The organism is Lentzea sp. NPDC054927, assembly GCF_053610285.1.
This window is the reverse complement of the sequence record NZ_JBSGXZ010000009.1, coordinates 113,105-168,812: the sequence shown is the minus strand read 5'-3', so window position 1 is coordinate 168,812 and position 55,708 is coordinate 113,105. Positions and strand designations below refer to the sequence as shown.

The following is a 55,708-nucleotide window of genomic DNA, read 5'->3' as shown; positions in this document are numbered from 1 at the left end:
TTCAACCGCATGTCCGACGCCGTCGCCGAGGCCGCCGACCAGCAACGACGACTGATCGCCGACGCCTCGCACCAGCTCCGCAACCCGATGGCGGCGCTGCGGCTCCGGGTGGACATGCTGCCTTCCAACGGTTCCCTGCTCACCGAGGTCGAACGCCTGGAGTCGTTGCTGGACGGGCTGCTGGCTCTGGCCTCCGCCGAGAGCACCGCCACCGAACGCGCGGCAGGCGGCGTGGAACCCGAGCTCGCCGATCTGCAGGTCGTGGCGCACGACCGGGTCGACGCGTGGCGGGCAGCCGCGAGCTCGGCCGGCGTGACGATCACCGTGGACGACCGGGCGCCGGGCCTGGTGCGGTGCGCGGTGTCGGACCTGGCCCAAGTGCTGGACGTGTTGCTGGACAACGCCATCAAGTACGGCGGCTCCGAGATCACGGTGATCTGCGACCGGGCGACGCTGACCGTGCGGGACAACGGCCCCGGGTTGTCCAAAAAGGACATCACCCGCGCCACCGAACGGTTCTGGCGCGGCGACGACTCCCAACGCGGCACCGGCCTGGGGCTGGCGATCGCGGACCGGATCGTCACCGCGCACGACGGCTCCTTGTCGCTGCGCAGCGACGACACTGTTGGCGGCCTGGTCGTCACGGTGGAACTCCCGAAGGAACCGCTGCTATGAGGCGCCGGACCTTCTTGCTGAGCGCCCTCGCCCTCACCGCGTGCGGGACGAGCGAGCCCAGCGGCACCATCAAGATCGCCGGCGGCGAACCCGGCGGCTTCTACAACGACTTCGCCGCTCTGCTCTCCCGCCTCTCCCCCAGCCCGCTGACCATCACCCCGATCCAGACCGGCGGCAGCGCCGACAACCTCAAGCACCTCCGCGAAGGCACCGCCGACATCGGCCTGACCCTGAGCGACAGCGCCCACATGGAGTCCGGTCTCGTGGCGCTGGGCCGCGTCTACGAGAACTATTTACAACTCGTCGTGCTGGCCTCCTCGCCCTACCGCTCCGCCGCCGACCTGATCGGCAAACCAGTGTCGCTCGGCGCCGCCGGATCCGGTGCCTCGCTCCAGGGCGAACGCCTCGCGCTGGGCGTGCAGGAAGAGCACTACCCGTTGCGCAACGCCGTCGACGCCCTGAAAGCAGGGGAGATCGCCGCCCTGCTGTGGTCCGGCGGCGTCCCCACCCCCGAACTCGACAAGGCCAGCGGCATCAGGCTGCTGCCGCTGGACACCTTCCTGCCACGACTGCGTCAGGACTACGGCAAGGTCTACGAACGCGTCGACGTCCGCATGGGCGTGTACGGCTCGCCGGTCGACATCCCGACGATCGGCACGCCGAACCTGCTGGTGTGCCGGCCGGACCTGAGCGTCGAGTACGCAAGCGCCGTGGTGCGGCTGCTGGTCGCCAAGGCCGCGGAACTGGTGCCGGAACAGGCGCTCGGCACCCAGTACCTCGACGTGCGCAGTCTCATCGACACGGGCAAAGTGCCGCTGCACCCTGGGGCGGCGGCGGAATACCGGAGGCTGCACGGATGATCATCACGATGGCGTCGATCTCGCTCGACGGGTTCATGGAAGGGCCCGGCCACGACATCAGCTGGCACGTCGTCGACGACGAGCTGCACGAGCACTTCAACACCGGGCTCGCGCGGATGGCCCGGTTCATCGACGGCCGCCGCAACCACGAGACGATGCTCGAAGCGTGGCCGCACACCGACGAGCACCCCGAGTGGCCGCAGCCGATGCACGACTTCGGCCGGATCTGGCGGGAGATGCCCAAGATCGTCTACTCGCGCACGCTCGAAACCACCGAGTGGAACACCACCGTCAAGCGCGAGATCGATCCGGGCGAAATCCGGAACCTGCTCGGCGACAGCATGGTCGGCGGCGCGCAGCTGGTGGGCTCGTTCTTCGAGCACGACCTGATCGACGAGGTCCGGCTCTACCTGAACCCGATCGCGATCGGCCAGGGCACGCCGTTCTTCAAAAAGCCGATCGCCCTGGCGCTCAAGAGCACCAGGGCGTTCGAAGCGGGAGTCGTGGAGCTGATCTACGGCAGGCGCTAAGGAAGTCTCTGACCGAGCACCAAAGCCGCCGCGGCGGCGAACATCGCTGTCATCGTGCCGAGCAACAGCCACGGCTTCGACGCGTCCGCCTGCTTCTTCTCGTAGCCGATCTGCTCGCCGAGCGTGTCGTAGACCCGGCGCAGCTCCTCGGCGGAGGCGGCCTTGAAGAACTCGCCGCCGGAGATCTTCGCGATCTCCTTCATCGCGTCGTCGTCGACCGGCACGGACTGCTGCCGGCCCTCGATGTCGACCACGCCGTCCTCGGTGCCGAACGAGATCGTGGAGATCGGGATCCCGGCCTTCTTGGAGTCCTCGGCCACGTCGAACGCCTTCCGGGTGCCGACTGTCTCCTTGCCGTCCGTCATCAGCACGATGCGGGCGGGCGGCGGTCCCTCGGCGCCACCGACGACCTTGCCGAACGAGTCGATCGACGCGATCGCGGCCGCCAGCGCGTCACCGGTCGCGGTCGACTGGGCGAGCTTGAGCCCGTCGATCGACTGCGTGACGGCGGCGCGGTCGGTCGTCGGCGCGACCAGCACGGTGGCCGAGCCGGCGAACGAGATCAGGCCGAGGTTGATGCCCGGTGTGAGGCCCTCGGCGAACGACTTGGCGGCCACCTGCGCGGCCTCCAGCCGTGACGGCTTCACGTCCGTTGCCTTCATCGACAGCGACACGTCGACCACGAGCATCACGGTCGCCCTGTTGCGCGGCACCCGCTGCTCGGACGTCGGGCCGGCCAGCGCGACGGTCAGCAACGCCAGGGCGGCCAGCAGGAACGCCGCCGGGACGTGCCGCGACCAGCGTTCCCGCTTGGGCGCGACCTTCTCCAGCAGCTCCAGGTTCGTGAACCGCAGCACCCTCTTGCGCCGCATCCGTTGCGCCACCACGTAACCGGCGGTGAGCAGCGCGACGGCGACCAGCAGCAGGAACCACCACGGGGCGACGAAGTTCGAGAAGCTCACGCGACACCCCCAGACCAGCGACGCTTGCGCGCCACCACGAAACGAACCGTGTCCGCGATCCAGTCCGAGTCGGTCCGCAGCACCAGGTGCCCGGCACCCGCGCGCCGCAGCCCCGACGCCACCTCGGCCCGGTGTTCCGCGGCCGCCGCATTGAACTCCTTGCGCAGCAACGCGGACGCGGTCACCTCGCGCTGCCGCCCGCTCTCCGGGTCGGACAGCACGACGGTGCCGACCTCGGGCAGGTCGACGTCACGCGGGTCGACGACCTCGATGGCCACGAGCTCGTGCCGTGCGGACAAAGCACGCAACGGCCGCTGCCACTCCATGCCGCCGAGGAAGTCCGAGACCACCACGATCAGCCCACGGCGGCGCGGCGGGCGGCGCAGCTGCTCCAGCAGTGCGGCCAGGTCACCTCGCGTGCCCTCGGACGCGCGCGGGATCTCGGCGATCTTGCGGATCATCCCGCGGGCGTGGGCGAGCCCGCCGCGAGCCGGGATCCGCAGGTTGTCCGCGCCCGTCGACACGGCCGCGCCGATGCGGTTGCCGCCGCCGCGCGTCAGGTGCGCGACCGCTGCCGTGGCGGCGATGACCAGGTCGCGCTTCTCGCAGGCCGCGGTGCCGAAGTCGAGCGACGGCGACAGGTCGATCGCCATCCACGTCTCCAGCTCGCGGTCGGCGACCGTCTCCCGGATGTGCGGCACGGTGGTGCGGGCGGTGACCGCCCAGTCCATCCGCCGCACGTCGTCGCCGGGCTGGTAGGCCCGCGCCTCACCCGGCTCGGAACCCGGCCCCGGCACCAGGCCGAGGTGGTTGCCCTGCAGCAGGCCGTCGAGGCGCCGCCGCACGTCGAGCTCGAGCATGCGCAGCGCGGCCTCCATGCGGACGCCGGACAGCACGGGCGGCGCCCACGAGGGGCGCTCGTCGGTGGCCTTCGCGGACGCGTCTTTCGGGCTCACTGCCTACCAGCCGGAACCGGCTGCTGCGGACGGGCCGACACCTGCGGCAACGGCACGATCTGCAGCACACGGGTGATGATGTGGTCGATCGGCACGCCGTCGGCCAGCGCGTCGTACGAGAGCACCAGGCGGTGTCGCAGCACGTCCGGAACGACGTCCACGACGTCCTGCGGCAGCACGTAGTCACGGCCACGCACGAGCGCGAGGCCACGCGCGGCGGCGATGATGCCCAGCGACGCACGCGGCGAGGCACCGTAGGCGACCCAGCCGGCGACGTCCGTCAGGCCGTGCTCGCCCGGCGCACGGGTCGCGATCACCAGGCGCACCACGTAGTCGACCAGTGCGTGGTGGACGAAGACGCGCGACGCCACGCCCTGCAGGCGCACCAGTTCCTCGGGCGAGAGGACCTGGCTCGGCACCGGCGCCTCGACGCCCATGCGGTAGACGATCTCGCGCTCTTCCTCGGCGGTCGGGTACTCGACCTGGATCTTGAACAGGAACCTGTCGCGCTGCGCCTCCGGCAGCGGGTACACGCCCTCGTTCTCGATCGGGTTCTGCGTCGCCAGCACCAGGAACGGGTTCGGCATCGGGAACGTCTTGCCACCGATGGACACGTGCCGTTCGGCCATGACCTCGAGCATCGCCGACTGCACCTTGGCGGGCGCGCGGTTGATCTCGTCGGCGAGCACGAAGTTCGCGACGACCGGGCCGAGCTCGGTGTCGAACGCCTCGCTGGACTGGCGGTAGATGCGGGTGCCGAGGATGTCGGCGGGCACCAGGTCGGGCGTGAACTGCACGCGCGAGAACGAGCCGCCCACGACACGGGCGAACGTCTCGACGGCGAGCGTCTTCGCGACACCCGGCACACCTTCGAGCAGCAGATGGCCCTTGGCCAGCAGACCCACGAGCATCCGCTCGACGAGCCGGTCCTGGCCGACGATCACCCGCTTCACCTCGAACACGGTGCGTTCGAGCAGCTGGGCGTCACGAGCCGGGGTGACGGGCGCCGATGCGTTCGGCGTTGCCTCGGCGGCGGGCTCGGTCACGTGCGGGCCTCCATGCAAAACAGGGTTTTACCGATAGTGGAACAGTCTTGCTCGTCGCCTGTTCAACCGCTGTGAAGGGTGTCCAGGTCGGCGGGGGTGTCGACGTCGCGCGCCTCACCGGGCAAAGCGGACACTTCTACCGGGTCGAGCCGCTGGAGAGTCTTGCGCAGCGGCAGGTCGCGTGGATCTTCGGGGAGGGCTTCGCGCAGGTCGGCCGCGTTCCAGACGCCGATCAGCCACTGCGTGCGGTCGTCCTTGAGCACGGCGTTGGCGCCCGCTGCCCTGAGCCTCGCGATGGTGTCCCTGGTGAGGCCGGGTTGATCGACGGCCAGGACCGCCACCCAGTCCTCGGTGATCTTCGCCAGACCCGCGGCCAGTCCGGCGAGCGGGCCGCCGCCGGGTGGGTCCTCGCGGGCCCAGGTGACGCCGGGAAGGTCTTTCTCCGGCCCCACGACGACGATCTCGGCCGCGTCGTCCACAACGGACAGCACGTGGTCGAGCAGGGTCGCTTCCCGGTAGGACAGTGCGGCCTTGTCGACGCCACCGAGCCGCTCGCCCCTGCCGCCGGTGAGGATGATCGCCGCGTACGTCACTCGCGCCCCCTGATGTGCGCCGCGATGCCCTCGAGGAACAGGTGCAGGCCGAAGGCGAACTCCGTCTCGACCTCATCGGCGTCGTACGGGCCGTCGTAGTCGAACACACCGGACTCGACGAGCTCGGCCAGCGCGGGCATCCGGCGCGGGTCGACGAGCTCGCGCAGCGCCTCGCCGTACCGGCTGCCGAACGCCGCCGGGTCGTCCTCGAACCCTTGCTCCAGCGTGCCGCTCACCCTCGCCTCGCCGTGCACGAAGGTGACCAGGCCCATCACGATGCCCACCTTCTCCCCCGCTTCGAGCGGGGCGCCCCGGAGTGCGCCGAGCGCGCTGTCGAACCACGCGAGGCTCCTCGCTCCCGTCGGCGGCCCGGTGATCGGGATCTGCAGGAACCACGGGCGCTTGCGGATCGCCACCAACAGCGCTTTCGCCCAGAACGCCAGCCTTTCGCGCCAGTCGCCGTCCGGGAGCGCGGGCGGGTCCTCCACGGCGGCGTCGCCCATCAGCGCGAGCAGTTCGTCCTTGCTCTTCACGTGCCGGTAGAGGGCCATCGTGGCGTTGCCCAGCTCTTGCGCGACGCGTGCCATCGACACGGCGGCGAGGCCCTCGGCGTCCGCGACCGCGATGGCGGCCCGCGTGATGTCGGCGGCGTCGATGGACGGCTTGCGCCCTCTTTTCACACCCTCTAGTCAAACAGATGCGTATGCCATACGCTCATTCAGGTATTGCGTATGAGGTACGCATAAAAGAGGGGGTTCGATGATCATCGAGACAGACGGGCTCACGAAGAGATACGGCTCGCAGACCGTGCTCAGGGGCCTGGACCTGAAGGTGGCGGAGGGGTCGGTGCTGGCCCTGCTGGGGCCGAACGGGGCGGGCAAGACGACCGCGATCCGCATTCTGAGCACGCTGACCAGGCCTGATGGCGGTTCCGCGCGGGTGTGCGGGTTCGACGTGGTGAGCGCCGCGTCCTCGGTTCGCGGGGCGATCAGCCTGACCGGGCAGTACGCGGCCGTGGACGAGGAGCAGACGGGCCGCGAGAACCTGGTCATGATCGCGCGGCTGCGCCGGTTCGCCCGTGGTTCCGCTCGCGCCAGGGCCGTTGAGCTGCTGGAACGGTTCGACCTGGTCGACGCGGCGGATCGGCGGGTGCGCACCTACTCCGGCGGCATGCGGCGGCGGCTGGACCTGGCGATGAGCCTGGTCGCGCAGCCGCGGCTGCTGTTCCTGGACGAGCCGACGACCGGTCTCGACCCGGTGAGCCGCACGACGATGTGGAACGCGATCGGCGACCTGGTGCGCGACGGCGTGACGATCTTCCTCACCACCCAGTACCTGGAGGAGGCCGACCGCCTCGCCGACCGGATCGTGGTGCTGCACAACGGGGACGTCGTCGCGGACGGCACCGCGGACGCGTTGAAGAACTCGGTCGGCGGCACCCGGCTGGACCTCTACTTCGGTTCTGCCGAGGACGCATCGCGCGCTCAGGCCGTGGTCGGCGGCGTGGTCGACGAGTCGATGTTGAGCGTGCCGTCCGACGGCAGCGCGACCCATCTGCACCAGGCGCTGGACGACCTGCTGGCGGCACGGGTGAGCGTGCTGCGGGTGTCCACGCACCGGCCGACCCTGGACGACGTCTTCACCTCGTTGACGGCGGTGGCCGCATGACCGCGTCGCTGACCATGGCCGGCCGCAGCATCCGGCTGAGCCGCCGCAACCTCGACCTCGTGATCATGGCCATCATGCTGCCGGTGCTGATGATGGCGCTGTTCGTGTACGTCTTCGGTGGCGCGATGAGGCACATCGAGTCCTATGTGGACTACGTGGTGCCCGGCATCCTGGTGCTGTGCACCGGTTATGGCGCCAGCTCCACGTCCATGGCCGTCGCCGACGACATGAAGAAGGGCGTGATCGACCGCTTCCGCTCGATGCCGATCGGCAGCTTCGCCGTGCTGACCGGCCACGTCACCGCGTCCATCGCCCGCAACACCGTGGCCACGTTCGCCGTCGTGCTGGTCGCTCTGCTGATGGGTTTCCGGCCGTCCGCCTCACTCGGCTCGTGGGTCCTCGCGATGGGACTGCTGCTGCTCTACGTGCTCGCGCTGTCGTGGCTCGCGGCGGGCTTCGGCGTGATCGCGCGGACCGTGGAGTCCGCGAGCCTGCTGGGCTTCTTCATGCTGTTCATTCCGTACCTGAGCAGCGCTTTCGTGCCCGTCGACACGATGCCCGCGGTGCTGCGGGTGGTCAGCGAGCACCAGCCGATCACGCCGGTCATCGAGACCGTGCGGGCGTTGCTGAACGGTCAGCCCGCCACCTCCGGCTGGCTCGCGCTGGCCTGGTCCGGCGGGTTGCTGGTGGTGGCTTTCGGCTGGGCGACCTGGTTGTTCAGCCGGATCAACCGCCGTTGAGGTGCAGCGCGTCGAGGCGGGTGAGCTCCTCGGGGGTGAGCCTGAGTTCGCCCGACTTGACGTTCTGCTCCAGGTGTTCCGGGTCGCCGGTGCCGGGGATGACCAGCACGTGCGGACCTCTCGCGAGCGTCCACGCCAGCCTCACCTGCGCGGGTGAGGCGTCGTGGGCGTGCGCGATCTCGGTGACCTCGTCGTCCTCCTGCTGGCCACCGGCCTCCTTCGCCGCCCCGGTGAGCGCGAAGAACGGCACGTACGCGACGCCGCGTTCACCGCACACGCCCACGAACTCGTCCTGCTCCGGGTGATGCCCGAGCCCGTACGAGTTCTGCACGCACACGACCTCCGCGATCCGTTGCGCCTGGTCGAGGTGGTGCGGCCGGACGTTCGACAGCCCGAGATGCCGGATCAGCCCGTCCTGCCGCAGCCGCGCGAGCTGCTCGAAGTGGCCGGTGACGTCGTCCAGCCCGCTGACCCGCAGGTTCACCACGTCGAGGTGGTCGCGGCCGAGCTGCCGCAGGTTCTCCTCGACCTGCCCCCGCAGCTGGGCCGGCGTCGCGAGCGGCAGCCACTCCCCCTGCGGCGTGCGGCTCGGCCCGACCTTGGTGACGATCACCAGGCCCTCCGGGTACGGCGAGAGCGCGCTGTTGATCAGCTCGTTGGCGGACCTCGTGGCGGAGAAGTAGAAGGCGGCGGTGTCGATGTGGTTGACGCCGAGCTCGACCGCCCTCCTGAGCACCCCGATGGCCTGCGCACGGTCCCGCGGTGTCGCCCTGGGGTCCAGCGCGGCTCCCAGCTGCGGCAGCCGCATCGCGCCGAAGCCGATCCGGTTCACGGTCAGGTCACCCAGTCGCCACGTCATTCCCGCCACTGTGCCAGCCTGGGCGGCGTGGATCTGTTCACCGTCGACGAAGCCAAGGCCGAACTCACCCGGCTGCTGCCGGTGCTGCACGAGATCGTCCGCCTGCGCGCCGACGCGGCCGAACTCGCCGCCGGTTCCTCGTCGCTGGGTGGCCTGCCGGAGTTCAAGGCCGCGCAGGCCCGGCTCGACGAGCTGATGGATTCCGTCCAGCAGACCGGCGCCGAGCTGAAGGGCTTCGCGCCGCTGCTGGTCGACTTCCCGTCGTCGATGGACGGGGTGCCGGTGCTGCTGTGCTGGCTGGAGGGCGATCGCGAACTCGGCTGGTACCACCGGGCCGATCTGGGGTTCGCGGGCCGCCGTCCGCTCTAACCCGGCGCGAGCAAGCCCGCGACCCCGAGCACGCCGATCAGCCCCACGATGAGCCCCAACGCCATCAAGTAGTGCTTCGCGGTGGTGCGGCCCGGCATGCGCTGCAGGATGATCCCCGCCGCCAGTGTCAACACGCCCGCGATCGGCGTCAGTGCTCGCCAAGCCGTGTCCCACGTGAACGGCAGGTAGTCGTCGGCGCCGTAGAGCGACAGGATCAGGGCGGGCAGACCGAGCCCGGCGGCCGCAGCGGCGGCGAGCATGTTGAACCGTTGCTGCGCCTCACCTTCCTGCGCGACCGCGAACGTGGAGACGCTGCTCAGCAACGACTGCAGCCGGGTGACCTCGTCGCCGAGCTCGACGTCCATGGCCTCGCAGTGCCGGGTGATCGCTGGGAGCTTGACCTCGCGGAGCGTGTCACGGGCCTGGTCGCGGGCGCGGCTGAACGCGATCGACAGCTCGAGGAGCTGGGCCATCACCATCCGCAGCGCCGTGTTCTTGCGCTGGGCCAACAGGTCCGCGACCTGACGTTCCATCTCGTAGCGCAGCCCCCGCAGCTCCGCGACCGCGTTGCGCGAGCCCTCGGCGACGGCCTTCGAAATGAGGTCGGGCCTCGTGCTGCCCTCGGGGATCAGGTGGGCGGGGTGCTTCAGCAGCTCGGACACGTCGTCTCCCGGCCACGGCTCACGGTGCCAGCCGCCGTCCTCCCGCCACGCCGCCCGGACCACCACGTCGATCCGGGCGCCGTCCGTCCGTGCATGTCCCACGAGGAGCCTGCGCACCTCGCCTTTCGTGACCCGCACGAACGGCACGGCGTACCCGTCCAGGTCGTCCCCTCCCACGGACACCGGCACCAGGGCGCCGAGCTCCGGGTCCGCGGGATCACCCGCCAGCACGCGTAAGTCCACGTCTCGATCTTCGCACGGTGACCGGATCCGTCCGCTCTTCGTCCTGAGCGTGCCTGTTCCACCGCGTCGCTCACGGCGAGGCTGGTGGTCATGAAGCGAGCATTGATCGTCATCGACGTGCAGGAGTCGTTCCGCCAGCGCCCCAACTGGGCGGAGACGTCCAACCCGGACGTCGTCGGCAAGGTGAACCAGCTGGTCGACATGTCGCGTGACGCCGGCGACCTCGTGGTGTGGGTGCTGCACTCCGAGCCCGGCACCGGCGACGTGTTCGACCCCGCGCTCGGGCACGTGCGGCTGATCGACGGCCTCAAGCCGCTCGACGACGAGCAGATCCTGACCAAGACGTCGCACAACGCGTTCACCACGACGAACCTCCAGCAGACGCTGACCCAGCACGGCGTGCGCGAGCTGCTGATCAGCGGCATCCGGACCGAGCAGTGCTGCGAGACGACCACACGCGTCGGCTCGGACCTCGGGTTCGACATGACGTTCGTGACGGACGCGACCGCCACCACCCCGCTGCCGCACTGGCGGACCGGCAAGGTCCTCGGCGTTGAGGAGATCATCGAGCGCACCGAGTACGTGCTGGCGGGCCGGTTCGCGCGGATCTCGGATGTCGCTACGCTGACCGGATCGTGACCAGAGTCGTCTTCCTGCTCGTCCCTGGAGTGCACCTGCTCGACCTCGCGGGGCCGGCGCAGGTGTTCTCCAGCGCGGCCGACCTCTTGGCCGGCTACGAACTGTCCTACGTGGGCGACTCGGACTCCGTGCTCAGCCATCAGGGCGTGCCGCTGGGCACGTCCCCGTCGTTGCCCTCTCTAGACGTGCACGACCTCGTGTTCGTACCCGGCTGGCGTTCGCCGAAAATCGTCGGAACCGGACCGCTGAGCACACGGGCGTTGGAGTGGCTGCGCACGCACCACACCAACGGCGGCACGGTAGCGAGTGTGTGTGCTGGTGCAGAGATATTGGGGCGTGCCGGCCTGCTCGACGGCCGCCGTTGCACCACACACCACGAGCTGCAGGACGAACTAGCACGGCGCTACCCAGCCGCACGGGTCGTGCGCGATGTCCTGTTCGTGGAAGACAACCGCGTCGTGACGTCCGCCGGCATCGCAAGCGGCATCGACCTGGCACTGCACCTGGTAGCCGTGCGCCACGGCCCGTTGGTCGCCGCCGCCATCGCACGCACGATGGTCGTCTACGCGCGCAGGAACGGCGACGACCAACAAGCCAGTGTGCTGCTGCGACACCGCTCGCACGTCAACGAAACCGTGCACCGCATCCAGGACGTCATCGAGTCACGCCTGACGGACCGCCTGTCGCTGGCCGAACTCGCGGTGGCCGCCGGGTGCAGCGAACGAACCGTGACACGCCTGTTCGGCCGCGCCACGGGCATGACGCCGTTGAAGTACCAACAAGCGCTACGAGTCGAACGCGCCGAACACCTCATCGGCCAAGGCGCCACCGTTGAGACGGCCGCCCGCAACGTCGGCTTCGAAGACGCCAGAATGCTGCGCCGCCTGCGTTCCCGCTGAGCCGCACGCGTGCGGCCGTCCACACCCGACTTCAGTGCCCTTGCACAGCGCAAACCGAGGCATAAGCTGGCCCGCGTGACGACTTTGGCGAACCGCCCCAACACCGCGTTGCTCGTGATCGACGTGCAGAACGGCGTGGTCAATCACGCCCACAACCGCGACGAAGTCGTTGCCAACGTGGCGACTCTCGTCGACAAGGCCCGCGCGGCCGGCGTCGACGTCGTGTGGGTGCAGCACAGCAACCCCGAGCACATGCCGAAGGAGTCCGACGGCTGGCAGTTCGTGCCCGAGCTCAAGCTCGCGGACGGCGAACCGGTGGTGCACAAGACCTACGCCGACTCGTTCGAGGCGACCGACCTCGAGGAAGTGCTGGCGGGCAAGGGCATCGGCAGCCTCGTGGTGTCCGGCGCGCAGACCGACGAGTGCATTCGCTCGACGCTGCACGGCGCGATCGTGCGCGGCTACGACGCCAAGCTGGTGAGCGACGCGCACACCACCGAGGACCTGTCCGAGTGGGGCGCGCCCACCCCGGACAAGGTCATCGCGCACACCAACCTCTACTGGGAGAACCACACCGCGCCGGGCCGTTCGGCGGGTGTGGTGAAGACCGAGGACGCGTTCAAGCCCGAGTGAGCAGGTGCCTCGGCTGCGGCGGCGAACTGCTCGCCGCCGCACGTGCGGGCGCACTCCTCCGCGTCACCCCGCCAGACGGTTGATCTCGTCGCTGCGCAACAACCTCGGCGCGTGCGCACCCTTGGCCAGCGCCACCATCGCGCGGCCGAGGTGCTCGGTGGTCGTGACGAACTTCGGCGCCACCTTCTTCAGCACCGGGAAGAGCCACGCGGACCACGAGTAGAGGTACCGGTAGATCCGGGTCCGCGACGTGATGCCGTGCCGCGGCTGGATGAACCCCGGCCGCACCACGAACACCGGCCGGTCCAACGCCAGCAACTCGTTCTCCGTGCGCCCCTTCACCCGCGCCCACATGGTTTTGCCCTCGGCGTTGGCACCCTCGCCCGACACGTACACATACGTGCCACCAACAACACGCGCCGCCTCAAGCGCGTAGTCGTGCGTCACGGGCGTGTACTCGGCCTCGCTCAAACCCGCCGACGTCACACCCATGCAGTAGAAGCACGCGTCAGCGTCGGCCAGCTCGCCCGCGATCGCGGACAGATCACCGAAGTCCGCGTGCAGGACGTGCCGCAACTTGGGGTCGCTGACGGACAGCGGCGAGCGCCCCACCGTCACGACCGATGTCACAGCGGGATCGAGCAGGCTCTCCCGCAGCGCACCCTGACCGACCATTCCGGACGCACCGAATATCACTACCTTCACCCCGCCAACCTAGTCGCGGGCGCTGAGGGCCGCCGTCACCCGCTCGACCTCCCCCGTCGCGAGCAGGTCGAGCAACGCACCGCGCAACAACGCGAGGTCCCGCGTGCGCTGAGCAAGCCCCACCGATGTCTCGCGCACGGCCGCAGGCTGTGAGGCTTTGAGCACCTCCAGCCAGTCCTCCACCGTCGCGCGCGCGAACCCCGCCCACGGCCCGTCAGGCTCCACGAGAGAGCGCGCGTACGCCTCCAGCCACAACGTCAGCAACGGCCGATGCGTCGGCGCGGCCAGCCACTCCCACAACCGTGCGACCATCCCCGGCCCGGCCCCGATGTCGGCGAGCAGCTCCAGTTCGTCCGCACGAGCTCGCGCCAGCAACGCCCGGACCAGCCCGTCCTTGCTGCCGAACAGATAGAGCAACACGCGCGTGCTGGACCCGATCGCCGCCGCCAGCGGCCGCAACGACACGTCGGCCAGCCCGTGCGTGAGCACGTACCGGTAGGCGGCTTCCAGCAGTTCGGTCTCCCGCGCGGACGGCATGGCGCTATTGTCGCATTACTGAAACAGTCGTGTCAGTGGAGGCAACCATGCGGATCCGCCCCCTCGACCAGCCCGGTGACCTGGGCTGGGTCGTGCAGGCCCACGGCGAGCTCTACGCCGCCGAACACGGCTGGGACACGAGTTTCGAGGCCACCGTCGCCAAGATCGTCGGCGACTACGCGGCCGACCACGACACCAGAGAAGCGGCCTGGATCGCCGAACTCGACGGCCAACGCGTCGGATGCGTGTTCTGTGTGAAGGAAACCGACACCACAGCGAAGCTCCGCGTGCTGCTCGTGCACCCCAACGCCCGTGGCCACGGCGCGGGCAACAAGCTCGTCAGCACCTGCATCGACTTCGCGCGTGAGGTGGGCTACGAGCGCATGGTGTTGTGGACGGTCGACGGCCTCACGTCCGCCAGGAAGATCTACGAGGCGCACGGGTTCGAACTCGTCGAGGAGACTCCCCAGCACAGCTTCGGCCACGACGTCGTCGGCCAGCTCTGGGCACGCAGCCTCTGACCTGCGGATTTCAACATCATCACACAGTCGTGCAATCGCCCGCTGGCAGCTTTCTCCCTCGTACCACCACCCAACAGAGGGGAACAAAGGCATGAGGATGACAGCTCCTGCGATCGTCGGCGTGTTCGCCGCCGCACTCGCCGCCGCCTTGGGCATGGGCACCGCGCAGGCCGCGCCTGCCCAGTACCAGCTCGAGCTCCGGACCTGCAACGTCGAGGACGCGGGCACCGACGCCAGGGTCGAGGTGCGCCTGAACGGCAGCATCTCCTCCACCTGGATCAACCTCGACAACCCCGGCGACGACCGGGAGCGCGGCCGGACCGACGTCTACAACTTCACGTTGTCGGGCCTCGGGCCGATCACCTCGCTGGACCTCGCGTTCGACAACAAGGGCGACAGCCCGCACTGGTGCCTGGACGAGGCCGTCCTGCGCGGCCCGGACGGCGTGACCGTCCACCCGTACCGCAACTGGCTCCGCAGCCGCACCACGCAGGCGAGCCCGCTGCGACTCGGCGCAGCCTGAGCACCGTCCCGGTGGTCCGCGTCAAGCGGGCCACCGGGCTCTCGGCGTGATGACATGCTGGACGCCATGTCGGACGAGTGGGTGCGCAACGAGGTTTCGGGAAGTGTTGCCGGCCCGGTGACTCAGGTCGGCGCGGTGCACATCCACGCGGCGCCGGCACCTCCCGAGCCATTCGTCGACCTCGCCGTGCGGATCGCGAACTCGATCACCGACGACGAGATCAAGACGAAAACCCTGCTCCGCATCGCCGATGAGGTCTTCGAGACCGACGTAGAGCGCGCTGAGCAGGTCCTCGCACAGGCACCAGACTCCGCCGAGGCCGCAGAAGCCAAGGTGGTGATAGCCGTCCTGATCGCCTCTCGCGATCCCGAGCGCGCGAGCCGGATGGTCGAGCCGCTCCTGGACGAGCGCACCAGCGACATCTGGTTGTTGGCCGTGCTCGCCCTCGCGCTGTCCCGCACTTCTCCCGAGCGCACCGCTCTCCTCGTGCGCGACATCGACGAGCGGCAGGAATTCGACCTCGACGCCCTGGCCTGGCTCGCGGCCGCCCGCCACCCCGACAACCCGCAGGACTTCGCCCGCCTGGCCGACCTCGCCGAGCGCACCGCCCTGAAGATCGCCAAGGACGGCGCCCAGGATCGACCACTGCGCCGCATCGCGGACCAGGTGGCCGCCGTCGACCTGGACCGCGCCATCGCGATCCTCCGGAAGATCTCCGCCGGCTATTGGACATCGGACTACATCCTGTCCGCGGAGCTGAAGGACGTCACGAACCGCGACTACGCACTCGTGCTGTTCGATCACTACTTCCAGGCCCTCCGCGTCAGCGATGCCAAGCTGGACGCCAAGCGCAGGAATCTCGCCATCGCCGCTGCCGCCGTGGATCTGTACCGGGCCGAGGCCATCGCGGCCAGGATCACCGATCTCGGCCATCGGGTCGCCGCTCTCACCGCCATGGCCAAGGAGATCGCCACGACCAACCGAGGCCAGGCGCTGCAGTGGCTGGACGACGCGATGCGCGTCGCGGACTCCCACCGCGCCGGCAACGGCAACTCACCCGAGTCGTACAGGTTGCTCGGTGAGGTCGCTACCGCTTCCGCGAACCTGGATCCGGAGCTGAGCAGGCGAGCCGCTCGTCTCATCATCGATGCGACCTCGAAACAGCGCGCGCCGGACGACTGGTGCGTGTTCGCCGGCTTGCTGGCGGACGCCGACCCTGCCATGGCGGTGCAACTCGTGGACCAGGTACTCGCGCAGGGCAAGCGGTACGAATCCAGGGCCGAGGCTGTCCTCTTGCGAGCAGCCCGCTCGCTCTCCGACATCGATCCTGCCGCGGCCTTGAAGACACTCGACCGCGTCGTGATCCGGCCGGACGACGATTGGCGGCGCGTCGACGTCGTCGAGGTCCTGATCAAGATCGCCACCAACCTGGCGATCTGGGACCCCGCCGATGCGAAAGCCGTGCTGAACCGGGCGCAACGGGAGCTGCGCGCCGTCCGGCCGGACGCGTACCCGTACCAGGCATGGCAGGGCCTTGCCGCGGCGTTGGTCCGGCTCGACCCAGGCGTGCTGGAGCGGCTGGCCGCTCAGATGACAGGCAATGACGAAGTGCTCAGGGCGATGGCGCTCGGCGTGGTCAAAGCATGCGAGTCACGTACGGCATGATGCCGCCGTACCGCACCGGAGAAATCCGCACCACAGCACCGGAATGCGGCGCCTCCACCATCATCCCGCCGCCCAGGTACAACGCCACGTGCGTGCCGCCGCCCGGACCCCAGAAGATCATGTCGCCGGGCGCCATCTGCGAAAGCGGCACCTTGCGGCCGGAGTTGTACTGGTAGCCGCTGTAGTGCGGCAGGTACACGCCGGCACCCGCGAAGGCGTACATCATCAGGCCGGAGCAGTCGAAACCGATCTTGCGGAAGTCGCCGTACGAGTCGGCCACGCCACCGTCGCGCACGCCGTACGTCGGGCCGTTGTAGTTGCCGCCGCCCCATGCGTAGATGACGCCGCGCTGTGCCAGCGCGCGGTTGATGACGGTCTGCACGCGGTTGCCGGACGGGGCCGGAGCGGCGGCAGGGGCGGGACGACGAGGTGCCGGTGCGGCTGCGGCCGCGGCGGCTGCTGCTTCGGCGGCGGCACGGCGGGCGTTCTCTTCTTCTTCGCGCTTTTTCGCGTCGACCCAGTTGTCGTACTGCTGGCGTTGCGCTTCCAGTCCGTTGACCTGACCGCGCGCGGCGTTCAGCTCGCGTTCGACGGCGTCCTTGTCGGACTGGAGCTGCGTGGTCGCGCTGGCCTGCGCGGTGTGCGCGTCCACAGCGACCTGCTGGGCCTGTTCGGCGACCTTCTTGGCCTCGTCGGCGGCCGCCTGCTTGGCCTCGGCCTTGTTCAGCGCGGCGCGGGCTGCGGAGTCGAGGTTCGCGGCGGCGCCCTGGTCGCGAGTCACCTGGTCCAGCCGGTTCAGGCTGGACGACGACACGGCCTCGAGCATCTGGGCGCGGGCCAGCAGGTCCTCTGGCGACTTGGCGCCGATGTACGCGGAGAACGAGCCGACGGTGGTGCCCTGCGCGTACGAGGCCGCCGCGAACTCGTCCAGCTCGCGGCGGCTCTTTTCGACGGCCGCGGAAGCCGCGTCGGCCTCGACGCGCGCGGCGGAAGCCTCACGACGGGCGGCTTCGGCCTCCGAGATCGCGGTTTCCAGGTCCACGCGGGCCTTGTTGGCGAGCTCGCGTTTGTACGAGACCTCGTCCATCAGCTCCTGCAGGCGTGACTCAGCCTGCGTCAGCCGGCCCGTCAGCTCGCCCACGCGGGCCGCCTTCGCGTCTGCCTCTGCCCGCGACGCCGAGATCTCGGCGTCGCTCGGGTTCGGCGGAGGCGGCGGCACGGCGTTGGCCGTCCCCGTGAGGACAGCGGACATCAGCACCACCACGGCGGAGAATCGTGTCAACACCGGACATCACCTCCGACCGCATTAGACCAATCAGACTCATTCGGCGCATCCGGAACTAACGCACCGTCAGCCACACGTGTCACAGTGGAACACGCGCTGTGGTCCTTTTGGGACGATCGAAGTCCGGCGTGTCGCCGGGATGGCCTAGTGCCGGACTAGTTCACGCCGCGGTCCCTGCCCGCCCAGTACGGCTCGCGGAGCTTGAACTTCTGGATCTTGCCGGTCGCCGTGCGCGGGATCGAGTCGCGGAACTCGATCGACGTCGGCGCCTTGTACCCGGCGAGCCGCTCCTTGCAGTGCTTGATCAGCTCGGCCTCGGTGACGTCGTCGGAGGTCACGACCAACGCCTTGATCGTTTCACCCCACTTCTCGTGGGGCACGCCGATCACCGCGACCTCGGCGACGGCAGGGTGCGAGAACAGGCAGTCCTCGACCTCGATGGACGAGACGTTCTCGCCGCCGGTGATGATCACGTCCTTCTTGCGGTCCGAGATCGTCAGGTAGCCGTCGTCGTCGAAGTAGCCGCCGTCGCCGGTGCGGAACCAGCCGTCCTCGATGGCGTCCGCGGTCGACTCCGGGTTCTCCCAGTAGCCCTCCATGACCACGTTCGACCGTGCGAGCACCTCGCCGGTGTTGGAGATCTTCAACTGCGCGCCCAACGCCGGTGCGCCCGCCCGTGACTGCTTCTTCGCCTTTTCCTCGCCGGAAGGGCCGGGCTGGGCGCGGTTGAAGGTGAGCAGCGGTGCCGTCTCGGTGAGGCCGTAGATCTGCAGGAACTCCCACCCGAGCTCTTCGGTCACGCGCTGGATCGTGCGCGAGGGCGGCGGCGCACCGGCGCAGACGATCCGCACGCGGTCACGGCCGGGGATCTCGCCGTCCCACTCAGCGGCGGCGTCCAGCACGGCGTTCCACACGGCCGGTGCACCACACATCAGCGTCACGCCGTGGTCGCGCACACGGCGGAGGATCTCGGCGCCGTCCACCTTGCGCAGCACCACTTGCGGCACACCCAGGCCGGCCAGACCGAACGGCATGCCCCAGCCGTTGCAGTGGAACATCGGCAGGACGTGCATGTAGACGTCGCCCTCCCACGCACGTGTGTGCATGGCGAACGTGACGGCGTTCAGCCAGATGTTGCGGTGCGTCAGCTGCACGCCCTTAGGTCGCGCGGTGGTGCCGGACGTGTAGTTGATGGTCGCCGTCGCGTCCTCCGAGGGCGCGCTCCACGGCCGTGGGTCCACGTCGAACCGAAGCAGCGCCTCCGACTCCTCGCCCAGCGTGAACCGGTGCCGCGCCGTCACGTCGTCCAGCGACAGTTCCGGGTCGACGAACAGCGCCGACGCACCGCTGTGCTCGACGATGAACTTCACCTCGTCGGGCCGCAGGCGGAAGTTCACCGGCACGCAGATGCGCCCGCTGCCGGGCAACGCGTGCAGCAGCTCCAGCATCCGCGCCGAGTTGTGGCTGACGACGGCGACCCGCTCGCCCTCGCCGATGCCCAGAGCGTCGAACCCGGCCTGCCACGCGCGCACGCGGGTCGCCATCTCCGCGTACGTCGTCGTGTCGACCGGTTTGGCAGGCTGGTCGGGTTCGTCGATGGTCGCGGTCGTCGCCCCGAACGCGAACGACGCCCGGTCCAGGAAGTCCGTGGTGATCAGCGGTACGCGCATGGTCCGACCCTACGACCAGGTGCTCGGATCTCCCCAGGACGAGAATCGCCCTCCCCCGGATGGAGGAACGGAGCTGAGGTCGGGCAGCACCTCACCGACGGGTTCGTGCAGCACAACGGCCGCCAGCGAGTCGTACGGCGTCGGCTCGGCGTTGCAGATGATCACCTCGGCGCCCGCGCGGGCGGCCAGCGGCACGAGCCCCGAGGCGGGTTGTACCGAGAGCGACGTGCCGGCCACCAGCAGCACGTCGCAGTCCAGAGCGGCGAGCCGGGCACGGCGCAGGATCTCGGCGTCGAGCTCCTGCCCGAACGAGATCGTGGCGGACTTGAGGATTCCCCGGCAGCGCGGGCAGTCCGGCTCCTGCTCACCGCCGGCGACGCGCTTCAACGCGTCCCGCATCGGGCCCGTGGCACCACATCCGAGGCACACGGTCGCGTGCAACGTGCCGTGCAGCTCCAGCACGCGATGTGGATCGGAGCCGGCTTTCTGGTGCAGGCCGTCGATGTTCTGGGTGACGACGGTGCGCAACCGGCCGGATCGTTCCAGTTCCACCAACGCCTTGTGCGCCGCGTTGGGCTTGGCCGTCCACACGGGACTGTCCAGCCGCGTCCGCCAGGCGAGCCTGCGCAGTTCGGGATCGGCCAGATAGGCGTCCAGGGAGGCGAGCTTGCCCGCGTCGGCGTCGCGGGTCCACAGCCCGTCCGGTCCCCGGAAGTCCGGGATGCCCGAATCGGTGGAGACTCCAGCGCCCGTCAGCACCGTGATCCGGTGCGCGGACGCGACCAGCGCCCGTGCCGCTTTGCACGCGTCGGAGGGCATCGGTTCACACTAGCCCGGTGCGCAGTGCAGTGGGAGCCGCGATCGCGGCAGTGGGCCTCGTCACTTCCATCGCCGGGACTTTCCTTCCCTGGCTGAAATCCGGATCGACCACGAGGGACAGTTACGAAGTGCTTTCGCTGCGTGATCTCGCCGGGTTGGACGGGGTGGCGGGCAGCGTCGTGACGTCGATCTGGGTGGGTCTGACGCCCCTCGCCATGATCGCGGTGGCCCTGTTCGTGGTCCGATTTCGTCGGTTTGCCGCATGCGTTGGACTTCTCTTTGGCACGATCAGTGGAACCGTGGCGCTACTAGCCGCAGTCCAAGGGGATAGCAAGGGTGCATTGGTCGGAATCAGCATCGCCGGACCAGTGACGACTCTTGCCGGTGCCGTACTGACGATCGTGGGGGCGATCACGGTGCTCACCGCCAAAAGGCGCAGCGCAGTGATACTTCCAGGAGGGAATCCGTGAGCTACCCAGGTGGTGGCGGCGGCCAGTGGCAGCCGCAGAACAACCCGTACGGGCAGCAGCAGCCCCAGCAGGGCGGCTACCCGCAGCAACAGGGCGGCTACCAGCAGGGCGGGCCGCAGGGTTACCCGCAGCAGCAGCCGGGTGGCTACCCGCAGCAGGGCGGTTACCCGCAGACCGGACCGCAGGGCTTCCCCCAGCAGGGCTACCCGCAGACCGGGCCCCAGGGCTTTCCGCAGCAGGGCTTCGAGCAGCAGCCGTTCGGCTACGCCCCGATGGGCGGCGAGCCGCCGAAGAAGAAGCGCACCGGCCTGGTCATCACGGCCGTGGTCGCCGTGCTGCTCCTCATCGGCGGCGGTGTCACGTTCTTCGCGCTGAAGAAGTCCGACCCGGCGGCGAACGCGGGCCAGGACACCCCGGCCGTCGCGGCGAAGAACCTCATCGAGCAGCTCGGCAGCGGTGACGTCGTCGGCATCATGGCGTCGCTGGCACCGGCCGAGGCCGCGTTGTCGAAGGACTACATGGACTCGATGACGAAGGAGATGAAGCGTCTCGAGATCCTGAAGCCCGAGGCCGACCCGAACAAGATGTCGGGCGTCGAGTTCAAGAGCGAGAACATCAAGTTCGACGAGGCCAAGGCCGAGAAGATCAACGACCACCTCACCATCAACAAGCTGGTCGAGGGCAAGATCACGGTCACCTCGGACATCTCGAAGGTCCCGCTGACCGACAAGCTGATGGACGCGATCGGCGACAAGGTCAGCCTCACCAAGTCCGAGACGAAGACCTGGGACATCACCGCCGAGGTCCAGAAGCGCGGCACCCCGATCGGCATCGCGTCGATCAAGGTCGGCGACAAGTGGTACCCGAGCGCCTTCTACACGATCGCCAACGTCGGTCTGGAGGAGGAGAAGCTCAAGTGGCCGCAGCAGGGCTTCGCGCCGCAGGGTGCGGGCTCCGCGGAGGACGCGGCGAAGGAGCTGGTCAACGCCGCGCTGGACGGTGACCTGAAGAAGGTCATCTCGCTGCTGCCGCCGGACGAGGCCGGTGTGCTGCAGGACCTCGGGCCGCTGCTGCTGGAGCAGGCGGGCACGGTCAAGCCGACCGGCGCCAAGCTGAACGCGCTGGAGACCGACGTCAAGGACGTCACCGGCGGCAAGCAGGTCACGGTCAAGAAGCTGTCGGTGACCGCCGAGGGCGAGACCGTCACGATCACTCGCGACGGTGACTGCTACGCCGCCGACGTGCCCGGCCAGGGTTCGCAGAAGCTCTGCGCGGACGACATCACGCAGCTCCTGCAGCAGCAGGGCAAGAGCAAGATCCCGACCGCCGCGGTCGAGGTCATCGGCCGGGTGGCGGCGTCGGTCATGAAGACCGGTGTCGGCGTGGTGTCCACCGAGGTCGACGGCAAGTGGTACGTGAGCCCCATCCGCTCCTACTACGAGCTGGCGCTGACGGTGTTCCGCGGCTTCGAGCCCAAGGACGTCGACGCGCTGATCGAGCTGCTCAAGAAGTAGTTTTCGCACGTCACACGGCCCTGTCATCGCGCAACAGCGCGGTGACAGGGCCGTGGCAGTTCACGGGCCGACTCTCTGGGTCATGGACACTCAGGTTCTGATCATCGGCGCCGGCCCGACCGGCCTCACCCTGGCACTCGACCTCTCCCGCCGCGGCGTCCCGTTTCGCATCGTCGACGCCTCGCCCGCTCCGTTCGCCGGCTCGCGCGGCAAGGGCCTGCAGCCGCGCAGCATGGAGGTCTTCCACGACCTGGGCGTCATCGAGCCCGTCCTGGCGTCCGGCCGGCTCGACATGACCATGCGCGCCTACAACGGCCGCGAGGTGGTGAAGGAGTGGGACGTCCACGAGGGCCGCCACCCCACGGCCGAGCGCCCGTACGCGCGCACCATGCTCATCCCGCAGTTCCGGGTCGAACAGATTCTGCGGGACGCGCTGCCCGCCGGGACCATCGAGTACGGCACGCCGCTGACGTCGTTCTTCCAGGACGACGACGGCATCACCGCGGTTGTCGGCTCGGAGACCGTGCGGGTGAAGTACCTGGTCGGCTGCGACGGCGGGAAGTCGTTCGTGCGCAAGCATCTCGGCGTGCAGTTCATCGGCGAGACACGCGAAGACATGCGGATGCTCGTCGGCGACGTCCGGGTCTCCGGGCTGGACCGCGACCACTGGCACAGCTGGGGAGGCCGCGCCGACCAGTGGCTCGCCCTGTGCCCGTTGCCCGGCACCGACCTCTTCCAGTTCCAGGCGACCGGCGCCGGCGAACCCTCTTTCGAGCTGTACCAGCAGATCATCCGCGAACGCACCGGCCTGGACGACGTCGTGCTGCACGACGCGACGTGGATGTCGTTGTACCGCACCAACATCCGCATGGTCGACAGGTTCCGGGTGGGCCGGGTGTTCCTCGCGGGCGACGCGGCGCACGTGCACTCCCCCGCTGGCGCGCAGGGCATGAACACCGGCATCCAGGACGCCTACAACCTGGGCTGGAAGCTCGCGATGGAGACGTTGCTCGACACCTACGAGTCCGAACGCAAGCCCGTCGCGGAGTGGCTGCTCGGGATGACGACCCAGATCATGATGTCCGGCAACCCGTTCGAACGCCGCGGTGACGAGACGCTGCAGCTCTCGTTGTCGTACCGGACCGAGGACGGGCCGGGGCTGCGGGCGGGTGACCGGATGCCCGACGGGCTCACCGACCAGGGCCGCGTGTTCGACCTGCTGCGCGGACCCGACTTCGTGACGCTGGACTTCCCCGACGGCCCGGTGCTGGTCCGCCCGGACGGCTACGTCGCCGCGATCGGCCGGTCAGCGATCGACGCCTACTTCGGCGCGAATCCGGTCACGCAACTGCACCACCATCGGGTCGCTGCTCGGACCGCCGCGTAGCCTCTCCGCCTCGTCCAGGGCGTTCCCGGCGCTCACCGGGTCGCCCTGGGCGAGCAGCCAGTCCGCGTACCACTCCAGCACCATCGCGCGGGCGGGCCCGTCCGCGCTTTCCTTGACGGTGTCGAGCGCTTTCTCGTGCTCCTCGCCCGCCTGGTGCAGCCGTCCGAGGCGGGTCAGCGCCAGCCCGAGTCCGGCGTGGACGGTCGCCTTGAACTGGCTCGCCGGCGAACCCTCCGTGCCGGTGAGGGCCTGCTGGTAGAGCTGGACGGCTTCCTCGAAGTCGCCGTGGAAGTACGCCACCTCGCCGTAGGCCTGCGCGATCCGCGCCCGGTCCAGTTCGAGCTGCGGCGGCGGCACCAGCTCCAGGTCGGCACGGGCCCCGGCCAGATCTCCCAGCCTGAGCTTGATCCGCGCGGTCTGCATCAGCACCGACATCGGCACCAGCACGGTATCCGGCTCGCCCAGTTCGGCGGCCACCTGCCTGGCCTCGGAGACGGCCTGGAACCCCTCGGCGAACGCACCCCGGTTCATCAGCACCATGACCAGGCACGACAGCCCGAACACCACGGCCCACCGATCGCCCACCGCCCGGAACCGCTCCAGTGCCTCCCTATATGCCGCCTCCGCTCGCGGCGCCGCGCCGTCGCTGAACTCGCCCGCCACCACGCCCCGGATGAGCGCCGAGAAGGCCCGCATCCACTCGTCCGGCGACTGCTCCAGCCGATCCGCGAGCTGTGTGAGCCGAAGACCCAGCTCGGCCTCACCCCACACCGTCCCGCTGGTCAGCATCAACGCGCACAACGCCGTGGGCACGTCCTCCTGCCAGAGCCGTTCGACCGCGGCGAGGGCGTCCGACGTACCGAGCGAGGCCAGCACCTGCGACAACGGGTCGTCCGGCGTGAGCGGCGCCCACCGGCGGATCTCCTCGAACCGCTTGGTCATCACCAGCCAGTGCCACGTACGGGCGGCCATCATCCGGCGAGCGAGCCCGACATCGTTCCTGATCGCCCACGCCTGCGCCGCGTCGAGGTTGGCCCGTTCCGCGTCGAAAACTCTCAGTGCTTCCAACTGCCGCGGCCCACGCAACAACGGTTCGTTCTGCTCGGCCAACGCCACGTAGTAGGCCGCGTGCCTGGCGGGATCGGCCTCGTTCTGCTCCAACGCGTACTCACGCACGGTCTCCAGCAGCCGGTACCGCTCCCCCACCCGCACGACCAGCGACTTCTCGACCAACGCGGCCAGCAGGTCCTCGGTGTCCCAGAGATCCTGGCCTGGCCGGGGATCCTGATCTTGTCGGGGGTCCTGAGTACGTTGAAACGCAGGGGTTCCCAGCAAGGGGGTACCCCTGCGCGAGCCTGCCCCGCACACGGAATGCACGGCCGCGGCCGTCGCCCCGCCCACGAAAACGGCCAGCCGCGCCAGCAGCACCCGCTCGGCGTCGTCCAGCAGCTCCCAGCTCCAGTCGATCACCGCCCGCAGCGTCCGATGCCGCAGCGGCCCGGTCCGCGCGCCCCGGTCCAGCAGCCGCAACCGGCTGTCCACCCGCGCCTCGAGCTGCGCCGCCGACAACGACCGCGCCCGCGCCGCCGCCAGTTCGACCGCGAGCGGAATCCCGTCCAGCGCAGCACAAACCCGCCGCACCACGGCACCGTCGAACGCCACGCCGACCCGCGCGGCGAACAACCGCACCGCGTGATCCAGGTCCAGCGGCGCCACCGGGAACACGACCTCGCCGGGAATCCCCAACGGCTCCCGCGAGGTGGCCAGCACGGACGCAGAGGGCGCCGAAGCCAGCAACTGCTCGCACAAAGAAGCCGCGGCCGACACCACGTGCTCGCAGTTGTCCAGCACCACCAACGACGACCCCAACCGCGAGAACACCGGCGTCGCCAGCGGATTCGGCCCCAGCGCGGCATCCAGAACGGCCAGCGGATCAGCGGCGGAGTCCAGCTCGACGAACCACGCCTCCGGCACCGCGGCCGCACAGGTCAGCGCCAGCCGGGTCTTCCCCACCCCGCCGAATCCGGTCAGCGTCACCAACCGGTTGTCCCGCAACAACTCGGCCAACCGGGCCAGATCCGCGTCCCGTCCGACGAACGACCCCACCGCCGCCGGCAGGTTCCCGCGAACCGAACGCTCCCGCAACACCGTCACATGCGCGGAAGCCAAGGCCTCGCCGGGATCCACGCCCAGCTCGTCGGCCAGCGCACCCCGGACCCGTTCGAAAACGCCCAACGCGTCCGACCGGCGACCAGCCGCGTGCAGGGCCAGCATCAGCCGCGCCTGCACGTCCTCCCGCAACGGATGCGCGGAAGCCAAAGCCTCCAGCCCGGCCAGGTCGTCGCGCAACAACGCCAGCCGCACCGCCTCGTCCACCGCGAACGGCGCGTCCTCGAACGCCGCCCCGCGCCACAACGCCGCGCTGCGCGTCCGCGAGAACTCCTCGACGTCGGTCGACGCCTCCAGCCGGTACCCCAACGCGTGCGACGACACCACCGACGCACCCAGCGTCCGTCGCAGCCGCGACACCAGCGACTGCAGGGAAGCAGGCCCGTCGACAGGTGGTTCGTCAGCCCACAGATCCGCGATCAACCGCTCGGCGGCGACCACCCGGCCGGGTTCCATCGCCAGCCGGATCAGCAACCACCGCAGCCGTTTCCCGCGCACCTCGACCGACGCGCCGTCGACGAGGACCTGAAGCGGCCCGAGAACGTTGACACGCATCAGGCCCGCCGCACGCCCACCACGACAGCGGCCGCCACCAGCGCGACCCCGAACATCCCGGCCCACAGCACGGACAGCGAGAACTGGTTGTGCCCCAACGCGTCCAGCACCCATCCGAGCGGAGTACCCCGCCCGAGCGGATACGTCAGCACCACAACCGAGAACACCGCGAGCACCGTCCGGCCGATGGAGTCGAACACCGGCCGCGCGAACATCAATCCCACACCGACGCCCAGCAACGCAACAACAGTATGCGCGACGAGTCCGACAAAAAATTCGCCGACCGTGTACGGGTGCGGGTTGGTGACCACCGGCCACACCGCCGCCAGCAACGCCATCGCCAGCGCGATCGTCACCGCGACCAGAGCAGCCGCCGTCAGCACCCGCGACCACCCACCGGCCGACACCACGGTGATCTCGCGCCGCACGACGTCCTCGGAAGTCGCCACCACCACAGCCATCCACGCCGTGATCGGGTAGAGCAACGCCGAAGAACCCGAATAAGCCTCCAACGGCTGCCCGGCATCGCTGGAGAACAACATCCCCATCACGCCGAGGAACACCAGCAGGGGCGCCAAATACCGTTGCCCCCGAAAGACATCAGCCGCGAGGTACCGCACCAGGGAGATCACCGCACGCTCCGCACCGAACATCCGAGCCGCAACGCCTCTGCCAGCACATGGTCACTCCGGTCCGGCGCCACCACCACCCGAGCCGACGACCCGCGCGACAACACGGACCGCACGCCGTCCAACGCCTCCAAGGCGTCCAGCCCCACCACCCGGCTGAGCTCGATCGTCACGTGCCCACCGGCGAGATCCACCCGAGTCGCCGACGCCAGATGCCCCTCGTGATCGGACACCAGCGCCGTCCGTCCCTCCAGCAACGACACCAGCTCGTCCGACGCCGTGGGGTCGAGCCCGGTCCACGGCTCGTCGAGCACCAGCACGTCGGTAGCCAGAAACGCCTGCGCCAGCGCGACCTTCTGCGCGTTGCCCTTGGACAGCTCCGACATCGGCGCCGTCATCGACCCGACGAACCCCAGCCGCTCCAGCACGTCGTTGGCGGCAGCACGCCGAATCCGGCCCATGTGCGCCAAGTAGGACGAAGCAGACATCTTGACGTCAGACGGAAACCGCTCCGGCACATAACCGACCGACGCGGGCCGGACCACGCGCCCGGAGGAGGGCTTGAGCACCCCGGCGGCGATCTTGAGCAGCGTCGACTTGCCGGTGCCGTTGGCGCCGGTCAGCACGGTCAATCCGGTGACTTCCAGCGTGAGGTCGCGCAGCACCCAGGGCCCGCGCCCGTAACGCTTGGAAACCTGATCGAGGAGCACCACGCCAAGATAGCCACGCGCGGCCCAACGCGGCGTAAAGCGCGCACAGCCCCCGGCCCCGGTCCTCGCCGGCGCCGAGGAGCAAGATGACCGCTCATGACACTGGCACCGCTCGCCACAGCCTGCATCTGGCTCGGCATGGTCGTGGCGATCTCGATCGAGGCGCCGCTGAAGTTCCGCGCGCCCGGCATCACGCTGCCGCTGGGTCTCGGCATCGGCCGGCTGGTGTTCCGCGCCCTGAACGCGGCGGAGATCGTGCTTGCCGCCGCCACCGCGGTCACGTTCGCCCTCGCCCCACGCCCGCTCGCGGCCACGATTCTGCTCATCGCGCTCGCGCTCACCCTGGCCGTCCAGGTGACAGCGCTGCGGCCCCGGCTGGAAGCCAGGGCCGCGACCATCATCTCGGGCGAAACCCCGCCCAAGTCGAGCACGCACCTCGTCTACATCGCCCTCGAAGGCTTCAAGGTGCTGATGCTGATCACGTTCGCGGTCATCCTGCTGAGCTGATCAACTCGGCCAGCTCGGCAGGCCGCGACAGGAACGGCGAGTGCGACCCCGGCAGTTCCAGCGCACCACGCGCCCGCAGCCGTTCCGCGAACACCGGCGGGAAGATCACGTCGTCCGAGCACACGATCGACGTGGTCGGCACCGTCTGCCAGGCCGCCGCCGTCACCGGCTCCTCGAACACCCTCGCGCTCTGCGGCCGCAACCGCCCGGCAGCCCACGAAGCCAGCTCGTCCGGCACGTCGGCGAACAGGAACTCCCGCGGCAACGCGTCCAGCATCTTCGTCCCCGGCTCGTACGCCAACCAGGCAAGATCAGCTGCAACCAGCAGCGAGAGTCCGCCGTCCTGTCGGGAGAGTCCGAGCTGTGAACCCGCTCGAGCACGTCCTGTCGACGTTGAGCGTGAACTGGGCCGTCGCGACGCCTCTGCACGCGTGCGGGCGGTGGGCGCTGCACTTCGCCGGGTGGCTGGACCTGCGGGTGGAGGTGGTCGTCCAGTGTCCTGAGTCGCAAGTTCGCAGCCAGTCATCCCGTCTGGCTGGGTGGCATCTGCAAGTACCGCCAACTCTTGATCAAATCGCCTGTAACTACACCCAACAAGCAGGTCCGCGGTCCGTGACCGCCGGAGCACGCCGGTCGGTTGGGTGTAGTTACACGCCCGATGATCTTGAGTTGGTGGTACTTGCACACGCCACAGGCTGACCGTGAACCAGCGACTCAGGACACCAGGGCCGCGTGCACGTCACGGTCGGGAACGAGAGCTTCTGGGCCGAGCAGGGCGACTGCTACGTCGTCGCCGGGCGGCGGCCGTACCGCATCGCCGCGGATCCGGACACGCCGTCGGTGTTCGCGGCAACGGTCTACGACGACGAGAACGGCACGCCCCGCGACACGGCGTACGTCGGCGAGGGTCACGACACGACGCTGCTCGGCGCGGGCTTCACCTGCGAACAGGAAACCGCGCGGCTGCTCGAGGTCCTGCCGCCGGTCATCCACGTCCGGGCCCACACCGGCACGGCCGAGGCGACCATCGAGCTCATCAGGACCGAGATCGACGGCGGCAAGATGATCCTCGACCGCCTCTCCCAGGTGTTGCTGCTCCAGGTCCTGCGCGACCACGCGCTCACCCCCGAGTCGCACCCCCAGCTCGGGCCGGCACTCAAGGCGTTGCACGACAACCTCCAGCACCCGTGGACGGTCAGCGAGCTGGCCTGCACGGCCGCGATGTCGCGGTCCACGTTCTTCCTGCGGTTCAAGGAGACCGTGGGCATGACACCGCTCGACTACCTGCTCCGCCTGCGCATGCACGAGGCCACCCGCAGGCTCCGGGACACCACCGGCACGGTCGCCTCGATCGCCACCGCGGTCGGCTACCGGACCGACAGCGCGTTCAGCGCCGCGTTCAAGAGGTTCACGGGCAGGTCACCGGGCGAGTACCGGGCCGATCAGTGACTTAGGGCAACCTTGCTTGAAGCGGCTTACAGGACAAGCGTACTGTTTGGGGTCGAGGGGCAGCGGTCAACCGCTTGAGGAAGACTCTCCCCGTACCCCGAACTGACCACCGCGCTGTCACCAGATGGAGTTGCACGTGACTGCACCAGCTAGCAAGGACAGCTTCGGCGCCCGCGGCACGCTCAACGTCGGCGACGCCTCGTACGAGGTGTTCCGGCTGAGCGCCGTGGAGGGCGCCGAGCGTCTGCCGTTCAGCCTGAAGATCCTGCTGGAGAACCTGCTGCGGACCGAGGACGGCGCGAACATCACCGCCGACCACGTGCGCGCTCTCGCTTCCTGGGACCCGGCCGCCGAGCCGAACACCGAGATCCAGTTCACGCCTGCCCGCGTCGTGATGCAGGACTTCACCGGTGTGCCCTGCGTCGTCGACCTCGCCACCATGCGCGAGGCCGTGACCCAGCTGGGCGGCGACGCCGAGAAGGTGAACCCGCTCGCTCCCGCCGAGCTCGTGATCGACCACTCGGTCATCGCCGACATCTTCGGCCGGCCGGACGCGTTCGAGCTGAACGTCGACCTGGAGTACCAGCGCAACAAGGAGCGCTACCAGTTCCTGCGCTGGGGCCAGACCGCGTTCGACGAGTTCAAGGTCGTCCCGCCCGGCACCGGCATCGTGCACCAGGTCAACATCGAGCACCTGGCCCGCGTCGTCATGGTCCGCAACGGCCAGGCGTACCCGGACACGCTGGTGGGCACCGACTCGCACACCACGATGGTCAACGGCATCGGCGTGCTGGGCTGGGGCGTCGGCGGCATCGAGGCCGAGGCCGCGATGCTCGGCCAGCCGGTCTCCATGCTGATCCCGCGCGTGGTGGGCTTCAAGCTCTCCGGTGAGCTGCCCCCCGGCGCCACCGCCACCGACCTGGTGCTCACGATCACCGAGATGCTGCGCAAGCAGGGCGTCGTCGGCAAGTTCGTCGAGTTCTACGGCGAGGGCGTCGGCGCGGTGCCGCTGGCGAACCGCGCCACGATCGGCAACATGTCGCCGGAGTTCGGCTCCACGGTCGGCATCTTCCCGATCGACGGCGAGACCATCGACTACCTGCGCCTGACCGGCCGGTCCGAGGAGCAGATCGCGCTCGTCGAGGCCTACGCCAAGGAACAGGGCCTCTGGCACGACCCGTCCCGCGAGGCCGTGTACTCCGAGACGCTGGAGCTCGACCTGGCGACGGTCGTCCCGTCCATCGCCGGCCCGAAGCGCCCGCAGGACCGCATCGAGCTGACCAACGCCAAGGAGTCGTTCCGCCAGGCTCTGGGCGCCTACGTCGCGCACACCGAGTCCGCGGAGCTGTCCGGTGTGGACGAGGCCGTCGACGAGTCCTTCCCCGCGAGCGACCCCGCGGCCATCCACGAGGGCCAGAACGGCTCCGGCGCGCCGAAGGTGTTCCAGTCCGCCGCCGAGGGTGCCACCGGCCGCGTGTCGAACCCGATCAAGGTCACCCTCGACGGGGCCGAGTTCGAGCTCGACCACGGCGCCGTCGCGATCGCCGCGATCACGTCGTGCACCAACACCTCGAACCCGTCCGTGATGCTGGGCGCCGCCCTGCTGGCCAAGAAGGCAGTCGAGCGCGGCCTCGAGCGCAAGCCGTGGGTCAAGACGACCCTCGCGCCGGGCTCGAAGGTCGTCATGGACTACTACGAGCGCGCCGGCCTCATGCCGTACCTGGAGAAGCTCGGCTTCCACCTGGTCGGCTACGGCTGCACCACCTGCATCGGCAACTCGGGCCCGCTGCAGGACGAGATCTCGGCGGGCGTGCAGGAAGGCGACCTCGCGGTCGTCTCGGTGCTGTCCGGCAACCGCAACTTCGAGGGCCGGATCAACCCGGACATCAAGATGAACTACCTCGCGTCGCCGCCGCTCGTCGTGGCGTACGCGCTGGCCGGTTCGATGGACAAGGACATCACCACCGAGCCGCTCGCGTTCGACCCGGACGGCAAGCCGGTGTACCTCTCCGAGATCTGGCCGACCCCGGCCGAGATCGCCGAGGTCATCTCGACCTCGATCTCCGCGGAGGGCTTCACCAAGGGCTACAAGAACGTGTTCTCCGGCGACGAGCGCTGGCAGTCGCTGCCCACGCCGACCGGCAACACGTTCGAGTGGGACGCCGAGTCCACCTACGTGCGCAAGCCCCCGTACTTCGAGGGCATGGAGATGGAGCCGAAGCCGGTCACCGACATCTCGGGTGCCCGCGTGCTGGCGCTGCTGGGCGACTCGGTCACCACCGACCACATCTCCCCCGCCGGTTCGATCAAGGCCGACTCGCCCGCGGGCAAGTACCTGACCGAGCACGGCGTGGAGCGCAAGGACTTCAACTCCTACGGCTCCCGCCGCGGCAACCACGAGGTGATGATCCGCGGCACGTTCGCGAACATCCGCCTGCGCAACCTGCTGCTCGACGACGTCCAGGGCGGCTTCACCCGCAACTTCCTGGCCGACGACGCCCCGCAGACGACGATCTACGACGCCTCGGTCGCCTACGCGGAGGCCGGCGTCCCGCTGGTCGTCCTCGCGGGCAAGGAGTACGGCTCGGGTTCGTCGCGCGACTGGGCGGCCAAGGGCACCTCGCTGCTCGGCGTCCGCGCCGTCATCGCCGAGTCCTACGAGCGCATCCACCGCTCGAACCTGATCGGCATGGGCGTCATGCCGCTGCAGTACCCGGCCGGTGAGAACGCCGCGTCGCTGGGCCTGGACGGCACCGAGACGTTCGACTTCACCGGCGTCACGGAGCTGAACAACGGCACCACGCCGTCGACGGTCCACGTGACCGCCACGAAGGCCGACGGCTCCAAGGTCGAGTTCGACGCGGTCGTCCGCATCGACACGCCCGGTGAGGCCGACTACTACCGCAACGGCGGCATCATGCAGTACGTGCTGCGCAAGATGGTCCGCAGCTAGTCAGTTCCAACGACGAGGGCCGCTCACCGCTCAGGTGAGCGGCCCTCGTCGCGTTCCAGGGCTTCCAGCAAGGTCCGGACGCGCACGGCGTCGGAGAGGCGGCGCTGAGCCTCGTACAGCTCCAGCGCCCGCTGCCAGGCGATCCGCGCTTCCTCGTCCCTGCCGAGCGCGCGCTCGGAGCGTGCGATGCTTTCATACGTGCCGGCCACACCGTGGCTGAAGCCGTGCGCGCTCAACTGCTCGGCGGCCTGCCGGTAGAACCGCAGTGCCAGCTCGTGATCACCCTCGCCGGCGGCGATGTCGCCGAGCGGCTCGAGACCCGCGTCGGTGCTGCGGGAGTCGGGGGCGAGGTCGCGGTTGATCGCCATCGCCGCCTCGGCGTGGACGCGGGCGTCGTCGAGCCGGCCGAGACTCACCTCGAGGACCGCGACGGTACCCAGCAAAGTCACCTGCTGGGCAGGCATGCCCAGTGCTTCGAACAGAGCGAGGGAACGGCGAGCGTGCGCCAGCGCCTCGCCGTCCGCGCCCCCGCGCAGCTGCGCCGCCCTGGTGAGCAGGTAGTGCGTCTGCGCCTGACCGAGCACGTCCGCGGACTTCTCGGCCAGTTCCAGCGCCGTCTCCAAGTGCGCTCTTCCCTCGGCGTGATCTCCGAGATGAATGCACGCGTTGCCGAGCAGGCGCCGAGCGTGGACCCGGATGACCGGATCACCCAGGCGCTCCGCCGCGGCGAGACCGGCCAGCCAGGCCTGGTGGGTCTCCGGGAAATGGCCCCGCATCTGGTGAAACGTGTCCATCACCCACGCCAGCCGCCAGACGACCTGGTCGGTCGCGACACGCTGAATCGCGAGCAGGTTGCCGTGCTCCTCGGCGAACCACGTCAGTGCCTCGTCCGGGTCCGTGATCGTCAGCGGGCCGCTGCCCGGCACCGGGTCTCCGATCTCGATCACCGGACGCGCCGGGTTGAGCGACCGGTGCGCGGTGAAGCCGGTGTGGAGGTAGAAGCCCGCCAGCCGCCGCAGCGGCACCTCCTCGTCGGACTCGGCCAACTCTCCCGCGTAAAGCCGGATGAGGTCGTGCATGCGGTAGCGGTCCGTCTGGTGCTGCTGAACGAGGTGCAGGTGCTCCAGTTCGCCGAGCAACACGGCGGCCTCGTCCCGCGCGACCCCGAGCAGCGCGGCCGCACCAGGAACGCCGATGTCCGGGCCCGGGACGCGGCCCATGAGCCGGAACAGCCGCGCCGCCGGAGGCGTCACCACCTGATAGGAGCAGGACAACGCCGAACGCACGTCGGCATGGCTCTCCCCGCTGTTCAACGTCTCCAGCCGCCGCTCCCGCAGTTTCCGGGCGAAGTCGGCGAGGCTGGCGTTCGGGCGCAACGCGAGCTGGGCGGCCACCACGCTGAGCGCTAGCGGCAGACCACCGCAGCTGTCCAGGACGTCGTCCAATGCCAGCGGTTCCGCCTCACCGACCCGTGCCACCAGCAACCGCCGGGCAGCGGCCGGATCCAGGACGTCTACCGCGACCGGCTCGGCGCCATGAGCGCTGATCAGCCCGGTGAGGTGCCGCCGGCTGGTCACCAGGACGGTGCACGCGGACCCACCCGGCAACAGCGGCACGACCTGCTCCGAGGACGCCGCGTTGTCCAGGACGATCAGCATTCTGCGTTGCGCCACAAGACTCTGGTACAGGCCGTACCGCGCCTGCCTGCCGCCGGGCAGCGGTGTCACCCCGAGCGCGCCGAGGAAGCAGCACACCGCGGTGTCCGGCGACATCCGTTCGGTGCTCGGGTCGAACCCGCGCAGGTTCACGTACAGCTGCCCGTCCGGGAACTCCTCGGCGTGCTGCTCCGCCCAGCGCCAGGCGAGCCAGGTCTTGCCGACCCCACCGGCGCCGGTGATCAGAACCAGGTCTGCCGCCCGAATCCGCCCGAGTTCCGTCTCCCGTCCCGTGAACCGCCCTCGCACCACCGGTACCTGGTGCGGCACCAGCCGCGAGCCGCCGCCCGCATGCACGTCACCGTGCATCGTGCCGATCTGGACCACGTCCCTCATCGAGGACGAGTTCGCCTCGTTGCGCATCAGCCCACGGTAGTGGTTTGTGCGCGAATGATGTTCTGGTAACGGTGAACTGTCACCCCGCGATGCCAAGGCATCCTGATCACCGCGGGAGACCCTCATGAGCTTGACCGTGCTCGGCGACCTGAACTGGTTGGCCGTCATCGTGGCCACAATCGCGTACTTCGCGTTAGGTGCGTTGTGGTACGCCGAATTCGCCTTCGGCAAGGCCTGGCAACGGGCCGCCGGCTGGGACCTCAACCCACCGGAGAACGCGGGTGCCGGCATCTACGCCGTCCCGCTCGTCACCTGCTTCGCCGCCACCCTCGCCACCGCCATGATCGGAGCCGCGTCCGGGACGGACAACATCATGGAAGGCATCCTGCTCGGCCTGGTGGTCGGCGTCGGCATCGCGCTTCCGGTCATGTTCGTGACCGGCACCTATGACATGACGAAGCCCGCGCCCATGACCTTCGCGGTCATCGGCGCGGGCTACCACATCGTCGGACTCGCCCTCGCGGGAGCGATCCTGGGTCAGTGGGTCTAGTGGTGCGCTGCCTTGTGCAGCTCACGCAGGGCACGCACGGACGAGACGGCGTAATCGCGGTCCACGGCCTGCACGGCCATGACCGAGATGTACTCGTCCTCCGGCAGCTCCAGGCGGGCCCACGCGGCGCCGTCCGGGAAGCTCACCGAGAGCACGTCGTTCCACTCGAAGTGGTGCGACGTCACGACGTTGCGCACGTCGACACCTGAGGCATCGGCGGTGACGCGCGGGCGGGTCAGCAGCAGCACGCCGCCCGCCAGCAGGAAGCCCAGGACGATCATCGCGACCTGGTCGGAGGTCCGGAAGATCACTCCGGTCGGGGTGTTGCCCAGCAGCAGCCCGACGACGGTGAACACGGCGACCAGGCCGATCGCGCACGCCCACGCGACCCGGCGGATCTTCTTGGGGCGCAACACGATCGCGTTCGCTTCCGCGGTCATCACTCGAAACCTCGCTCGGTCCACGGCTGACGCAGGCCGCGCAGCACCAGTGCCGTGTCGATCGCGGCGACGGTCGCCTCGTAACCCTTGTCCTCCACCGAGTCCGGCAGACCGGCGCGCGCCAGTGCCTGCTCCTCGGTGTTCACCGTCAGCACGCCGTTGCCGACCGGCGTCGACTCGTCGAGCGCAACGCGCGTGAGCCCGTCGGTCACCGAGTCGCACACGTACTCGAAGTGCGGGGTGCCACCGCGGATCACCACGCCCAGCGCGACGACGGCGTCGTGGTGGCGCGCGAGTTCCTGCACCACAACGGGAAGCTCGATCGCCCCCGCCACACGCACGACGGTCGTGTCGACGCAGCCCGCGTCCTGCGCCGCCTTGAGCGCGCGGTCGAGGAGCTGGTCGGTGATCTTGCTGTTCCAGCGCGTCGCGGCGATCGCGACGCTCAGGCCCTTGCCGTCGAGCGGGGTCTGTTCTGGACGGCCCTCGCCGCTCATTCCTGGTCCTCCGTAGCGGAAACGACGGTCTCGTACTGCTCCAGCTGGTGCAGTTCGTGACCCATCCGGTCGCGCTTGGTGCGCAGGTACCGCAGGTTCTCCGGGTTCGGGGAGATCGGCAGCGGCACCCGGTCCAGCACCCGGAGACCGTAGCCAGCCTCGAGGCCCACGCGTTTCGCGGGGTTGTTCGTCAGCAGCCGCATGGACTTGATGCCGAGGTCCACCAGGATCTGCGCGCCGGTGCCGTAGTCGCGCGCGTCGGCGGGCAGGCCCTGCGCCAGGTTCGCGTCCACGGTGTCCGCGCCCTGGTCCTGCAGCTGGTAGGCCTGCAGCTTGTGCATCAGGCCGATGCCGCGACCCTCGTGGCCGCGCATGTACAGCACGACGCCACGTCCTTGTGCCGCAACGGCTTCCATCGCCGCGTCGAGCTGGGGGCCGCAGTCACAGCGCAACGAGCCGAGCACGTCACCGGTGAGGCATTCGGAGTGCACGCGCACCAGCACGTCCTCGCCGTCGCCGATCTCGCCGTACACCAGCGCGACGTGCTCGATGCCGTCGAGCAGGCTGTCGTAGCCAACGGCGGTGAACACGCCGTGCGCGGTCGGGATCCGTGCCTCCGCGACGCGTTCGACCTGGGTCTCGACCCGGCGGCGATACGCGATCAAGTCGGCGATCGTGATGATCGCGAGGTCGTGGTCCGCGGCGAACACTTCCAGCTCGTCGCGGCGGGCCATGTCGCCCTCGTCCTTCTGCGACACGATCTCGCAGAGCACACCCGCCGGCGACAACCCGGCCAGGCGCGCCAGGTCGATGGCGGCCTCGGTGTGACCAGGACGGCGCAGCACGCCACCGGCCTTGGCGCGCAACGGCACGACGTGGCCGGGACGGTTGAAGTCGCTGGCCTTCGAGGTCGGGTCGGCGAGCAGCCTGATCGTGCGGGCGCGGTCCGCGGCCGAGATACCGGTGCTGACGCCCTCACGCGCGTCCACCGTGACCGTGTACGCGGTGCCGCGCACGTCCTGGTTCGTGTGGAACATCGGCGGCAGGTCGAGGCGGTCGCAGTCGGACTCGGTGAGCGGCACGCAGATGTAGCCGGACGTGTAGCGCACCATGAACGCGAGCAGTTCCGGCGTCGCCTTCTCGGCGGCGAAGATCAGGTCGCCCTCGTTCTCGCGGTCCTCGTCATCGACCACGACGACGGGCCGCCCGGCGGCGATGTCCTTGATCGCCCGCTCGATCTCAGCGAAGTCGGTGCTCACTGGGCCTCCTCGCCCGCGATGGCCCGCAGGTGCGGGATCGCCAGTCGTTCAACGTACTTGGCCAGCACGTCGACCTCCAGGTTCACCACGGAGCCCGGCATGCGGTGCCCCAGGGTGGTGAGGTCGAGCGTGGTCGGGATCAGGCTCACGGAGAACTGGTCCTCGGACACGCTCACGACCGTCAGCGAGACGCCGTCGACCGTGATCGAGCCCTTCTCCACGACATAACGCGCGAGGGTCGGAGGCAGTCCGATGTGGACGATCTCCCAGTGCTCGGCCTTCTCCCGCGCGAGGATCAGGCCGGTGCCGTCGACGTGGCCCTGCACGATGTGGCCGCCGAGGCGCTGGCCGACCGCGGCCGCGCGCTCCAGGTTGACCTTGTCGCCCTCCGCGATCTTCGCGAGGCTGCTGCGCACGAGGGTCTCGCGCATCACGTCAGCGGTGAAGGTGTTGTTCTCGACCTCCACGACGGTGAGGCAGACGCCGTTCACCGCGATGGAGTCGCCGTGCTTGGCGTCGCTGGTCACGACGGGCCCGGCGATGCGGATCCGTGCCGCGTCCGGCAGGTCCTGCGTCGCGACCACGTGGCCGAGTTCCTCGACGATCCCGGTGAACACCGCTCCTCCTAAGTTTGCGGAACCGCGCTGATCCGCAAGTCCGGTCCGCTCATGGTGACGTCTTCGACGGTCAACCGGACAGCGTCCGTGATGGTTGACACGCCCGCGTCCAGCACCGCGGCGGGACCGTTCCCGAGCAGCGTTGGCGCGATGTAGGCGAGCACGCGATCGATCCTTCCAGCACGCCAGAACGCACCAGCCACGGTTGCACCACCCTCCAGCAGCACGTCCACCACGCCACGGGCCGCCAGTGCGGTCAGGACGTCGTCGGGGTCGTGCGTGCGCAGGTGTAGCGCGGTGTGCTGGAGTTTGGCTCCATCCGGCAGGTCGCTCATGCCCACGACCACCGGCAACGGCTGGCGGGCCAGCGGAATTCCGTCGGCGTCCCTGGCCGTCAGCGCCGGGTCGTCCTTCCGGACGGTGTTGCCGCCGACGATGATCGCGTCGAGCTTGGTGCGCATGTCGTGGACCTCCTTGCGGGAGGTCTCCGAGCTGATCCACTGGCTGGTGCCGTCCGGTGCCGCGATCCGTCCGTCGAGCGACGCCGCGTACTTCCACGTGACGTGCGGACGCCCCGTGCGCGCGTAGTGCAGCCACGCCCTGAGGGGTCCCTTGCTGACTTCCGTTGCGAGAACGCCGCTCTCGACGGTGATGCCGGCCTCTTCCAGGCGTGCCGCGCCGCCCGCCGCCCTGGGGTTCGGGTCGCTGAGGGCGTGGATGACGTGCTTGATGCCGGCTTCCTGGAGCGCTTCGGTGCACGGCGGCGTGAGGCCGTAGTGCGAACACGGCTCAAGGGTGACCACGGCCGTGCCGCCCTGTGCCTTCGTGCCCGCTTCCTTGAGTGCCATGACCTCGGCGTGCGGACCACCGATGGGCTGCGTGGCACCGAACCCGACGGCTCTGCCGCTCGCGTCCAGGATGACGCACCCGACGGGCGGGTTGGGGCTGGTGGTGCCCCGCACCCGCTCGCTCTCCGCGATGGCGAGCGCCATCGCGTCCTCGGGCGTCACGGGGTACCGGCTGGCTGGGCCCGGGCTGCCTGGGCGCGCAGTGCCTCGACGGCCTTGCCGGGGTCGGCGGCGTCGTACACGGCGGACCCGGCGACGAAGCAGTCCACTCCGGCCTGCGCGGCCTGCTCGATCGTGTCGGCGTTGATGCCGCCGTCGATCTCGACGATCAGCTTGAGGTGCCCGGTGTCGACCAGGCGCCGCGCCTGGCGCACCTTCTCGAGCACGTCCGCCATGAACTTCTGCCCGCCGAAGCCCGGCTCGACCGACATGACCAGCAGCGTGTCGTAGTGCTTGAGCACGTCGACGTACGGCTCCAGCGGCGTACCGGGCTTGACGCTCAGGCCGGCTTTCGCGCCCGCGGCCCGGAGGTTCTGGGCGAGCTTGACCGGGTCCTGCGCCGCCTCGACGTGCACGGTGACGTTGTACGCGCCCGCCTCGGCGTACTCGACGGCCCAGCGGTCCGGGTCTTCGATCATCAGGTGGCAGTCGATCGGGATGTCGGTCACCTTGAGCAGCGACTTCACCACCGGCAGGCCGAGGGTCAGGTTCGGCACGAAGTGGTTGTCCATGACGTCGACGTGGATCCAGTCCGACGTGGGCACCGAGGCGAGCTCGTCGGCGAGGCGCGCGAAGTCGGCGGACAGGATGCTGGGGGCGATCATCGGCGTGTGGACCACAAGGGTGAAGTCTAGGTGTCCAGCAGGTCGAGCAGCCTGCCGGGAGCCTCGTCAGTGACCACCACGACACCCGCCATGGTGAGCGTCGAGACGTGGGTGTTCCACATCGGGTGACGCCGCTTGTCCGCGTTCGCCTGGGGCATGACGACGACCTTGCAGTTCTCGACGCCGATGGCCTCGTTGAGCGCGGTCAGCGCCTGGTTGTCGCCGATGCCCAGCGCCAGCTTCGCCACGGAGTTCGCGCTGGCCGGGGCGAAGATGAACGCGTCCGGCGTGGGGTAGGGCTTGGGCTGGCTCGGCATCCTGGGGTTCCAGCGGATCTCCAGGTCCGTGAGGGCCTGCAACTTGTCCAGCTCGCCCGCCTCCTCGAACCACGGGACGACCGCCGGCGTGAGCGTGATGGCCAGGCGCCAGCCGCGTTGCGCGGCCGGTTCCGCCAGCTCCGTGCGGAACCAGTTCTCGACGCCGCCGCACCCACTTGCGACCAGTCCGAGCAGCCCACGTGTCATGGTGACGATCTTAGGTCGGGCGGCCCGGCCCCTCCGCCGTCACCCGAACCAGTGAACCTGAAGGCCGTTGCACCCCTTGCCGAGCCGACGGGGCCCGAACCTGTCGGACCCCGTCGCTAGCGTCCTTCACGAGCGCTCAAACAGGGCGTCGCAGCACCGCGCAGAACATCGCGTCGGTGCCGTGCAGATGAGGCCAGAGCTGAACGTGCGGCCCTTCCCCGAGGTCCGGAACTCCCGGGAAGAACTCCCGCGCGTCCAGCACTTCCACCTCGGTCCGCCGCGCGACGTCCGTCACCACCCCGACGGTCTCAGAGAGATGAGGTGAGCACACGACATAAGCGACCACGCCGCCAGGACGCACCAGTCGCAACGCCTCGGTGAGCAGCTCGCGCTGCAGCTTCGTGAGCGTGGCGACGTCGGTGGGCTGGCGCCTCCACCGCGCCTCCGGGCGCCGGCGCAGGGCACCGAGACCGGTGCAGGGCGCGTCGACCAGTACCCGGTCGAACGCCCCTTCGACGAAGTCGGTCTCGAGGCCGTCGGCCACGTGCACGGTCACCGGCAGGCCTGAGGTGAGCTTGCGCACGAGCTCGGCGCGGTGGGGCGCCTTCTCGACGGCGATCAGCTCGCCGCCTTCGATGCCGACCAGTGCGGCCAGCAGAGCGGCCTTGCCGCCAGGGCCGGCGCAGAGGTCCAGCCAGCGGTCGTCAGTGCCTCCGTTGTCACCGCCCTCTTTGTCACCACTCTGGAGAGGCGCGCGTGTCAGGGCCAGAGCGCAGAGCTGGCTGCCCTCGTCCTGGACGTTGGCGAGGCGTTCCCGGACGGGCTCGAGATCGCCCGGGTCGCCCGCCCCTGCCTCCAGGTGCACGCCGTAGGGCGAGTACGGCGCCACGTCGCCGCCGGTGATGGCGGCGAGCTCGTCGGCGCTCACCTCGCCCGGACGTGCCACCAGGTGCACGGCCGGCCTGGCGTCGTCGGCTTCCAGGGCGCGCTTCAGCGGCTCCTCGCGGCTGCCGAGGGCCTCCGCGAACGCCTGCGCGATCCAGCGCGGGTGGGCGTGGGTGAAGGCCAGGTTGCCGACCGGGTCGGTGTCCGGGTCGGGCGCGAGCTCGTCGACCCACGCCGCCTCGTCCTGCTCCGCGACCCGGCGCAGGACGGCGTTGACGAAGCCCGCGATCCCGGATCCGAGCTCGGCCCGGACGAGGTCGACGGTCGAGGCGACCGCCGCGTGTGCCGGAATGCGGGTGCGCAGCAGCTGATACGCACCGAGCCGCAGCGCGTCGAGAGCCGAACCGTCCACTTCGGACAGCGGGCGGTCGGAGCACGCCTCGATGACGGCGTCGAGCAGGCCCTGGGCGCGCGCCGAGCCGTAGGTGAGCTCGGTGGCCAGTGCCGCGTCACGGCCGGTGATGCGGCGGTCGCGCAGCATCTGCGGCAGCACGAGGTTCGCGTACGCGTCGCGTTGCCGCACCGCGCGCAGCGTCTCCAGCGCGGCGAGGCGTGCCGGGTCCTCCACGGGCGGCCGGGTGGGTCCGGTGCGCCGGCGCGGCGGATGGGGTCGTTGCGGGCGGGAAGGCTTGGAGGCTCCGCGCGAGTGGCCGGTCATGAGCTGTACTCCCCTGCTCCGGCGCGCACGACGCGCGCCGAGTTCGTGCCGGCCTGCATGTCGGAGCGCGTCATGCGATGCGCTCCCCTGCTTCGATGCGCACGCCGCGGGCCCAGTCGGTGGCGGCCATGCGCTTCTTGCCCTGCGCCTGGACCTCGCCGAGGGCCACGGCGGTGGTCGCCGTGCCCACGAGCACGCGCTTGCGTTCGACGAGGATCTCGCCGGCCGGCAGCGTCACGTCGTCCACCGGCGTCACGGGGCCGAGCTTCAGCCGCTCGCCCCGGAACTCGGCCCACGCGCCGGGTTCCGGCGTCACGGCGCGTGCCAGGCGGTCGATCGCCACGGCGGGCGTGGAGAAGTCGAGGCGTGCGTCCTCGACGGAGATCTTGGCGGCGTAGGTGACGCCGTCGGAGGGCTGGTCGACGGCGCGCAGCGTGCCGTCCTCGATGCCGTCCACAGTGGACAGGAGGAGGTGGGCACCGGACTCGGACAGCCGGGTCAGCAGGTCGCCGGAGGTGTCGCGCTCGCGCACCTTCTCGGTCACCACGCCGAACACCGGGCCGGCGTCGAGTTCCTTGACGATGCGGAAGGTCGAGGCGCCCGTGATGTCGTCGCCGTTGCGCACGGAGGCCTGCACCGGCGCGGCGCCGCGCCACGCGGGCAGCACGGAGAAGTGGAGGTTGACCCAGCCGAACTTCGGGACGTCGAGCGTCCGCTGCGGCAGCAGGTTGCCGTAGGCCACGACCGGGCAGAGGTCGGGTTCGAGCGCGCGCAGGCGGTCCAGGAACTCGGGGTCACCGGCCTTCGCGGGCGTCAGCACCTCGATGCCGTGCTCGTCGGCGAGCGCGCCGACGGGTGAGCGTTCCAGCTTGCGGCCGCGGCCCGAGGGGGCGTCGGGGCGCGTGACCACGGCGACGACGTCGTGGCGGGAGGAGTCGATGAGGGCGCGCAGCGAGGGAAGTGCGACCTCGGGCGTACCGGCGAACACGAGTCGCATGGTCAGCTGGACCTGCCGAAGAGTGGGTGCGGGCTCTGCTTCAAGGTGGGGACCGTACCGTCGAACCACTCGGACTGCCGGATCTCCCTCATCGCCACCTTGCGCGTCTCGGCGTCGAGGCGGTCGAGGAACAGCACACCGTCGAGGTGGTCCGTCTCGTGCTGGATGCAGCGGGCCAGCGTCTCGGTGCCTTCGACCTCGACGGGCTCACCGTGCATGTTCCAGCCCTTCGCCACGACGTGCAGGTGGCGCTTGCAGTCCCACGACATGCCGGGGATGGACAGGCAGCCCTCGGGCCCTTCCTGCATCTCCTCGCCGACCACTTCCCACGTGGGGTTGACGAGGTGTCCCGCGAAGCCGTCGCAGTGGTAGGTGAACACGCGCAGCCCAACGCCCAGCTGGGGCGCGGCGAGTCCCGCTCCGCCGGCGTCCTGCATCGAGTCCCACAGGTCCTTGACGAGGGTGCGCAGTTCCTTGTCGAAGTCGGTGACCTCGACAGCGGCGGTGCGCAGCACCGGGTCGCCGAACAGGCGGATGGGTTGGACGGTCAACGCAGTGCTCCTCGTGGTGGACTGGGAGCCAGTCTACGAGGAGCGCGGTCAGTGTTCTGACGCGCTGCCGAGGAAGATCACGCTCACCAGCGCCACGAGGAAGTGGCCGGTGAACCGCAGGCCCGTCAGCACGGGGCGCAGCAGCGCGTGGAAGTCGAAGTGGGCGGCCGGGGCGCTGGAAACGGTGTGTGTCGTCATGACATGAACTGTGCCGTTCGTGCAGGTCAGCCCACATCGGCTCGGAGTATCGACCCTGCGTCAGCCCGAGGTAGGAAGATCGGGTGCAACACTCGGCCGGAAGGTGGACACCTCCAGGTCATGAGGCTGATGCGACCGAGCTGGGAGGGGGCGGCCGCCGTGCCCGACGACGCCCCGTCGGACGCCGAACTGTGGGCACGGGGTGACGAGCACGCGTTCGGCGAGCTCTTCGACCGCTACGCCGAGGCGGTGTGGAACCACGCCTACCGCCTGACCGCGTCCTGGTCGACGGCGGAGGACCTGACGTCGGTGACGTTCATGACGGCCTGGCGCCGCCGTGCCGAGATGACCCTCGTGCGGGACAGCGCGCTGCCGTGGCTGTTCACCGTGGCGGGCAATCTGGCGCGCTCCGAGTTCCGCCGCAAGGAGAGGTTCACCCGGCTGCTGCTCCGCGTGCCCCGCAACGACGTCCAGCGCGACCACGCGGACGACGTCGTGTCGTCCCTGGACCACGAGGCCCGGCTCAGCCAGGTGCTGCAGGCCGTCGAACGCCTCCCCCGCGCCGAACGGGAGGCCGTGGAGCTCGTCCTGCTGGGCGAGCTGAGCGCCGCGGAAGCCGCCGAGGCCCTCGGCGTGGCCGAGGTGAGCGTCCGCTCACGCATCTCCCGTGCCCGCACCCGCCTGCGCAAGGTGCTCGCCGACGACACCCTGGAGGTGGAGTGATGAAGATCGAACTGCCACCCCGCCGCGCACTGCCCGCGACCGTCAAGGAACGCATGCGCCCGGTCTTCGCCGAGACCAGGACGACCCGTCGCAACCACACCCCGCTGGCCGTCGCCGCCGGCGTCACGCTCCTCATCGCGGGCGGTCTGGTCGTCACGCGGCCGGCAATCCACGAGGTCGATCCCGGCCGCGAGCGGGTCGTCGCTCCTTCGAGCCAGGACGTGGCCCGCTGCCGTGCCGCGATCGAGGACCAGAACTGGTCCTCCACCGAGATGGTCGTTTTCGGGCTGCGCAAGGTCCTCGTCGGCGAGGACGGGCGCTTCTGCGAGCTCACCCTCTCCCGAGCCGGCGTCGCGCCGCCGGGCTTTCAGCCGACCCGGTTGGAGGCGGGCTCGATCACTTACAGGTCCAGCAACGTCATCGCGGGTGTGCCTCCGCTCGGCGCGCGCACCGTGAAGGCCCGCGAGAGCGTCGCCGGAATGCCCCAGCGCTCCTCCAACGGCATCGCCACACCCGACTTCTTCATCGTGCACACGTCGGCCACGATGCTGACCAACGAGCTGGTCTTCGACGAGGAGGCTGTCCCCGTTCAGAGGTTCACGTCAGGGTCCGCGGACAGATTCACGGACAGTTTCGAGAGTGGCGACCATGACCCGTGGGCACCCGTGAACGCCCTCGCCAGGTGCGTCGACAACGCCTTCAACAACAACAGTGCGACCGTCGACGAGCTCCGAGGGTGGGAGCCGCTCCTGGCCGCAGGCCTCGATCGGCGTCGCGGGATGCTGATCGCCCACCGCCGACACCAGGAGTCGGCGACCTGTGCGGTCTCCGAGCCACATCAGAACGGCCTGTCGCTGATCCGTGCGGCGCCTGCGGACCCGGACGCCACCCTGATCGTCGACAGCTACCGAACCGAGTCCGAGGTCTTCCTCGCCGCGCGCACTACCCGCTCCGCACACACCGTCGAGGTGTCGGTCGCAGGCACCGACCCGGTGACCGCGGAGGTCATCGACGGTCAGTTCCTCGCCACGCTGAACTTCACCGGCGGCCAGCCGTACTCACCCACGAACGTGCACGTCGTAGCCCGGAACGCCGCAAATGAAGTCGTCTTCCAGGGTTCCATCGGCTGATCATGTCCCCATGACCTGGATCGCACCCGAAGTCGAACCGGCCGACGAACCACTGCTCGGCGCCGAACGCCCGATGCTGGAAGCGTGGCTCGACCGCCATCGAGCCACCTTCCTGGCCAACTGCGCCGGGCTGTCCGGCGAGCAGCTCGCCATCGCGTCCACCCCGCCGTCGAACCTGACGCTGCTGGGCCTGATCCGCCACCTGACCGACGTGGAGCGGGTCTGGTTCCGCAGGCGTCTGGCGGGCGAGGACGTCACCGGTCGCTACAGCCTGCCCGGCACCTCAGGCGGCTCCTTCGAGGATCTCGACCCGGCCCGCGCCGAGGCCGAGTACGCCTCACTCCTCGCCGAGATGGCCGAGTCCCGCATGGCGGTTGCCACGCGGGACCTCGACGACACCTTCATGCACGAGCGAGTGGGCGAGATCTCGGTGCGCTGGCTCTACATCCACCTGATCGAGGAGTACGCGCAGCACAACGGCCACGCCGACCTCATCCGCGAACGCATCGACGGACGCACCAACAACTAGCCAGGGGAAACGTCTCAGCCCACCTTCACCACGCGGGCGGCACCTCCGCCGCGTCGCGTCGGTTCCGCGACCGCACGCCAACGGCCGTTCGAGGCGCGTTCAACCGCCGTGGCGGCGCCGATCTCGGCGTTCTGACTGAACTTGTGGCCGATGGCCTGCAGGCCCGCGGTGGTCGCGGCGGCGATGAACTCCGCCTCGGCCGGGGTGGTGGCCGCGTTGCGCTGCGAGGCGCGTGGGGCGGCCACGGCGTCACGCAGGGACATGTTGCGGTCTAGGCGTGCGGTCAGGATCTGCGTGACGGTGGTGATGATGGTGGAGCCGCCCGGCGAGCCCACGGCGAGGAGAACCTTGCCGTGGTCCAGGACGATGGTCGGGGCCATGGACGAGCGCGGGCGCTTGCCGGGGCCCGGCAGGTTCGGGTGCGGGACGCCGGCGGTGGGGGCCACGAACTCGAAGTCGGTGAGCTCGTTGTTGAGCAGGAAGCCCCGGCCGGGGACGACGATGCCGCTGCCGCCCTCCGCCTCGATGGTGAGGGTGTAGGCGACCACGTTGCCCCAGCGGTCGGCAGTGGTGAGGTGGGTGGTGCGCTCGGCGTCCTCACGCAGCGCGGAGAGGCCGGCGGTGGCCTCGCACGCCTTGGGGTTGCGCGGGTCGGCGGCCGGCTGCGGTGCGGGCAGCACGCCGTCCGGCTTGATCAGGCACGCGCGGCTGTCGGCGAACTTCTGCGAGAGCAGGCCTTCGGTCGGCACGCGGGAGAAGGCGGGGTCGCCCACCCAGCGCAGGCGGTCGGCGAACGAGAGCTTCGTCGACTCGATGAAGCGGTGCAGGTACTCGACGTCGGAGACCTTCGCGAGGTCGGTCGACTCGAGGATGTTCAGCGCCTCGCCGACGGTCGTGCCGCCGGAGGACGGGGCCGCCATGCCGTAGACGTCGAGGCCGCGATAGCGCGTGTGCGTGGGGTCGCGGCGTTCGACCTGGTAGCGGGCCAGGTCGGAGATCTCCATGGCGCCGGAGCGGATGTTGCGGGTCGAGCCCGGCACGACCGGCGGCTTCTGCACGGCCTTGACCAGGTCACGGCCGACCGCGCCGCCGTACAGCGAGGCCAGCTCGGTGCGGGCCAGTTCGCGGTAGGTGTCGGCGAGCTGCGGGTTGCGGAACGTGCTGCCGACCGCGGGCGCCTGGCCACCTGGCAGGTAGAGGTCGCGGGTCGAGGTGAAGTCGGCGAAGCGGGCGGCGTTGTTCGTGATCTGCGAGTTGAAGGTCTTGTCGACGACGAAACCGCGCCGTGCCAACGCTTCCGCGGGCGCCATGGCCTCGCGCAGGTTCAGCGTGCCCCACTTGCGCAGTGCCTGCTGCCACGTCTTGGGCGTGCCGGGCACGCCGACGGACAGGCCGCTGGTCATCGCCTCGGCGAACGGAAGCGGCTGGCCGTTCTCCACGAACAGCTGGTCGGTCGCGGAGCGCGGCGCGGTCTCCCGGCCGTCCAAAGTGGACACTCGACCGGTGCGGGCGTCGTAGTGGACGAAGAAGCCGCCACCTCCGATGCCGGCGCTGAACGGGTCGGTCACGCCCAGCGCGGCGGCCGTGGCGACGGCGGCGTCGACCGCGTTGCCACCGCGGCGGAGCACGTCGATGCCGATCTGGGAGGCGTCGGGGTCGACGCTGGAGACGGCACCGCCCCAGCCGACCTGCTCGGGCACCCGCGGAGGTGGTTCCGCCGCCTCCGCATGAGCGGGAGCGACCAGTACGACGGAGAGCGTCAGTGCGGCAACCGTTCGCAACATGCGGAAACTTCTACTCCGTTGCGACCAGATGGCAACCTTCCTTGATGAAGGCCTAAGGTGCGGATGTGTCGATCGATCTTGACCGGTTGCGAACGGATTTCGCGAACGTCCCTCTCGACGAGTCGGACCGCGAGGAGGTGCTGCACTCCCTCCTGCGCGAACGCCGGGACGGCGACGCGGACCTGCTGCGCCATCTGCTGGCCGCCGAGACAGCCGCCCACCACGAGGGCTGGGGCCTGAACGAGTCGATGGTCCTGGCCGCGCTGCTGCTGGCCGAGTGCGGCCGCGAGGAGGACGTCTGGACCCTCTGGGAGGCCAAGAACGCCTCGTTCGACACGATGGCGGGCCTCGACGGCTTCCTGCTGTTCCCCGCGGGCATCGCGGGCACGACGGCGCACGTCATCGCGAGCGAGAACCACCCCGAGCGCGGCGACCTCATGACCTACATGAGCGAGTACCTCGAGTACGAGCAGCTGACCGACGACGACATCCGCGAGCACATCGCCGGCCTCCGCTCCCACTACGCCCAGCCTTAGAAGATCCAGCCTTAAAGCACCTCGAGCGGATCCAGCTTGATCCGCACCAGCTCCTGCTCCTTGCGCGCCGTCCGCACGGCCTGCGCCTCGGCGAGCACGGCGGCCAGCTGACGCCCCTCGCCCCGCGCGACCCGCACCAGCGCCCGTTCCTTCGTCTCGTCGTCGCCCAGCGGCACCGGCCCGAGAACCTCACCGGTGGACGGCAGCCGGAGCTCGTCGAGCAGGGCGTTCACCGCGTCCGGGGTGCCGTCGACGGTCGCCATCCGCACCGCGGGCGGAAAACCGAGCTCGGTCCGCGCGGCCAGCTCGGTGGAGGCGTGCCACACCGGGTCCCACCGAACCAGCGCCTGCACCGGCGTGAGGGACGAGTCCGCGATGACCACCACCCGCCCGTTGCCCGGCCGCACCAGCCCGGCCGCGGTCATCCAGCGCCGCAGTGCCTCCTCGGACGCCCTGAGGTCCGCCCGCCCGAGCAACGCCCACCCGTCGAGCAACAACACCGCCCCGTAGCCCCCCTCGGCCACCGGTTCGGCACCAGGCGTGGCCACCACCAGGGAAGGCCTGCCCGGCACCTTGGTCAGCACCTCGTCGGCCCCACTGGTCCGCACCGGAAACCCGGGAAACGCCCGCCCCAGCTCCTCCGCCGTGCGCCGAGCCCCGATGATCTGCCCCCGAAGCTTGCGCGACCCGCACGTAGGACACCGGAACCCGGCCTCCGTAGCCGCACACCACCGGCAGTACGCGGGCTTGGGCGAGCCGTCCTCCATCCCGCCGGGCAGAGCCAGCGGCCCCGCACACCGCCGGCACCGAGCCGGCCCACGACACTGCCCGCAAGCAAGCGCGGGCACGTAACCACGACGCGGCACCTGAATGAGCACCGGCGAATCGGTGAGCGCGAACCGCGCCGCGTCAAAGGCGATCGACGGCAGTCGCGCGGTGCGAGCCGCCGAGTCCTTGACGTCCTGCCACTCGTTGTCGCCGACCGACACCACCCGCGGCGCAATCGCCCGCAGCGTCTCCCGCGACGCCACGATCTCATGCGCCCACCCTGTCTCGACGAGCAACTGCGCCTCAGCCGTACGAGCAAAACCGCCGATCAGCAACGCAGCACCGGACATGTGCGCACGCTGCACCAACACATCACGCACGTTCGGATACGGCGAGCGCTGCTCCACGTGAAGGTCGTCGCCGTCGTCCCACACCACCAGCAGCCCGGGGTCCTCGATGGGAGCGAACGCCGTCGCCCGCGTGCCGACCACCACCCGCGCCACGCCCCGGCGCACCGCCAGCCACCGCTTGTAGCGCTCCGACGGCCCCAGGTCCGCCGACAACGTCACCACGCCCTCGATCAGCCTGCCGCACGCCTCAGCGACCCGCGCGAGGTCGCGATGGTCGGGGACGACGATGACCACACCTTTGCCGGTGGAAGCGACCGAGGCAGCCGCCTCGGCCAGACGGGCGGGCCAGTCCTCGGACGGCAGGGCCTGCCAGACGGCGTGGGCGGGGCGGCCTTCGCGCAGGGCCTCCAGGTACTTGGGGCCGCGCGGGTAGCGCGACCAGGCGTCGGCGGGAACCGACGGCAGCTGGGAGCGCTCCGGCGAGTGCTCGTCCACCGTGACGTCCTCGGCAGGTACCTCCGCCGGTGCGGCGGAAGCATCCGCGGGCGCTTCGGTCGCCGGTGCGGACTCCGCAGGCTCCACCAGCTCGGCGGCGGGCTGCTGTCCCACCCATGCCGGGACCTGGGGCAGCGGTGGCGGTTCGGGAGAGGCGGCGGCTTCCGCGCGGGCGTGGCGGGGTGGGATGGCCAGGCGCAACACGTCCATCATGTTGCCCGCGTACCTGTCGGCGACGGCGCGGGCCAGGGCGGCGATCTCCGGGGTCAGCACCGGTTCCGGGGAGACGACCTTTTCGATGAAGGCCAGCTTCTTCTCGTATTCGGAGCTTTCGGCGCGCTCCAGCAGGTAGCCGTCGACCAGTTGGCCTGCGAAACGGACTCGGACCCGACAGCCGGGCACGGCGACTGAGTCCAGTTCGGACGGTACCGAGTAGTCGAAGGGGCGGTCCAGGTGGGCCAGCGGCACGTCCACCACGATTCGGGCGACCGGCAGCGACGCCGCGGGGACTCGTTCCCCTCGTCTTGCTCCGGTCTTCGCGCTCATGCCTCCTGGTGTATCAGACAGCCCCGACAGTCACGCGTTGCGCCTCACCAAACCGGTGAAGCCCGCCACGAACAGGGTGGCGAACGCCCAGGCCAGGATCTGCAGCAGCCAGGTCGAGGCCAGTACGAACTGGCCGGCGCCGGAGGGGTCCACGGTGCACCGGGTCGCGTCCACCTTGACCAGCGGCGTTGCCACGTTCAGGGCGTAGCCGACCTGTTCCACGACCGAGCAGCGGACCGCGCCGGACAGCAGCACGACGGCCACCGAGACCGCCAGCACCCCGGCCAGCCACACCAGCGCGAGGCCGGGGCGGTAGCCGTGCCCGACGGTCACGCCGCGGATGAGGTGCCACGTACGCCCCCACCGCGAGAGGCGGCCGCGGCGACGCAGATCACGTTGCTGGGCAACGCGGATCCGCCGCACATCGCGTTCGTGCCCGGCGGCCTGATGCGCTGCGGCGAGCTGGACCCACGGCTGTGTCGCGTAGTTGGGCGTGCGCGTCGCCAACAACGACAGCCATTCGTCCACTGTGGCGTCTCGTGGCAACCCCTCGTAGGTCAGCCCTTCGAATTGCACGTCGCCGTCGATCACGCTCAACGGCATCAGCAGCTCCTTGCCCACACGCACGTGCCGCAGGTCGAGCGCGACGCCGGGCGAGCTGAACCGGCCCTCGCGAAGGACGAGCTGCCCGTCCACCCGAGTGCCGCGCATCCGCACCGCCGCATGACTGCCGCCCGAGACCTCGCACCCGTGTGACAGGAAGATCAGGTCGCCGACCTGCATGTCCACCAGGTACAACCCCGCCTCGAACCGCCCGCCGCGGCACGTCAGCACCGCCGCGACGCGCGATCCGCTCAGCGTCACCGAACCCGCCGCGTGGAAGCCCTCGTCGAGGTAGACACTGCCGCCGATGCGCATGTGCAGCGCGTCGACCGACTCCTCCGCACTCAGCCGGGCCCCGCTCAGCCGCAGGTCGTGATCCACGGTCAGACCGCCGGCGTGCACCGAAGGCGCCACCAGGCCGCGCAGGTCCAGCAACGAGAACTGCGCGCGGTTGAGCAACACGGGCTGCTCGGTCGTGCAGTCGTGCAGCACCAACGGGCGTTTCGCCACCACGTCGGACAGGTCGAGCTGACCTGTGATCCGCGCTCCGACGAGCTTCAACCCCGCCGGATCCAGCGACTCGTGATCGATCATCCGCCGCCGGATCTCGTCCCCCGTGATCTCCACGGGCCAGACGTTAGCCGGAGATCGACTCGTGGCCGTTCTCGATGTGACCACACAGACGGCGACGGAACGTCGGCTCCTCCTCCACCGTCACGGTCAGGTCGTACCAGCCGGAGTTCATGACGGTCAGCCACGGGATGACGTGCCGATGTCCCGGCCTCACCACGTACCGCCGCCGCCCCAGCACGAACGTCAGACGCGACGACCCGGAGTTCTCGAACGTCAACGTCAGCACACGGCTGTATCCACGCACCGACGACGACACCCGCGCACGGTCAGTAGACGAGCCGACGAATTCACGGCGGAAGCCGTTGGGACCCAGCAACACCAGGTCGTGGTCACCGGGGACCTCAAGAGAGGCGGAAGAGGCAACGTCGAAGTGCTGCGGCACCGCGAACTGCCCCGAGTACGGATACAGCGCGAGGTGCGCGGAAGCCGATCCGGAGTTCGACATCTCCAACCGCGACCCGCGCAACGACGCGTCAGGCTGGTACGGCAGAGCGCGCGCACGTCGCCGTCCCGCCTCCTGCTCCGGCATCTTCTGCGACGACGGGGGCGCGGGACGCCACCGCGGCGAGGCGGGCGGCACCGCCGCGGGCTCACCGACCTCGGGCCACGTGCGGCGCCGGTCGAAGTCGAACGTCGAGGTCAGGTCACCCGCCACGGTCCGGCGCCACGCGGAGATCTCCTCCGAGCGAACCCCGGTCCACCGCTCGAGGAACTGCGTCATCGACGTGTGGTCGAACACCTGCGAGTTCACGTACCCACCGACAGACCACGGCGACACGACCGTCATCGGCACACGCGTACCCAAGCCCAACGGCCGGTCACCCACGTACTCATCAGTCACCGACAACGGCGGGCGCGGCGGCGGCACGTGGTCGTAGAAGCCGTCGTTCTCGTCGTAGGTGATGAACAGGACCGTCGACTCCCACACGTCCTGGTTGGAGGCCAACGCGTCGAGCACCTGGTAGGTGATCGAGGCGGACGCGGCGGGTGACGACGCGCCGGGGTGCTCGGAGTCCACAGAGGACGGAACCAGGTACGACACCGCGGGCAGACGGCCACCCTCGACGTCCGCCCGGAACGCCTCACCCAGACCGCGCGGCTTCACCCGGTGCAGTCCCCTGTCGTACAAGGACTTCTCGGCAGCGGTCAGCTTCGACAGGTCGATCGACCCGATCAGGGCCGGGTCCCCGGTCCCGTACAGCTTGTCCAGCGACTTGAACCCGGCCGGCAGCACCTTGCGCGCGATCTCCTTGAACCGCACGTAGAACTCCAGGTTGTTGTCCTGGAAGTTGTCCCACTCCTGGTAGACGCGCCACGACTTGCCCGCCGCCTCAAGACGTTCGGGATAGGCCTTCCACGTGTATCCGGCGTGCGTGTCTTCGCTGTATGCCGCGTTGCCGGTCGCACGACCACCAGAGGGCTCAAAACCAGTGTATCCGGACACCCAGTAGTTCCGATTGGGCGAAGTGGAGGACGGCACCGAACAGTGGTACGCGTCGCACAGCGTGAAGGTGTCCGCCAGCTCGTAGTGGAACGGGATGTCCTGCCGTGTGTAGAACGCCATCGTCGCCGCGGTCTTCGCCGGCACCCAGTTGTCGTTCCACCCGCCGCGCAACGCCGAGTGCCCGCCGTTCCAGCTGTGGTCCAGGTCGCCGATGTACTGGATGTCACGCCCGGACGCCGCCTCACGCACCGGGAACGGCAGCACGCCCGACTGGTTGAACACCCCACGCAACGCGTTCCGGTCGGAGAAGCCCCGCACGCCACGAAGAGTTCCGTAGTAGTGGTCGAACGAACGGTTCTCCTGCATCAACAGCACGACGTGCTTGATCGCGCGCAACCCTCCCGCACGGGGTTCACGGGCCAATGCGGCGTACACCGACGGCGGCAGCAGCGTGCCCGCGCCAGCAGCGGCGACGGCAGCCATGAACCCACGACGAGAGAGCGACATGAAACGAGTTTCTAGCCTCCGGACGTGTCGCGGAACCGACCCGCGTATGAACAAAGGCCCCGGATGACCGGGGCCTTTGTTCACAGATCACATCAACGGCGTCAGGCGGCGGCGATAGCAGCGGCCACGCTCTGACGGGCGTCGAGCAGCCCCTTGCCGCACTGCGCGGCAGCAGGCAGCACCTTTGCCTTCAGGTGCAGCAGCACCTGCGCGGGCGTCAGCAACGCCTTGCCGTGCTGCACACGGGCGTGCTGCATCAACGCCACGACACCGGCCACGTGCGGGGTCGCCATGCTGGTGCCCTGGTAGTGCTTGTAGATCGACGCGGCAGGCACCGTCGCACCGTTGTTCAACGTCGACAGCACTCCGTTCGCGGCCAGCGGCGACGTCTCACCGCCCGGCGCGCACACCTCGATCGTGGCACCGAAGTTCGCGTACGAGGCGCGGTTGGCCTGGCGGTCCGTGGCACCCGTGGTGATCACGCCGACGCAGTTGGCCGGAGTGGCTCCCGAGGCGTTCGCGGCAGAGTTGCCCGCCGCGACCACAACGGTCGCACGGTGCACGTTGCGGGCGGTGTTGATCGCGTTCTGCAACGTCGCGGGGCAGGCCGCGGAGGGACCGCCGAGCGACAGGTTCAGCACCTTCGCCGGGTTGGGGTTCGCCGGAGCGCCGGGAACAGCGCCACCCGCGGCCCACACGATGCCGGCCGCGATGTCCGCCAAGGTGCCACCACACGTGCCGAGAACACGCACAGGCACGACCTTGGCCAACGGTGCAACGCCCGTGACACCGGTCGCGTTGTTCCGCAGCGCCGCCACGGTGCCCGCGACGTGCAGCCCGTGCCAGCTCGACGGCCGTGCGGACGTACCCGGCCCGCACTGCCCAGCGGCACGCCAGTCGCCCTGGTCCGTCGGGTTGGCGTCCCGCCCGGTGCCGTCCTTCGCGTACACCGCGTTGCTGATGAAGTCGTAGCCACCGATGTAGTTGGCGCTCATGTCGGGGTGCGCGGTGCGGCCGGTGTCGATCACCGCGACCCGCTGACCCGACCCGGACGGCCCGAGGTCCCACGCGGGCGACAGCTGGATGCCGCCGGTCGCCTCCCAGTAGTGCCACTGCTGCGGCCACATCGGGTCGTTCGGCACGGCCGTCGTCTCGAGCACGATGTTCGGCTCGGCGTACTCGACGTCACCGCGCGCCATCAGCACCCGGATCGACTCGGCGGCGTCGCGGGAGGCGAGCACCTCGGCGCCGTCCGTGGCGTCCGCGACGGCCCGCGTCCGCGACTGGGTCAGCGCGTCCCCTCGCGACGCGCCCTCGCGGAACTTGACGATGATCTCCTGCTCGGGCTCCTCGTCCTGGGCGGCCGCGGTCAGCGGCGTCACCGTCAGCGCCATCACGGCGCCCAGCAGAACTGCCATGCCGGTTCTCATGATCTTTCTCCCCTTCGCAGCGGACTGACGGCGAGAAGGAGAGACCCGCGTGGTTGTGGCCCGGATGCGGTCGCCACAACCGATCCACAACAGCATCCGCGTACTCACGTGCACAACGTCTTCAAGGGGGAACGACATGCTGCAACTCATCCTCGCGGCCGCACTGGCCGCATCAGGAACCGCCGCCGCACCGGATCCCGCGACCACCGCGCGGATCGAGGCCGGCAGGCTCGTCATCACCGGGGCGCCTGCCCGCGCCAGCCAGATCCACGTCTCCGGCACCACCATCAGCGATGCCGGCACGATGCGGGCGGGTACCGGGTGCACGCGCCTGTCGGCCTCACGCGTCCAGTGCGCGCAAGTGCAAAAGGTCGTCATCTACCTCGGCAACCGCAACGACACGGTCCTCTACGACAGCGCGGTGCCCACCGAGCAGCACGGCGGTGACGGCAACGACTCGCTGCACGGCGGTTCGGGCGCGGACGTGCTGCAGGGCGGCGACGGCAACGACACCATCACCGGCGGTCTGGGCCCCGACCAGCTGTTCGGCGGGGACGGCGACGACGTGCTGGACGAGCCGCAAGCCGACGCGGGCGGCAACTTCCTGCAGGGCGGCTACGGCAACGACAAGATCGACGGCGCCAAGCTGAACATGCGCGACAAGGCCGACTTCAGCGACCACGCCGAGGGCATGACGATCGACCTCGCGGCGGGCAGCGCGTCCAGGCCGGGCGAGGTCGACGAGCTCAAGAACGTCCAGGACGTCTACGGCACCCAGGGCGACGACGTGCTCAGCGGCAACGCCTGGCCCAACAAGATGTACGGCCTCGGCGGCACCGACACCTGCACGGAGGGTCAGTACGACCTGT

General features: G+C 69.7%; 57 protein-coding genes (2 of these 57 cut by a window edge). 24 read left to right on the top strand and 33 right to left on the bottom strand.

What is annotated here, in order from left to right:
• The 3 genes in view from ACWGE0_RS16985 to ACWGE0_RS16975 are tightly spaced (each overlapping or abutting the next) and all read left to right on the top strand, a layout consistent with a single transcriptional unit that may run on beyond the window.
• Positions 1-675, top strand: the 3' portion of a protein-coding gene (locus ACWGE0_RS16985; protein ID WP_452261815.1) for an ATP-binding protein. 639 nt of this gene lie to the left of the window's left edge; the window shows 675 of its 1,314 coding nt (coding positions 640-1,314); the start codon falls outside the window, past its left edge; it ends in the stop codon at positions 673-675.
• On the top strand, positions 672-1,535 hold the full coding sequence (locus ACWGE0_RS16980; protein ID WP_452261814.1) for a TAXI family TRAP transporter solute-binding subunit: 864 nt from the start codon (positions 672-674) through the stop codon (positions 1,533-1,535). Before ACWGE0_RS16985 ends, ACWGE0_RS16980 begins: the two co-directional genes overlap by 4 nt.
• Positions 1,532-2,065, top strand: coding sequence for a dihydrofolate reductase family protein (locus ACWGE0_RS16975; protein ID WP_452261813.1), 534 nt, complete (start codon positions 1,532-1,534; stop codon positions 2,063-2,065). Before ACWGE0_RS16980 ends, ACWGE0_RS16975 begins: the two co-directional genes overlap by 4 nt.
• On the opposite strand, the gene ACWGE0_RS16970 is transcribed toward ACWGE0_RS16975, so the two are convergent.
• The 5 genes from ACWGE0_RS16970 to ACWGE0_RS16950 all read right to left on the bottom strand — a co-directional run bounded on the left by ACWGE0_RS16970 (position 2,062) and on the right by ACWGE0_RS16950 (position 6,302).
• Positions 2,062-3,027, bottom strand: coding sequence for a VWA domain-containing protein (locus ACWGE0_RS16970; protein WP_452261812.1), 966 nt, complete (start codon positions 3,025-3,027; stop codon positions 2,062-2,064). The two genes, ACWGE0_RS16975 and ACWGE0_RS16970, sit on opposite strands and share 4 nt — an antisense overlap.
• The gene (locus ACWGE0_RS16965) at positions 3,024-3,905 is read right to left on the bottom strand and encodes a DUF58 domain-containing protein (RefSeq protein WP_452261891.1); all 882 of its coding nucleotides are present in this window, start codon (positions 3,903-3,905) and stop codon (positions 3,024-3,026) included. The genes ACWGE0_RS16970 and ACWGE0_RS16965 overlap by 4 nt, the downstream gene beginning before the upstream one ends.
• 74 nt (positions 3,906-3,979) lie before the next feature.
• On the bottom strand, positions 3,980-5,029 hold the full coding sequence (locus tag ACWGE0_RS16960) for an AAA family ATPase (RefSeq protein WP_452261811.1): 1,050 nt from the start codon (positions 5,027-5,029) through the stop codon (positions 3,980-3,982).
• A 62-nt stretch (positions 5,030-5,091) separates the two neighbouring features.
• Entirely contained in the window at positions 5,092-5,622 is a 531-nt protein-coding gene (gene mobA, locus ACWGE0_RS16955; RefSeq protein ID WP_452261810.1) for a molybdenum cofactor guanylyltransferase, read from the bottom strand.
• On the bottom strand, positions 5,619-6,302 hold the full coding sequence (locus ACWGE0_RS16950) for a TetR/AcrR family transcriptional regulator (protein ID WP_452261809.1): 684 nt from the start codon (positions 6,300-6,302) through the stop codon (positions 5,619-5,621). Before ACWGE0_RS16950 ends, mobA begins: the two co-directional genes overlap by 4 nt.
• A gap of 79 nt (positions 6,303-6,381) precedes the next feature.
• Between ACWGE0_RS16950 and ACWGE0_RS16945 the strand changes: the two genes are divergently transcribed.
• Positions 6,382-7,290 carry an ATP-binding cassette domain-containing protein gene (locus ACWGE0_RS16945; RefSeq protein WP_452261808.1) on the top strand — a complete coding sequence of 303 codons (909 nt, stop codon included), beginning with the start codon at positions 6,382-6,384 and terminating at the stop codon, positions 7,288-7,290.
• Positions 7,287-8,030: an ABC transporter permease gene (locus ACWGE0_RS16940; protein WP_452261807.1), complete on the top strand. Its 744-nt coding sequence runs from the start codon at positions 7,287-7,289 to the stop codon at positions 8,028-8,030. Before ACWGE0_RS16945 ends, ACWGE0_RS16940 begins: the two co-directional genes overlap by 4 nt.
• On the opposite strand, the gene ACWGE0_RS16935 is transcribed toward ACWGE0_RS16940, so the two are convergent.
• Complete coding sequence (locus ACWGE0_RS16935) at positions 8,017-8,889, bottom strand: aldo/keto reductase (protein WP_452261806.1); 873 nt, start codon at positions 8,887-8,889, stop codon at positions 8,017-8,019. The two genes, ACWGE0_RS16940 and ACWGE0_RS16935, sit on opposite strands and share 14 nt — an antisense overlap.
• A gap of 27 nt (positions 8,890-8,916) precedes the next feature.
• On the opposite strand from ACWGE0_RS16935, the gene ACWGE0_RS16930 reads away from it, so the two are divergent.
• The gene (locus ACWGE0_RS16930) at positions 8,917-9,258 is read left to right on the top strand and encodes a DUF2203 domain-containing protein (protein WP_452261805.1); all 342 of its coding nucleotides are present in this window, start codon (positions 8,917-8,919) and stop codon (positions 9,256-9,258) included.
• Here the strand turns inward: ACWGE0_RS16930 and ACWGE0_RS16925 are convergent.
• Entirely contained in the window at positions 9,255-10,163 is a 909-nt protein-coding gene (locus ACWGE0_RS16925; protein WP_452261804.1) for a hypothetical protein, read from the bottom strand. The two genes, ACWGE0_RS16930 and ACWGE0_RS16925, sit on opposite strands and share 4 nt — an antisense overlap.
• A 90-nt stretch (positions 10,164-10,253) precedes the next feature.
• On the opposite strand from ACWGE0_RS16925, the gene ACWGE0_RS16920 reads away from it, so the two are divergent.
• From ACWGE0_RS16920 to ACWGE0_RS16910, 3 genes are all read left to right on the top strand, one after another.
• Positions 10,254-10,802, top strand: a complete 549-nt coding sequence (locus ACWGE0_RS16920) for a cysteine hydrolase family protein (RefSeq protein WP_452261803.1) — start codon at positions 10,254-10,256, stop codon at positions 10,800-10,802.
• Positions 10,799-11,701, top strand: coding sequence for a GlxA family transcriptional regulator (locus tag ACWGE0_RS16915; protein ID WP_452261802.1), 903 nt, complete (start codon positions 10,799-10,801; stop codon positions 11,699-11,701). Before ACWGE0_RS16920 ends, ACWGE0_RS16915 begins: the two co-directional genes overlap by 4 nt.
• A 75-nt stretch (positions 11,702-11,776) precedes the next feature.
• Entirely contained in the window at positions 11,777-12,334 is a 558-nt protein-coding gene (locus ACWGE0_RS16910; protein WP_452261801.1) for a cysteine hydrolase family protein, read from the top strand.
• A gap of 63 nt (positions 12,335-12,397) precedes the next feature.
• Here the strand turns inward: ACWGE0_RS16910 and ACWGE0_RS16905 are convergent, their stop codons facing one another.
• A complete protein-coding gene (locus tag ACWGE0_RS16905; protein ID WP_452261800.1) occupies positions 12,398-13,039 on the bottom strand; it encodes an epimerase in 642 nt (213 codons plus the stop codon).
• 9 nt (positions 13,040-13,048) lie between these two features.
• Positions 13,049-13,576: a TetR/AcrR family transcriptional regulator gene (locus tag ACWGE0_RS16900; protein ID WP_452261799.1), complete on the bottom strand. Its 528-nt coding sequence runs from the start codon at positions 13,574-13,576 to the stop codon at positions 13,049-13,051.
• Between the two features lie 47 nt (positions 13,577-13,623).
• Between ACWGE0_RS16900 and ACWGE0_RS16895 the strand changes: the two genes are divergently transcribed.
• From ACWGE0_RS16895 to ACWGE0_RS16885, 3 genes are all read left to right on the top strand, one after another.
• A complete protein-coding gene (locus tag ACWGE0_RS16895) occupies positions 13,624-14,097 on the top strand; it encodes a GNAT family N-acetyltransferase (RefSeq protein WP_452261798.1) in 474 nt (157 codons plus the stop codon).
• A 91-nt stretch (positions 14,098-14,188) separates the two neighbouring features.
• Positions 14,189-14,620: a PLAT/LH2 domain-containing protein gene (locus ACWGE0_RS16890; RefSeq protein ID WP_452261797.1), complete on the top strand. Its 432-nt coding sequence runs from the start codon at positions 14,189-14,191 to the stop codon at positions 14,618-14,620.
• Between the two features lie 66 nt (positions 14,621-14,686).
• Positions 14,687-16,285 carry a hypothetical protein gene (locus ACWGE0_RS16885; protein ID WP_452261796.1) on the top strand — a complete coding sequence of 533 codons (1,599 nt, stop codon included), beginning with the start codon at positions 14,687-14,689 and terminating at the stop codon, positions 16,283-16,285.
• Here the strand turns inward: ACWGE0_RS16885 and ACWGE0_RS16880 are convergent.
• The 3 genes from ACWGE0_RS16880 to ACWGE0_RS16870 all read right to left on the bottom strand — a co-directional run bounded on the left by ACWGE0_RS16880 (position 16,257) and on the right by ACWGE0_RS16870 (position 20,059).
• The gene (locus ACWGE0_RS16880; RefSeq protein WP_452261795.1) at positions 16,257-17,570 is read right to left on the bottom strand and encodes an NlpC/P60 family protein; all 1,314 of its coding nucleotides are present in this window, start codon (positions 17,568-17,570) and stop codon (positions 16,257-16,259) included. The two genes, ACWGE0_RS16885 and ACWGE0_RS16880, sit on opposite strands and share 29 nt — an antisense overlap.
• Positions 17,571-17,725: 155 nt before the next feature.
• Positions 17,726-19,240: a class I adenylate-forming enzyme family protein gene (locus tag ACWGE0_RS16875; RefSeq protein ID WP_452261794.1), complete on the bottom strand. Its 1,515-nt coding sequence runs from the start codon at positions 19,238-19,240 to the stop codon at positions 17,726-17,728.
• A gap of 9 nt (positions 19,241-19,249) precedes the next feature.
• Positions 19,250-20,059 (bottom strand): SIR2 family NAD-dependent protein deacylase, encoded by an 810-nt coding sequence (locus ACWGE0_RS16870; protein WP_452261793.1) that lies wholly within the window; start codon positions 20,057-20,059, stop codon positions 19,250-19,252.
• 17 nt (positions 20,060-20,076) lie between these two features.
• Between ACWGE0_RS16870 and ACWGE0_RS16865 the strand changes: the two genes are divergently transcribed.
• The 3 genes from ACWGE0_RS16865 (at position 20,077) to ACWGE0_RS16855 (ending at position 23,430) form a co-directional block, all read left to right on the top strand.
• The gene (locus ACWGE0_RS16865) at positions 20,077-20,529 is read left to right on the top strand and encodes a hypothetical protein (RefSeq protein WP_319966571.1); all 453 of its coding nucleotides are present in this window, start codon (positions 20,077-20,079) and stop codon (positions 20,527-20,529) included.
• The gene (locus ACWGE0_RS16860; RefSeq protein WP_452261792.1) at positions 20,526-22,043 is read left to right on the top strand and encodes a flagellar basal body protein FliL; all 1,518 of its coding nucleotides are present in this window, start codon (positions 20,526-20,528) and stop codon (positions 22,041-22,043) included. The genes ACWGE0_RS16865 and ACWGE0_RS16860 overlap by 4 nt, the downstream gene beginning before the upstream one ends.
• Before the next feature lie 82 nt (positions 22,044-22,125).
• The gene (locus tag ACWGE0_RS16855) at positions 22,126-23,430 is read left to right on the top strand and encodes an FAD-dependent monooxygenase (RefSeq protein ID WP_452261791.1); all 1,305 of its coding nucleotides are present in this window, start codon (positions 22,126-22,128) and stop codon (positions 23,428-23,430) included.
• Here the strand turns inward: ACWGE0_RS16855 and ACWGE0_RS16850 are convergent.
• From ACWGE0_RS16850 to ACWGE0_RS16840, 3 genes are read right to left on the bottom strand one after another with little or no spacing between them, the layout of a single operon-like run.
• Positions 23,350-26,154: a BTAD domain-containing putative transcriptional regulator gene (locus ACWGE0_RS16850; RefSeq protein WP_452261790.1), complete on the bottom strand. Its 2,805-nt coding sequence runs from the start codon at positions 26,152-26,154 to the stop codon at positions 23,350-23,352. The two genes, ACWGE0_RS16855 and ACWGE0_RS16850, sit on opposite strands and share 81 nt — an antisense overlap.
• A complete protein-coding gene (locus ACWGE0_RS16845; RefSeq protein WP_452261789.1) occupies positions 26,154-26,786 on the bottom strand; it encodes a hypothetical protein in 633 nt (210 codons plus the stop codon). Before ACWGE0_RS16845 ends, ACWGE0_RS16850 begins: the two co-directional genes overlap by 1 nt.
• Positions 26,783-27,493 (bottom strand): ATP-binding cassette domain-containing protein, encoded by a 711-nt coding sequence (locus ACWGE0_RS16840; protein WP_452261788.1) that lies wholly within the window; start codon positions 27,491-27,493, stop codon positions 26,783-26,785. The genes ACWGE0_RS16845 and ACWGE0_RS16840 overlap by 4 nt, the downstream gene beginning before the upstream one ends.
• Before the next feature lie 96 nt (positions 27,494-27,589).
• Between ACWGE0_RS16840 and ACWGE0_RS16835 the strand changes: the two genes are divergently transcribed.
• The gene (locus tag ACWGE0_RS16835) at positions 27,590-28,000 is read left to right on the top strand and encodes a hypothetical protein (protein WP_452261787.1); all 411 of its coding nucleotides are present in this window, start codon (positions 27,590-27,592) and stop codon (positions 27,998-28,000) included.
• Here the strand turns inward: ACWGE0_RS16835 and ACWGE0_RS16830 are convergent.
• The gene (locus tag ACWGE0_RS16830) at positions 27,984-28,526 is read right to left on the bottom strand and encodes an alpha/beta fold hydrolase (RefSeq protein WP_452261786.1); all 543 of its coding nucleotides are present in this window, start codon (positions 28,524-28,526) and stop codon (positions 27,984-27,986) included. The two genes, ACWGE0_RS16835 and ACWGE0_RS16830, sit on opposite strands and share 17 nt — an antisense overlap.
• 206 nt (positions 28,527-28,732) lie before the next feature.
• Here ACWGE0_RS16830 and ACWGE0_RS16825 point away from each other — a divergent pair, with 206 nt between their 5' ends.
• Positions 28,733-29,449: a helix-turn-helix domain-containing protein gene (locus tag ACWGE0_RS16825; RefSeq protein WP_452261785.1), complete on the top strand. Its 717-nt coding sequence runs from the start codon at positions 28,733-28,735 to the stop codon at positions 29,447-29,449.
• 136 nt (positions 29,450-29,585) lie between these two features.
• Complete coding sequence (locus ACWGE0_RS16820; protein ID WP_452261784.1) at positions 29,586-32,402, top strand: aconitate hydratase; 2,817 nt, start codon at positions 29,586-29,588, stop codon at positions 32,400-32,402.
• 23 nt (positions 32,403-32,425) lie between these two features.
• On the opposite strand, the gene ACWGE0_RS16815 is transcribed toward ACWGE0_RS16820, so the two are convergent.
• Positions 32,426-34,480 carry an ATP-binding protein gene (locus tag ACWGE0_RS16815; protein ID WP_452261783.1) on the bottom strand — a complete coding sequence of 685 codons (2,055 nt, stop codon included), beginning with the start codon at positions 34,478-34,480 and terminating at the stop codon, positions 32,426-32,428.
• A gap of 97 nt (positions 34,481-34,577) precedes the next feature.
• On the opposite strand from ACWGE0_RS16815, the gene ACWGE0_RS16810 reads away from it, so the two are divergent.
• Positions 34,578-35,003, top strand: coding sequence for a DUF1761 domain-containing protein (locus ACWGE0_RS16810; RefSeq protein WP_452261782.1), 426 nt, complete (start codon positions 34,578-34,580; stop codon positions 35,001-35,003).
• Here ACWGE0_RS16810 and ACWGE0_RS16805 read toward each other — a convergent pair.
• The 11 genes from ACWGE0_RS16805 to ACWGE0_RS16755 all read right to left on the bottom strand — a co-directional run bounded on the left by ACWGE0_RS16805 (position 35,000) and on the right by ACWGE0_RS16755 (position 43,361).
• Complete coding sequence (locus ACWGE0_RS16805; RefSeq protein WP_452261781.1) at positions 35,000-35,443, bottom strand: PH domain-containing protein; 444 nt, start codon at positions 35,441-35,443, stop codon at positions 35,000-35,002. The two genes, ACWGE0_RS16810 and ACWGE0_RS16805, sit on opposite strands and share 4 nt — an antisense overlap.
• Positions 35,443-35,940, bottom strand: a complete 498-nt coding sequence (gene ribH / locus ACWGE0_RS16800) for a 6,7-dimethyl-8-ribityllumazine synthase (RefSeq protein ID WP_452261780.1) — start codon at positions 35,938-35,940, stop codon at positions 35,443-35,445. The genes ACWGE0_RS16805 and ribH overlap by 1 nt, the downstream gene beginning before the upstream one ends.
• The gene (locus tag ACWGE0_RS16795) at positions 35,937-37,199 is read right to left on the bottom strand and encodes a bifunctional 3,4-dihydroxy-2-butanone-4-phosphate synthase/GTP cyclohydrolase II (protein ID WP_452261779.1); all 1,263 of its coding nucleotides are present in this window, start codon (positions 37,197-37,199) and stop codon (positions 35,937-35,939) included. Before ACWGE0_RS16795 ends, ribH begins: the two co-directional genes overlap by 4 nt.
• Entirely contained in the window at positions 37,196-37,816 is a 621-nt protein-coding gene (locus ACWGE0_RS16790) for a riboflavin synthase (protein ID WP_452261778.1), read from the bottom strand. Before ACWGE0_RS16790 ends, ACWGE0_RS16795 begins: the two co-directional genes overlap by 4 nt.
• Before the next feature lie 8 nt (positions 37,817-37,824).
• Entirely contained in the window at positions 37,825-38,808 is a 984-nt protein-coding gene (gene ribD, locus ACWGE0_RS16785; protein ID WP_452261890.1) for a bifunctional diaminohydroxyphosphoribosylaminopyrimidine deaminase/5-amino-6-(5-phosphoribosylamino)uracil reductase RibD, read from the bottom strand.
• Between the two features lie 14 nt (positions 38,809-38,822).
• Positions 38,823-39,488 (bottom strand): ribulose-phosphate 3-epimerase, encoded by a 666-nt coding sequence (rpe, locus tag ACWGE0_RS16780; protein ID WP_452261777.1) that lies wholly within the window; start codon positions 39,486-39,488, stop codon positions 38,823-38,825.
• Between the two features lie 26 nt (positions 39,489-39,514).
• The gene (locus ACWGE0_RS16775; RefSeq protein WP_452261776.1) at positions 39,515-40,012 is read right to left on the bottom strand and encodes a flavoprotein; all 498 of its coding nucleotides are present in this window, start codon (positions 40,010-40,012) and stop codon (positions 39,515-39,517) included.
• Positions 40,013-40,148: 136 nt separating this feature from the next.
• The gene (locus ACWGE0_RS16770; RefSeq protein ID WP_452261775.1) at positions 40,149-41,615 is read right to left on the bottom strand and encodes an RsmB/NOP family class I SAM-dependent RNA methyltransferase; all 1,467 of its coding nucleotides are present in this window, start codon (positions 41,613-41,615) and stop codon (positions 40,149-40,151) included.
• Between the two features lie 70 nt (positions 41,616-41,685).
• Positions 41,686-42,612, bottom strand: a complete 927-nt coding sequence (gene fmt / locus ACWGE0_RS16765) for a methionyl-tRNA formyltransferase (RefSeq protein ID WP_452261774.1) — start codon at positions 42,610-42,612, stop codon at positions 41,686-41,688.
• A 2-nt stretch (positions 42,613-42,614) separates the two neighbouring features.
• Complete coding sequence (gene def / locus ACWGE0_RS16760; protein ID WP_452261773.1) at positions 42,615-43,163, bottom strand: peptide deformylase; 549 nt, start codon at positions 43,161-43,163, stop codon at positions 42,615-42,617.
• Between the two features lie 48 nt (positions 43,164-43,211).
• Positions 43,212-43,361: a hypothetical protein gene (locus ACWGE0_RS16755; RefSeq protein WP_452261772.1), complete on the bottom strand. Its 150-nt coding sequence runs from the start codon at positions 43,359-43,361 to the stop codon at positions 43,212-43,214.
• 120 nt (positions 43,362-43,481) lie between these two features.
• Between ACWGE0_RS16755 and ACWGE0_RS16750 the strand changes: the two genes are divergently transcribed.
• The 3 genes from ACWGE0_RS16750 to ACWGE0_RS16740 are packed head-to-tail and all read left to right on the top strand — an operon-like array spanning position 43,482 to position 45,743.
• A complete protein-coding gene (locus ACWGE0_RS16750; protein ID WP_452261771.1) occupies positions 43,482-44,084 on the top strand; it encodes an RNA polymerase sigma factor in 603 nt (200 codons plus the stop codon).
• Positions 44,084-45,214 (top strand): hypothetical protein, encoded by a 1,131-nt coding sequence (locus ACWGE0_RS16745; RefSeq protein WP_452261770.1) that lies wholly within the window; start codon positions 44,084-44,086, stop codon positions 45,212-45,214. Before ACWGE0_RS16750 ends, ACWGE0_RS16745 begins: the two co-directional genes overlap by 1 nt.
• A 10-nt stretch (positions 45,215-45,224) precedes the next feature.
• A complete protein-coding gene (locus ACWGE0_RS16740) occupies positions 45,225-45,743 on the top strand; it encodes a DinB family protein (protein WP_452261769.1) in 519 nt (172 codons plus the stop codon).
• Positions 45,744-45,757: 14 nt separating this feature from the next.
• Here the strand turns inward: ACWGE0_RS16740 and ggt are convergent, their stop codons facing one another.
• Positions 45,758-47,527, bottom strand: coding sequence for a gamma-glutamyltransferase (gene ggt / locus ACWGE0_RS16735; protein WP_452261768.1), 1,770 nt, complete (start codon positions 47,525-47,527; stop codon positions 45,758-45,760).
• Positions 47,528-47,592: 65 nt separating this feature from the next.
• Between ggt and ACWGE0_RS16730 the strand changes: the two genes are divergently transcribed.
• Positions 47,593-48,063 (top strand): hypothetical protein, encoded by a 471-nt coding sequence (locus ACWGE0_RS16730; RefSeq protein WP_452261767.1) that lies wholly within the window; start codon positions 47,593-47,595, stop codon positions 48,061-48,063.
• 11 nt (positions 48,064-48,074) lie between these two features.
• Here the strand turns inward: ACWGE0_RS16730 and ACWGE0_RS16725 are convergent, their stop codons facing one another.
• The 4 genes from ACWGE0_RS16725 to ACWGE0_RS16710 all read right to left on the bottom strand — a co-directional run bounded on the left by ACWGE0_RS16725 (position 48,075) and on the right by ACWGE0_RS16710 (position 54,839).
• Positions 48,075-50,222: a primosomal protein N' gene (locus ACWGE0_RS16725; RefSeq protein WP_452261766.1), complete on the bottom strand. Its 2,148-nt coding sequence runs from the start codon at positions 50,220-50,222 to the stop codon at positions 48,075-48,077.
• Between the two features lie 30 nt (positions 50,223-50,252).
• Positions 50,253-51,452, bottom strand: a complete 1,200-nt coding sequence (locus tag ACWGE0_RS16720) for a hypothetical protein (protein WP_452261765.1) — start codon at positions 51,450-51,452, stop codon at positions 50,253-50,255.
• A 10-nt stretch (positions 51,453-51,462) separates the two neighbouring features.
• The gene (locus ACWGE0_RS16715) at positions 51,463-53,409 is read right to left on the bottom strand and encodes a phosphocholine-specific phospholipase C (RefSeq protein ID WP_452261764.1); all 1,947 of its coding nucleotides are present in this window, start codon (positions 53,407-53,409) and stop codon (positions 51,463-51,465) included.
• Positions 53,410-53,510: 101 nt separating this feature from the next.
• On the bottom strand, positions 53,511-54,839 hold the full coding sequence (locus tag ACWGE0_RS16710; RefSeq protein WP_452261763.1) for a S8 family serine peptidase: 1,329 nt from the start codon (positions 54,837-54,839) through the stop codon (positions 53,511-53,513).
• Positions 54,840-54,975: 136 nt separating this feature from the next.
• On the opposite strand from ACWGE0_RS16710, the gene ACWGE0_RS16705 reads away from it, so the two are divergent.
• Positions 54,976-55,708, top strand: partial view of a hypothetical protein gene (locus tag ACWGE0_RS16705; RefSeq protein WP_452261762.1) — the 5' portion only. Its footprint extends 11 nt past the window's final position; only the first 733 of its 744 coding nucleotides appear in the window; its start codon is at positions 54,976-54,978; its stop codon lies off the right edge, out of view.

Excerpts from the sequence above, each read along its gene's own strand:
- ACWGE0_RS16980 (WP_452261814.1), top strand. The coding sequence starts at position 672 with ATGAGGCGCCGGACCTTCTTGCTGAGCGCCCTCGCCCTCACCGCGTGC.
- ACWGE0_RS16975 (WP_452261813.1), top strand. The coding sequence starts at position 1,532 with ATGATCATCACGATGGCGTCGATCTCGCTCGACGGGTTCATGGAAGGG.
- ACWGE0_RS16965 (WP_452261891.1), bottom strand. The coding sequence starts at position 3,905 with ATGGAGGCCGCGCTGCGCATGCTCGAGCTCGACGTGCGGCGGCGCCTC.
- ACWGE0_RS16945 (WP_452261808.1), top strand. The coding sequence starts at position 6,382 with ATGATCATCGAGACAGACGGGCTCACGAAGAGATACGGCTCGCAGACC.
- ACWGE0_RS16940 (WP_452261807.1), top strand. The coding sequence starts at position 7,287 with ATGACCGCGTCGCTGACCATGGCCGGCCGCAGCATCCGGCTGAGCCGC.
- ACWGE0_RS16935 (WP_452261806.1), bottom strand. The coding sequence starts at position 8,889 with ATGACGTGGCGACTGGGTGACCTGACCGTGAACCGGATCGGCTTCGGC.
- ACWGE0_RS16920 (WP_452261803.1), top strand. The coding sequence starts at position 10,254 with ATGAAGCGAGCATTGATCGTCATCGACGTGCAGGAGTCGTTCCGCCAG.
- ACWGE0_RS16900 (WP_452261799.1), bottom strand. The coding sequence starts at position 13,576 with ATGCCGTCCGCGCGGGAGACCGAACTGCTGGAAGCCGCCTACCGGTAC.
- ACWGE0_RS16895 (WP_452261798.1), top strand. The coding sequence starts at position 13,624 with ATGCGGATCCGCCCCCTCGACCAGCCCGGTGACCTGGGCTGGGTCGTG.
- ACWGE0_RS16890 (WP_452261797.1), top strand. The coding sequence starts at position 14,189 with ATGAGGATGACAGCTCCTGCGATCGTCGGCGTGTTCGCCGCCGCACTC.
- ACWGE0_RS16885 (WP_452261796.1), top strand. The coding sequence starts at position 14,687 with ATGTCGGACGAGTGGGTGCGCAACGAGGTTTCGGGAAGTGTTGCCGGC.
- ACWGE0_RS16875 (WP_452261794.1), bottom strand. The coding sequence starts at position 19,240 with ATGCGCGTACCGCTGATCACCACGGACTTCCTGGACCGGGCGTCGTTC.
- ACWGE0_RS16870 (WP_452261793.1), bottom strand. The coding sequence starts at position 20,059 with ATGCCCTCCGACGCGTGCAAAGCGGCACGGGCGCTGGTCGCGTCCGCG.
- ACWGE0_RS16855 (WP_452261791.1), top strand. The coding sequence starts at position 22,126 with ATGGACACTCAGGTTCTGATCATCGGCGCCGGCCCGACCGGCCTCACC.
- ACWGE0_RS16850 (WP_452261790.1), bottom strand. The coding sequence starts at position 26,154 with ATGCGTGTCAACGTTCTCGGGCCGCTTCAGGTCCTCGTCGACGGCGCG.
- ACWGE0_RS16835 (WP_452261787.1), top strand. The coding sequence starts at position 27,590 with ATGACACTGGCACCGCTCGCCACAGCCTGCATCTGGCTCGGCATGGTC.
- ACWGE0_RS16830 (WP_452261786.1), bottom strand. The coding sequence starts at position 28,526 with ATGACTGGCTGCGAACTTGCGACTCAGGACACTGGACGACCACCTCCA.
- ACWGE0_RS16815 (WP_452261783.1), bottom strand. The coding sequence starts at position 34,480 with ATGCGCAACGAGGCGAACTCGTCCTCGATGAGGGACGTGGTCCAGATC.
- ACWGE0_RS16810 (WP_452261782.1), top strand. The coding sequence starts at position 34,578 with ATGAGCTTGACCGTGCTCGGCGACCTGAACTGGTTGGCCGTCATCGTG.
- ACWGE0_RS16805 (WP_452261781.1), bottom strand. The coding sequence starts at position 35,443 with ATGACCGCGGAAGCGAACGCGATCGTGTTGCGCCCCAAGAAGATCCGC.
- ribH (WP_452261780.1), bottom strand. The coding sequence starts at position 35,940 with ATGAGCGGCGAGGGCCGTCCAGAACAGACCCCGCTCGACGGCAAGGGC.
- ribD (WP_452261890.1), bottom strand. The coding sequence starts at position 38,808 with ATGGCGCTCGCCATCGCGGAGAGCGAGCGGGTGCGGGGCACCACCAGC.
- rpe (WP_452261777.1), bottom strand. The coding sequence starts at position 39,488 with ATGATCGCCCCCAGCATCCTGTCCGCCGACTTCGCGCGCCTCGCCGAC.
- ACWGE0_RS16775 (WP_452261776.1), bottom strand. The coding sequence starts at position 40,012 with ATGACACGTGGGCTGCTCGGACTGGTCGCAAGTGGGTGCGGCGGCGTC.
- ACWGE0_RS16770 (WP_452261775.1), bottom strand. The coding sequence starts at position 41,615 with ATGACCGGCCACTCGCGCGGAGCCTCCAAGCCTTCCCGCCCGCAACGA.
- fmt (WP_452261774.1), bottom strand. The coding sequence starts at position 42,612 with ATGCGACTCGTGTTCGCCGGTACGCCCGAGGTCGCACTTCCCTCGCTG.
- ACWGE0_RS16755 (WP_452261772.1), bottom strand. The coding sequence starts at position 43,361 with ATGACGACACACACCGTTTCCAGCGCCCCGGCCGCCCACTTCGACTTC.
- ACWGE0_RS16750 (WP_452261771.1), top strand. The coding sequence starts at position 43,482 with ATGAGGCTGATGCGACCGAGCTGGGAGGGGGCGGCCGCCGTGCCCGAC.
- ACWGE0_RS16745 (WP_452261770.1), top strand. The coding sequence starts at position 44,084 with ATGAAGATCGAACTGCCACCCCGCCGCGCACTGCCCGCGACCGTCAAG.
- ACWGE0_RS16740 (WP_452261769.1), top strand. The coding sequence starts at position 45,225 with ATGACCTGGATCGCACCCGAAGTCGAACCGGCCGACGAACCACTGCTC.
- ggt (WP_452261768.1), bottom strand. The coding sequence starts at position 47,527 with ATGTTGCGAACGGTTGCCGCACTGACGCTCTCCGTCGTACTGGTCGCT.
- ACWGE0_RS16725 (WP_452261766.1), bottom strand. The coding sequence starts at position 50,222 with ATGAGCGCGAAGACCGGAGCAAGACGAGGGGAACGAGTCCCCGCGGCG.
- ACWGE0_RS16715 (WP_452261764.1), bottom strand. The coding sequence starts at position 53,409 with ATGTCGCTCTCTCGTCGTGGGTTCATGGCTGCCGTCGCCGCTGCTGGC.
- ACWGE0_RS16710 (WP_452261763.1), bottom strand. The coding sequence starts at position 54,839 with ATGAGAACCGGCATGGCAGTTCTGCTGGGCGCCGTGATGGCGCTGACG.